Source organism: Fictibacillus sp. 26RED30, from assembly GCF_015903845.1.
Lineage (GTDB): Bacteria > Bacillota > Bacilli > Bacillales > Fictibacillaceae > Fictibacillus > Fictibacillus phosphorivorans.
In genome coordinates, this window is sequence record NZ_JACZDV010000002.1 from 515,783 (window position 1) to 573,453 (window position 57,671).

The following is a 57,671-nucleotide window of genomic DNA, read 5'->3' on the forward strand; positions in this document are numbered from 1 at the left end:
CTTTACCGTTACAGCATTTAACGAGCTTTTTAAAAAGTTCACATTTATGGCTAGCGAGTTTTTATAAGCTGCTGCTTTTTCCGTTTCTATTACTGCCTTTTGTTTTCTTTTCGTTGCCTCTTCCATTAATAGCAGTTGCCGTCCTAACTGCCGGCATGCCCTCCGCTCCAACCATCTCCATGTATGCAGAGCGTTATGGAGAGGATGCCTCTTTTGCGGCAGCAGGTGTCATGCTGAGTACGATTCTTTCCTGTTTTACCATCCCGTTATTGTACGCACTCGTGTTAATAATCTCGTCCCTTACCTGAATCTGAGATCTCTAGCAGAATTTCAGGGTACGGTGCAAAGAACGTCTGACCGAGAATCTCACTGTCTTCAAAGCGTATCGCATGCGACTTTAAAATAGTAGCTACGCTTGAAAACGGTTCTTTTTTGTTCGCATACTTCTGAAGAAGCTCTTCAAAAAAGGCGATTTCTTTTGGAGATAGATGCGGCTGAAATCGTTTGAAGATCTCGTATGCCACTTTCCGGTTAGAGTCACTCCTTGCCGTACGATTAAACAGCTTGTTCATAGCTTTAGCATACAGTTGTATCGTTCGTTCTTCGCCATTTTCCTGCTCTTTTTTCAAGATACGATTCATCACTTTTAGCGTTGGGTTGCTATAAGCCATGAACAGAAACTGATTTTTCTGATGAAAGCTTTTAATCTCTTGAAGTCCCTGCGGCAGAATGTTTCGAAAGGCAGCAAGCGTAAAAAGCTTCGTATAAAAACGATCACGAATCGTAAAATTATTTAACCGTCCTTCTTCTTCAATCGCTAAGTGTGAATAAAGCTCTGCGACCCTTCCTCCAAATAGCCCACTAGAATGCCCGATGGCAGGTCCTTTTTCAGTCGAGGCATATACCTTCACTTCTTTTAATCCACAAGAAGGAGAACGCGTCTTCAGGATAAACCCGTCAGTATCAATGATTCCAGCCAGATAACCATCTGAAAACGTACGCATCTCCGTCGTTACATCACGCTGCGTTGATGGCTGCAGAAGAAAATGATCTTCACCCTTTTTCACGATACGAATCGTTTCTCGTGGCGTTCCTAACCCAATCTCCACTTCTGGACATACGGGAACAAAATCTACATAATCCATCAGTTTTTTGATCACATCGTTATATATCACATCACCGTTGTATCGGCATGCTTCAAATTCAAGACACTTACTTACCACCACACGGGGTCTAGCGAAGGCTTCCATTCCAAAACTCCCCTCGATCTTTTTATTCAGTGTTCCACTTTTAGATGAATTATTAACATGTTTTCTGTAAAATGTTGGTTAGGAAGGAGCGATTTGATGGCTTACTATGAAGATCTTCGGAAATATGTAGGAACCGCACCACTCATCCTACCTGGCTCTGTTGTTATTATTGTGAATGAAAAGGATGAAATATTATTACAACATCGTACCGATGGCGGTTGGGGACTGCCCGGTGGTCTGATGGAACTTGGTGAAAGTTTTGAAGAAACGGCGATTCGTGAAGTAAAAGAAGAAACAGGACTTGATGTTGAAGGCTTGACCCAGCTTCATGTCTATTCTGGCCAAGATCATTATATTAAAAATGCAAACGGTGATGAACTGTATGCCGTAACCGCTGTATATACGGCTCATTCTGTAAGTGGCGAACTAACAATCGATCTCAATGAATCACATGATTTTCAATATTTTAAACATGATCAGCTTCCGAAAGACACGTTAGGCGGTGCACGAAAATACATAACAAACTATATAGAAATGAAGAATCAGAACAAAGCTTACCGGTAATTACGCCGGTCGCTCTGTTCTTTTTTCGTTAAATTTAAGTTCAATATAATCACATACCGGTTCATAACCGATATTTTGATAGATTTTATTAGAAGTAGGGTTTGAGAGATCTGTATAAAGGGTGCAGAACGTAAATCCTTCTTTCAATAGGTAATCGCTTAGTGCAGCAACACAAGCGCTCGCATATCCCTTACCTCTAAGATTCTTAGGTGTATAAACCAAATTGATTGAGACACCTTTTATATTCGGCCGCGTCTTAGCTGCCATCGATACCGGTTTGCCATCCTCTTCCCATATAAAAAGAAACTTGCTCTTTACACGTATTTTCGCATATTCTTCAGCTTCCGCCATCGTCATAATCTGTTTTGTCTCTTCTGTCATCTCTACGATCCATCTAGGTAAGAAGGATAAGTCGGCTTTTGTGGCCATCCTCAAACGTCCAGGTCGGGCTGCAGGCTGGATAACAGAAGGAAGCGTGTAAAGACGCAGATCCATCAACAATTTTTCTTCTAGATGATGAGCCGTCGTCCACTCTTGAGCAAATGCCTTTCCAATAGCTTTCGGCGACATTACTTTTTGCACATAATAGTCTTCTTCGAGCAAATAACGAACCAAATGCGGGACAGCCGCAACACCATCTGTTTCCTCTTTTTCTAAAAGTAATAAAGCGTAAGGCGGAATGAGCATGGCTGAGAGCATGATTTTCCCATTCTGTTTAACAGTAGCGAGAAAAGGCTGCTCACCCTCCCATACCTTGTCTTGAAAACGCAGGCAGTTACCAAGCATGATTCCTGCTCGATCTTCCTGACACAACAGAAATTCTTCTACTTCCCTATAAAAAGCTGCTATAGATGAATAACGAGTTACCTCCATGATAGTGACCCTCTCTTTATCTATTAAGTCTGTAATCTTATCTATTTCCTTTCCTTTGAGAAAGATTCCTTCTTTTTAGAGATTTATTCTTAGAGTAGTTTTCGTAATCATTGTGTATTCATTGTTGCTTTTGAAAGTAGTTGCTTTCCGTTGCAGATACTCGCTTTCCGCGGGGCAGTCGGTGAGCCACATTCGTACGTATCCGTATAAGTGTCTCACTTGCCTACCTGTCCCGCAGGAGTCTCGCATCTTTCACTCCAATCAACTGGCAGAGGAGACAAGCAACAATCTTTTTACAAAAGTCCACTTTTGCTTGAAGAATTTTTTTCTAATTCCTCCCTTCAATGCAAGTTGATTGTAGCGGAAGGTTGCCGACTCCTATGGGACGAGCGATCAGGTGAGACCCTTAAGGGCGCGTAGTGGCAAGGGGCTCACCGTTCGCCCCATGGAAAGCGTGCAACCTGGAGCAGAAATCAACCACTCTCAAGAGCACCTGTGAATACTAAACCAAATTTTTAACAATTGTTTTATGCTCTTTAATTGGTTAAAGGATGCCATTTTCTGATATACTGACCATAACGTAAAGGAAGGTGAACGAAATGAGTACACATGTATTTTCAAAACGCGAAGAGATAGCAAATGCCATCACACACGGACTCGGTGTCCTTCTTAGTGTAGCGGTTACTTCCATTCTGCTCGTGTTTGCCGTATGGAAAGGAACAGCGGTTCATATTGTTAGCTTCGCCGTATTCGGAGGAACGATGCTGACGCTCTATTCAGCTTCGACCCTCGTACACGCTTTTCCTAAAGGACGGGTTAAGGATTTATTTGAGATCATGGATCACGCTGCCATCTATCTCTTTATTGCAGGAACGTATACCCCAATCGTGCTGATCGTCGTAGGAGGAGCACTGGGTTGGACATTATTTGGAGTCGTTTGGGGACTCGCGATCTTTGGTGTCGTGTTCAAAGTCTTTTTTACGAAAAAATTCGTTGTGTTATCAACATTAGGTTATGTAGCGATGGGATGGCTGATCACATTTGCCTTTCAAGATATTTCAGCAAACATGCCACCAGCTGGCATACAGCTCTTAGTTGCAGGCGGAATCATCTATACGCTTGGCAGTATCTTTTATGTATGGCGCAGCTTTCCGTTTCACCACGCGGTCTGGCACCTGTTTGTTCTAGCTGGCAGTGTGATGCATTTTCTCATGATGTTTTATGTGTTGCCTAACTAAGAATAATCTCTTTAAAAGAAGCAGGAAATTTTCTGCTTCTTTTTTTATGCTGTACTTTTAACACCTTTCGTTTCTTCTTGCGCTTCGGATCGAAACAAAACATGATAGATCCATAAACTTGTAATACCCATCAAACTAAACAGCAAAGTGATCGTGTTTGCTGAGAGAAATCCGCTCATCATGACGAATAGTGCGGCAATCATTCCAGACAGATGAAACGATAAGCCGTAGATCGCCATGTAAGAGCCACGAGCATCATCCGGTATGATCGATGCGACATACGCTTGCTTAGCTGGAATATGAATCAGTTCACCGACAGACGCAATAAACATCGCTGTGATTAAAACAATAGGACTCGTGCTATAGCTGATCACAACAAAACCTAAAGCGTAACCAAATCCCCCTCCGAGCATTAAGTGGCGGTCTTTAAAACGCTTTACCATAGTAGCTATAACTAAACTCAAGACAACAACTAAGATGGTGTTCTCTGCTTTTAGTAAACCGATCAACTGAAATCCATCTACTTCAAATAATGATGTAAAAGGCAGTAAAGCAACCGGGTCCTTCATATCGCTTACAAGTTTTATACCGATATATGTGGTCAAGCTCTCTTCCAACGAGATAAGAAACAACCCTGCTACCGTAAAAAGAATGAATTTTTGGTTCAAAAAAATCTCTTTATAGTTTCCCTGCAAGCTTTTTGTTACGTTAGTATCCTGAGTCATAGCGCTAGGCAGCCTTACATCTTCAAGCCATAACCATGTCACCACCCACGTGAAAAAGGTAACCAACGCGATTCCTAAGAACAGTTCATAGGGATACGTTTTAAAAAGTATAGCCCCTGTTATTCCCCCTGCAGCAACCGCTAAATTCCCAAGCCAATAGGAAATTGTATAAATGGCTTTTCTGTTTTCCTTCGTACTTGAATCAATAATGATCGCACCATACGCAGGGCCAGCCATACCTGTAAAAAAAAGAATAACGATGAAGAGGACGAAGTTCACATATGGAGAAAGAGGAAAGAACAGATTGAGAGCTCCAGCAATCAAGTAACCAAGGCCGATCATGCTCTCACTTAGTAAAATAATTCTCTTTCTACCGAATTGATCCGAACGCCTCCCACCAATCAATGCTCCTGTTATTCCAGATAGAATAACCCCGATATACATCAAACCCGTTGAAAACGCCCCTACCTGATCAGAAAAAAAGATTGCTAGAAATGGGATTACGGCTGAAGAAGCAAATGTTGTAATAAATTGGAGCACAAGCCTTAGCTGAATGTTGCGATGAAAGGTAAAGAAATTCATGTTTATCTCTCCTTTTACGATTGATTAATCAATCATTATTAAGATAAAAAGTAACCGAAACACATTTTAGCGTTTCGGATATAACAGTTGAAATGCTGGAATCTTAAACTTTTCTCTAACCCGTGATACCGCATAGTCTGTAAACGTTAATCGAATTCCTAATAGAAAGCCGAGATATGCTGTTGCTGTTAAGTCTTCATCAGATTCTTCTAAGATTCCGCTTTTTTGACCATTTCGTATGATCTCTTGAAGTTTTAAAATAAACTCTAGACTAAATTCGTCCAGAACTTTAAACGGTTCAGGAAACTTCGTATGCTGTCCGATCACTTGCACGACCAGCTGCAGATAGGTACGCATCTCGATGAAGATAGTTATATGTTTATCTATCATGCTCTTAATCTCGGTCAAAAGATCTTCAGCTTCCGGATTAAAATCTAACATCGCTTCTCTATATTGTTTTTCTAAAGGCTCTGTTACAGCATGGAAAAAAAGCTGGTCCTTGTTTTCAAAGTATGTAAATACACTCCCAAAACTAACTCCTGCAGCTTTTGCTACCTTCGCAATAGTCGTGCTCTCATACCCTTGCTCTGCAAACAACAGGATCGCCTGCTCTAAAATCTTTTCACGCTTCTGTTCCATCGCTTTCAGTTGTTTATGTGATAAAGGCAATTGAATAATCTCCTTTTTATGGATGATTGGTTAATCAATCATTATTATAAAGTGTATGTTAAAATAAGTAAAATGTTTTTTTGGAGGATGACTTGTGACGATTTCTATTGAGCACCGACTTTATACGATGTGCATGGTTCAGAATGGAGATAAAGTACTGTTGATTAATCGGCCAGACAGCCGTGGCTTCCCAGGCTTTTTAGCTCCTGGAGGTAAAATTGATTTTCCTGAAAGCTTAGTGGATGGTGCTTGTCAAGAAGTTGAGGAAGAAACAGGATTACGTGTTTCGAACTTAGTGTTCAAAGGAATCGATGAATATGTAAATCCACAAAAGAATGTGAGATATATGGTGTTCAACTATTGGACGGATACTTTTGCAGGTGAACTTTTGTTAGATCCACCAGAAGGCGAATTGGTTTGGGTCTCGCTAAATGAAGCATTAGATCTTCCCATGCAAGGTTGGTTTAAAGAAAGGTTTCCGTTGTTCTTTGAGGAAGGTACATTTGAGATTCAAAGAGTGTGGGATGATCATAAAAACAAACAGGTTGAGGTTTCACTACTGAAAACTTAAAGAAAATAAGGCTATCAATCTGTCGATAATTGTCTAGATTTGTAGACTCGTGGATATTCTCCTCAAATTTGTGGATTGAAGGACAAAACTCGTGGATTGAACGTCATTTTTCGTGGATTCAAAGGCAAAACTTGTGGATTGCACCTCTAAGCATCTACTAAAGTGACTATCTCACTACTCTCTTCGCCCGTAAAATAGAAAAGGATGGCTCCCACAAGGGCCATCCTTCATGATTTCACTACTTTTATTTAATAATCTGCAGCTCTTTTGGATATTTCGTCAATGTTTCGTGTCCATCTGCTGTTACATAGACGTCATCCTCAATACGAACTCCGCCGACATCATCAATATAGATGCCTGGTTCGATCGTATACGTCATTCCTTCACGAAGAACACCATCGTTGTTGTCACTCATGGACGGGAATTCATGAACATCGATCCCAAGGCCGTGTCCGATGCGGTGCGGGAAGTGATCTCCGTATCCTGCTTCCGCAATGTGATTGCGTGCGATCAAGTCAATGTCACCGATGCGCGTTCCTGGCTTAGAAGCTTCTAACGCCTTCAATTGTGCCTGCAGCACTGTATCATAGATCTCGCGACGCTTTTCATCTAGATCACCAAACGCTACTGTACGCGTGATGTCAGAACAATATCCATCAAGGACTACACCAAGATCGAATAAAACAAAGTCGCCATGCTGAAGCTTTCTTAATCCTGGCTTACCGTGAGGCTGTCCAGCTTTTTCACCGAATAATACCATTGTAGAAAACGACATCGCGCTGATGCCTTTTTGCTTCAGTTCATATTCGATCTTCGCGAGTACTTCCATCTCTGTTACACCCTCACGAAGTGCCGCAACTCCTACTTCAACTCCATAGTCTGCAAGTCTAGCCGCTTCACGCAACGTCTTTAACTCGCTTTCTTCTTTTATGAGACGAAGCTCGTTCATCAACTCTTCAGCTCCGACCAAGCTCGCACCATCAAACATACCAAGTAGCTTCTCGCCACGTGCGTATGGAAGAGTTTCTTTTTCAACTGCAATCGATGACGCTGCAGTCACCCCACGGTTAGCCAAAGCATCCTGTACCTTCGTCCAAGGATCTTCAGAATCGCTGTATCCAACAATCTCATACGTCCAGCCTGCGTCTTTCGCTTGCGAACGCTCCATGCCTGGACAGATCATGAACGGCTCTCCTTCTGCAAGTACAGCCACACCTAACACACGTTCATGCGGATCCGAATACAATCCTGATAGATAGAACACGTTTGCTGTCGTGTGAATGAACGCGAAAGTATGCCCTTCTTGCTTTAGCCAGTTTTGTACCTTTTGAATACGTCCTTCGTTCATGTATATACCTCCAATAAAAGCCCGAGGGCTATGAATTAATCTCTCATACTCTATTGTAGAATAAACGCCACAGAAAAAACAGAAGCACACATCGCAAGTGGCAAATGTGTGCTTAAAGCTTAAAAGCTTGAAAGAGGTTGATTTTCGTTTCAGGTGCTCGCTTTCCGGGGGGCGTGCGGTGAGCCCCCAGGAGTCTCCCACCTTACACTCCAATCAACTTGCCAATGATGCCTTTTGTGAGTTTTAACCAAAAGCAACATTGCTTCTTTCAATAAATTAAAACTGAACCTTAGACTCAATAAAGCTCTTAAGATCTGCAATCTTCACACGCGTTTGTTCCATCGTGTCACGGTCACGTACTGTTACCATGCCGTCTTCTTTAGAATCAAAGTCATACGTGATACAGAAAGGAGTTCCTACTTCATCTTGACGACGGTAACGTTTACCGATTGACCCTGTCTCGTCATAGTCCACATTGAAGTCTTTTGCAAGTGAGCTGAACACTTCTGTGGCTTCTTCAGATAGCTTCTTAGATAGTGGCAGGATCGCTGCTTTATAAGGAGCTAATGCAGGGTGCAAGTGCATAACGGTTCTTGAAGTACCATCTTCAAGCTGCTCATCTTCATACGCATCAATCAAGAACGCCAACGTTACACGGTCAGCACCTAGAGAAGGCTCGATGCAATAAGGAACATAACGCTCGTTTGTTTCTTGGTCGATATAGTTGAAGTCTTCACCTGAGAATTCCATGTGACGCTTCAAATCGAAGTCTGTACGAGACGCAACACCCCAAAGCTCACCCCAACCGAACGGGAATTTATACTCAAAGTCAGTCGTCGCATTAGAGTAGTGAGAAAGCTCATCTTCGTTATGGTCGCGAAGACGAAGGTTTTCAGAAGTCATACCCAATGATTTTAGCCAGTTTTCAGCTGTGTCTTTCCAATAGTTAAACCACTCGATCTCACTTCCTGGCTTACAGAAGAATTCAAGCTCCATCTGTTCGAACTCACGTGTACGGAACGTGAAGTTACCAGGTGTGATCTCGTTACGGAAACTCTTACCGATCTGTGCGATACCGAACGGCAATTTTTTACGCATCGTGCGCTGAACATTTTTAAAGTTAACGAAGATCCCTTGTGCCGTTTCAGGACGCATGTAAATTTCGTTTGAACTTGATTCCGTTACACCTTGGTGTGTTTTGAACATCAAGTTGAACTGGCGGATGCTTGTGAAGTCATGGCTTCCACACTCAGGACAAGCGATATTGTACTCTTTTACTAACTCTTCCATCTTTTCGAACGGAAGTCCGTCAACGATAATTTCTTTTCCAGCTTGCTCAGCAGCATCTTCGATTAGTTTATCTGCACGGTGGCGCGCTTTACAGTTCTTACAGTCCATCATCGGGTCGTTAAAGTTACCGATGTGACCAGATGCTTCCCACGTACGCGGGTTCATTAGGATGGCTGCATCAAGACCTACGTTGTAAGGTGATTCTTGAACGAATTTTTTCCACCATGCTTTTTTTACGTTGTTTTTAAGCTCAACACCTAGCGGGCCATAATCCCACGTGTTCGCAAGACCTCCGTAGATTTCAGATCCCGGAAATACAAAACCGCGGTGTTTCGCATGATTTGTGATGGTTTCCATGTTTTTTGTCATTTTTATTCCTCCCATTCGGATTATGCCTTATGGGTCGGCCGTTTTTTAAAAAATAAAAAACTCCCGTCCCAAGGCGCTATGCCCAGGGACGAGAGTTGTATCTCCCGCGGTTCCACCCTAGTTGATCCGTATGTAGAAACGAATCCTCTTTTAGAAAAGCAACTCCGGATTGCCGTTTCACTAATGTCTCTTACCGGGCTCTCACCATCCCCAGCTCGCTAAAAAGAGTGTACATTTAGCTACTATTCATCCTTCACAGCTGCATATCATCTTTTATAATAAAATAATATTACCAAAAAACAAAAACATTAGTCAAAATATTTTCCTATTATATGCAGTTATTGTTTATTTTGTGCAAGTTCATTCTCAATTTGCTCTAAAGTAGGCAGTGCGGTCATCGCTCCTTTAACAGAAACAGCAAGTGCTCCAGATACGCTTCCAAACAGTGCCATGTCACTCGCTTCATCGAGTGTTAGGTCTTGGAGTGAGCCATCGTATTCATTTAGTTGATGAAGAACACCCGCAACATAAGCGTCACCTGCTCCGGTTGTATCTACCGAAGATACACGTTTTGCCGGAATGTACTCGCCGCCCTCTTTCGTCACCACATAGCTTCCGTCATCACCGAGCGTGATGAAGAGTAAGGGAATATCATATTCTTGCAGCACTTTAATGCCTTCTTCGACCTTTTTTAAACCTGTGATGAATTCGAGCTCTTCTTCTGAGATCTTGACGATGTCAGCGTACTGCAGCATGGAAAGAATCGTCTCACGAGCTTGTGCAGGCGTTTTCCAAAGCGACAACCGCAAGTTTGGATCATACGAGACCCACATGCCGTTCTCTTTTGCGAGTCTTACCGCTTTTTCAGTAGCACTTTTAGAAGGCTCGCCAATCAATGAGATCGAACCAAAATGAAGAATTTTATGTTCTTTAAAGAGACTAGGCTGTACATCTTTTTCTTCTAAAAATCGGTCTGCGCTCGGATTAATATAAAAGTCGAACGATCTTTCACCGTTTGGATCGAGCGTCACAAAAACGGCTCCTGTTCGCACTTCTTCCGTCTTGTACACATGAAACGCGTTCACGCCATAACTCTTTAATGTATCAATCATGAACGATCCTATAACATCATCTCCCACTTTTCCTAAAAAAGTAGATGCTGACCCTAATCGCGCAACCCCAACAGCTACATTGGCAGGTGCTCCACCAGGACTTTTTTGGTAAGTCGTGTTCGTTTCATCCGTTGGAATAAAATCAACAAGTGCTTCTCCTAAAGAAATTACGCCTTTTTTCATCGTAGCCTCCCCCTTTTTATTGGAAAAAAATCAGGCATGGTTAGCCTGATTTCCTAATTTATTTCATTTTAACCTGCAATAATGAAGTTTCACCTTTTGTTGCTTCAGAAGCAGCGCGCTTATCTAAAGATTCTACCGCATCACCATTTGTGATTACGATCGGCGTTACCGTGCTAGCGGCTTTTTCTTTAATCAATTCCAGGTCAAAGCTTAAAAGCTTGTCTCCCGCTTTTACTTTATCTCCTACATTCACATGTCCCTCGAAACCTTCACCGTTCATGCTAACCGTCTCAAGACCAACGTGGATTAATATCTCTGCACCAGCTTCTGATTGGATGCCGATCGCATGCTTCGTGTGGAAGAACTGAACGATTTCTCCATCAACCGGAGAGACAACAACACCTTCTGTTGGTTCTATCGCAATCCCATCGCCCATCATCTTCTGAGCGAATGTCGGATCTGGTACCTCTTCAATGTTTACGATTTTTCCTGTTAATGGAGCGATTAGTGTTTCTTCTTTTTTAACTTCTTTTTTTCCAAATAGTTTATTGAACATTATTTTTCACTCACCTTTCAGTTTGCTTTACTTTTATAATTTACACCTGTCTGAGCGCTTTAAAACATTACAGTTTTATTTGGGCATTTATCTTGATGTACTTGAAGGTGGTTGATTTCCGTTCCAGGTTGCTCGCTTTCCGCGGGGCAGACGGTGAGCCACATTTGTACGTTTCACTCTTAAGTGTCTCACCTGCCAGCCTGTCCCGCAGGAGTCTCGCACCTTGCACTCCAATCAACTTATCAATGAGGCATAAAAATAACCCAAAAACAATCTTTTAGATCATACTAACTGATACAAAGAAAGACCAAAGAGCAAGAAACAAGTTCGATGCTCTTCAGGTCCTATTAAACAGGGTAAACTTTCCCTATAAAAGTAATGCAGTGCTTATCTGGTTGTCAACGAGAAAGGTTCTTTTATTGATATAGTGAGTTGGACAATAAACGGAACAGATAATCAGTATGATCACGGAATCCTGCTTCGAGTCCGATCAACGTTATATCTTTTTGCGCTTCTTCTACAATGACGGACTGCCCAGCCGCTAGTTGATTGTTCTTCCAGTGGCCTGCAACAAAGAAGTCACCGTCTCCTAACGTTGCGACCGATTTTGAGTTTCCTAACTCTGTAAACCAGACTGGTCGATAAACAAACCCGAGATCATCCTTTTTATAACCAGCTGTTACTTCATCTTTTTCATAGTCTACTTTTACGATTCCATTGCTGTTAGAGCCGCCCGTGTTTACTTTAATCGTTGTTAATCCGAGCTGACTTGAAGCTTTAGCGCCACCAGCGCCAACGGAGATATATTTCCCGCCATTATCGATAAATGTTTGTACGTTGGCTTTGAAACTGTCATACGCCTGCTTGCTGCCGATCACGAACAGCTTATTCGCTTCTCTCACATTCTCGTATTGCAGCAATGCGTCAGTGCCGGCATATAGGAACGCATCGTATTGAGATAGCCCCTTCTCTGCCACTTCTTTTGGTGTCACTTCTTTTACCGAGAAGCCGAGTCGTTCTAATGCGAGCTTTGTACCTGCATGACTTTGTGCTTTATTCATGCCACCATCTTTTAATACAGCTACTTTTAGAGTTGAAAGCTTTTCTTTTTGAGCTGGCAGTTTTGCAGTTTGCAGCTTGATTCCAGACTCTTTTACAAGCTTCTTATTTCTTGATGAAAGGTTTTCGATATAAAAATTACCTGCATCGTCTTTATATACACGCTCACCTTTTTTCATAAGGTCGTTCACTAGTTTCACAGCTTGGACAGAACTGTTGGGAATTACGTATGGCCCTTTCCCTTGAATAGATCCGTGATATTCGGCCTCTCTAACAGGCTTTGTTTTCGCATTCACTTTTTCATCTACTTCAATTGCTTCAAAGCCCCACAATTCTGGTAGACTCCAGGCTGATATATCATACATCGCTGGCGTATCGTTCGTGATATCCTCGCCATCCCATAACATCGTGTTTGCAAGACCTGCTTTGGCTTGGCTCATATCAACGATGTACGTGCCCGCTGGATAAGCTTGTCCGTTAGCCGAAAAAGGTTTGACTGCTTTTTCTACAGAAATATCATTTTCAAGAAGATGGTTAACCGCTTTTTCTGTAACCGTCGGATCCTTTTCATTTACAGGTAATACATAGGCATTCGGGAAAAACCCTTCTGCATGGTAAGGGTGATCAAAATTGATGCCACGTTCAAAGATCTCAATTTGATCTGTAAGCATTCCTTGTTTATTTTGAACAGCAAATTTCAATGCTCCCATCACAGCATCATTTGCCCAACGTACACCATCCCAGTTGTTTGTCGGTGCTTCCAACGTGTAACCGTATGCCCCATGATACATCGCATACATCGGTGTGAAAATCGGCGGATAATCGTCCCAACCAGAACTATCATCTCGCTGCGGAATATATGTACCCGTCATATTTTTATAGAGATCTGTTTCATAGTTTGCTTTATTTCCAACGATCTCTGCTTCCATCGCTTTCGCTTGATCTAAAGCCCATTTAGAAAACAGATCATATTCATAGTTCGGGTTATGAGGCGGCGTACATGGCTCAATCAACCCTGGTTTTCCGTCGTCACTGTTCACATAGCCGTGAAGATCTAAGAAGACCATCGGATTCCACTCTGTGATCAGATCAACGGTTTGTTTCGTTTCCTCTTGCGAGAGAGTGATAAAGTCACGGTTCAAATCTATACCGTTTCCGTTAAAGCGAGTTCCGTCAACACGACCATCAGGGTTCGCAACCACATTAAATATGAGTATGTTGCTGTCTAGAATCTCCTTTGTTTCTTCATCATTATCTTTTGCAAAACGATCGATCAGCTGAAGGACAGCATCAGAGCCTATGTATTCAGTACCATGGATAGATCCATTGATCACCACTGGTACTTTAAAATCAGGATTTTCGGCGATCCAATCTTGAGCTTTTTGAGGATTTTTGAACATTTCCTTTCGTAGTTTCTTATAATGTCCATATTTGCCTTTATCACCGTTATTAGAAATGGTGACCACATACATCGGATATCCTTTAGATGAAACCCCTGTTTGTTCAAGGGTTACTCGTTTACTTTCTCTATCAATCTTCTTTAAGATCGAACCAATCTTTGAATACTTTACAAAATCATAATGCTCAGAGTTAAACGGACTTCCATCAGCCTCTTCAAAACTATTAACATTTGTCCACTTTTTTTGCGGTGATTCTGCTGTTACAGCAAAAGGCATCGATGTCAGCAAACTTAAACTCATAACACCAGCTACCCAATGTTTTTTTAACATGTTGTTTCTCCCCTTCCTCTGTCCAAAAACAAAATAATTATACCTATGTATGAATATTTATTCAATCTATTTTTTAAGATTATATCACCAGAATTAATATTCAATAGACGTTGGTTGATACCTCTATAAAAAATATGAAGAGTTATAAATGAGTAAATATTCATGGTTCTTTATTCTTATAAAGGAAGCTTCAATAAAAAATAACGAGAGATAATGTTATAATTTGGATATTTAGAGAGGAGGTTGTAACGCATGGGAATTAGTGAGGTTTCAAGAATAGCCATCGGCACACATCTAGGGAAAATGAATGAAGAAGACTCACTTCTCTATCAGGCATCGATTGAATTTGCGCTTTTAAATGGAATTAACTTTGTTGATACTGCACTTAATTATCGAGGGATGCTCTCTGAACGCGATGTTGGAAGCGTTTTTGCAAAACTTATTCAAAAGGAAAAGCAAATCAATAGAAAGGATGTTTTTTTGTCTACGAAAGCTGGTATCATACCTGGTGATATAGACGCTCAACTTCGTCCTGATCATTACCTGCAGAAAGTTTTATTAAAAAAAAAAATTCTTCAGCTTTCTGATCTACAGATCATTGAACATCACAAACACGTTATGGAGCCTTCTTTTTATGAATTTGCTATCCTGCAAAGTTTAAAACACATGCATATTGATTACATAGACGTCCATTACATTCATAATCCTGAAGTCTCTTTGATGGTTTTAGGGGAAGAAGTCTTTTATCAAAAACTTAAAAACTTGTTTTCGTTTTATGAACAGCAAGTGGAGAAAGGTCTGATTCGCTATTACGGTTTAGCGGTTTGGTCAGCTTTTACAGAGTCTCCTGGCACATCTGGTTACATCTCTCTGGAGAAAGTGATCAATGTTGCCCAATCAGTTGCAGGAAACTCACACCATCTGGGCTTTATCCAAGCTCCGTTCAACCAATCGAATCAGAGAGCTGCAAACGATGAGAACCAGCAAATCAGCGGTAAATGGAGAACACTATTTCAAGCTGCAGAAGAGTTACGCGTTCACGTCACAACAAGTGCCCCTTTAGATTGTGGAAGACTTGCTAATCATCAATACAAGAATGTAGATGAGTTGATGTCTATGGTTTTAAATACACCGGGTATCTTGTCCACGATGATCGGTATGCGAAAGGTAGACACGGTAAAAAAGAATTTGAGATGCTTAAACAAAGTTGGCTCGTAATAACGAGTCAACTTTGTTTATATGATTTTTCTGTAACAACTGTTAAACAAATTGCAACACAGTCATCTTATTGTAATCCTACCAGTGTACTTGAAACTTATTGCCATTTGGATCATAAAAGTGAAAAAATGCATGACCATTATCTTCTTTGATATCCTCGACCTTAACTTGATTATCAATTAAGTGTTGATGAAATTTTGATAATTCGGGACTCGTAAAGCCAATGCTAAATTCTTGTTCATTATTAATTGTAAAATGAGCAAATGTTTCATCTTCGGTAGGAACTAAGATAAGTAAGAAAGGTCCTTCATTTACTTTTATAATTGCCAGTTCCTCTGTACTATTTAATAACTGGAGCCCTAATACATCTCTATACCATTGTGCTGATCGTTCTAAATCTTTTACAGGAATTCTAATATAATGTACTTGTTCAATAAACGAATTACTCATATCCTTCTCTCCTTGCTTCGTTTTTTCTATATACCTCATTCTTCCAATTTTCGAATTAACCTGCCACTTTGCTCAATTTTATAAAGAATAAATTACTCTATGCTATCTTACGAAAAGCCTTATAAACCACCTGGAAAAACTTTTTTACTTACTTTTTAAGAAATATTACTTGTAAATGAAACCGTTTTATTTTACAATCACTAATGCAAACGATTGCACCAACATGCATATACAAATATGTAAGCGATTCAACTTTTTTTCGCAATCTACTGAATGCGATTTCAAAAAGACAACGAAAGATATATACTTTAAGGAGGAAATCGTTTTGAAACAACGTGGAAAACTCATTTCATTTGATTTCTGGCAAAAGCTAGGTAAAGCGCTTCTTGTAGTAGTAGCGGTTATGCCGGCTGCCGGTTTGATGATATCACTAGGTAAAGTTATTGCTATGTTCGGTGGCGACATGACATTAGTGCAAACGATTGCTCGTGTTATGGAAGACATCGGATGGGCGATTATTACAAATCTGCATATCTTATTTGCGGTAGCTATCGGGGGATCTTGGGCGAAGGAACGTGCTGGCGGTGCATTCGCAGCCGTAATTGCGTTCATCTTGATCAACCGTATTACAGGAGCAATCTTCGGCGTGAACAGCGCGATGATGCTTGAAGAAGGTGCGAAAGTAAAATCACTATTTGGCAGCGAGCTCGTTGTTGGTGATTATTTCACTTCAATCCTTGGCGCTCCAGCACTAAACATGGGAGTATTCGTCGGAATCATTTCCGGTTTCCTAGGTGCTGTTCTATTTAACAAGTACTACAACTACAACAAGCTTCCAAATGCATTAGCATTCTTTAACGGAAAACGTTTTGTTCCATTCGCTGTTATTTTATGGTCTGTGGTTACAGCTTTACTACTAGCATTAATTTGGCCGTTTATCCAATCACTTCTGAATGACTTTGGAAAATGGATCGCAACATCTCGTAACACGGCTCCAGTTATCGCGCCATTCGTTTTCGGTACACTAGAGCGACTATTGTTACCATTTGGTCTTCACCACATGTTAACGGTGCCGATCAACTATACGGAGCTCGGTGGAACGTATCAAATCATGACTGGTTCAGGAGCAGGATCTTCTGTAGCTGGACAAGATCCACTATGGTTGGCTTGGATCAACGATCTTAACAACTTCTTAGCTGCTGGAGATACAAAAGCGTATCAAGCACTTTTAAATGATGTAGTACCAGCTCGTTTTAAAATGGGACAAGTTGTTCTTTCAACGGCATCTCTTGTAGCGATCGCTCTTGCGATGTACATGAACGTTGATAAAGACAAGCGCAAAAAGTACAAGTCTATGTTCTTATCTGCAGCACTCGCTGTATTCTTAACAGGTGTAACGGAGCCTATCGAATTCATGTTCATGTTTGCTGCTCCACTTCTTTATGTTGTGTACGCGATCACGACTGGACTTGCGTTCGCGGTAGCGGATCTTATCCACGTACGTGTTCACGCATTCGGTTTTATCGAATTGTTAACTCGTACACCATTGCTTGTAAAAGCAGGATTAACACGTGATTTAATCAACTTTGCTCTAACGTGTATCGTATTCTTTGGATTAAACTTCTCGATCTTCTATGTATTGATCAAAAAGTTCAACCTGCCTACTCCAGGTCGTGCAGGTAACTATATCGAAACAACAGAAAGTGATGCTGCACCTGCTAAAAACGAAGCAGCAACAGGCTCAGACAACTCTCAAGCTTCCGCGATCATCACGCTTTTAGGTGGAGCTGACAACATTGAAGACGTTGACGCTTGTATGACTCGCCTTCGTGTAACGGTTAAAGACACAACGGGTGTTGGTACGGAAAAAGAATGGAAAGAAAACGGCGCACTTGGTCTGATCATCAAAGATAAAGGTGTTCAAGCGATTTACGGACCAAAAGCTGACGTATTAAAATCTGATATTCAAGATCGTTTGGGGATGTAATTCATGAAGCTATTAACGTTAAACGTTCATGCTTGGCAAGAAGAGAACCAGATGGAAAAATTAGAGATGCTTGCTCGTGATATCGCGAGTGAGCGTTATGATGTTATCGCGCTTCAAGAGGTTATGCAGTCGATCGACGCTCCTCTTGTAAAAGACAACATCAAAAAAGATAATTATGCCCTTGTTCTTTTAGAGCTAGTGAGAAAACTTGGCGTTGAAGATTATGACTTTGTATGGGACATGGCCCACTATGGCTATGTAACGTACGAAGAAGGTTTGGCAATCATAAGCCGCCACCCGATTACGTCTCATGAAAGCTTTTTTGTTTCCGATCTGCAGGATATGCACAATTGGAAAACACGCAAAATCGTAAAAGCCACGATCTCTTATGAAGGACAAGATATTCAATTCTTCTCCGGGCACTTCGGCTGGTGGGAAGATGACATCGAACCGTTCAAAGGTCAGTTCGATCGTTTGATGCAGTACATTCCTGAAGAAGGTCTTTCTTTTATCATGGGTGACTTAAACAACGATGCGAACGTTTGTGGCGAAGGCTTTGATTATGTAAAAGAAAAAGGTCTTTACGACACGTACGAACTTGCTTCAGAAAAAGATGACGGCCTCACAATCATCGGATCTATTGCCGGTTGGGACGATAACGAAGCTGGACGCCGGATCGATTATATCTTAAGCAGCAAGCCTGTTGACGTGCTTCAATCATCCGTGCGTTTTAACGGTAAAGAAACACCGGTGGTCTCCGATCATGCAGGTGTTGCAGTTACGATAAAGATTTAAAGAATTCGCTTTTTATGGTTTTGTTTCTTAATCAGCTTCTTAGATAAGTTGATTGCAGTGGAAGGTGCGAGACTCCTGCGGGACAGGCGGGCAGGTGAGACACTTATAAGTGAAACGTCCGAATGTGGCTCACCGCCTGCCCCGCGGAAAGCGAAGCACCTGAAACGGAGATCAACTCCCTCAACAGCAACGAGGAGTACGGAAAACATTTAAATCTAAACAAACCATGGGGAGCCGTTTATGCGGTATCCCCTGGCGTGTTGTTAAAGAGAAAACATGGAGGTAACATTATGGAAAAAGTTTGGTGGAAAGAAGCCGTTGGCTATCAAATTTACCCTCGCAGCTTCCAAGATTCTAATGGAGACGGAATCGGCGATCTAAAAGGGATCATTCAACGCTTAGATTATATTAAAGACCTTGGCATCGACGTGATCTGGATCTGCCCGATGTACAAGTCGCCAAATGATGATAACGGATATGACATTTCTGATTATCAAGATATCATGGATGACTTTGGAACGATGGAAGACTTCGATCTCCTTATGAAGGAAGTTCATAAGCGTGATATGAAGCTGATCATCGACCTTGTTCTTAACCATACGAGTGACGAGCACCAATGGTTCATCGAGTCTCGTTCATCTAAAGACAATCCGAAGCGCGATTGGTACATTTGGAGAGACGGTAAAGATGGGAAAGAGCCAAACAACTGGGAAAGTATTTTCTCCGGATCAGCTTGGCAATATGATGAAAAAACAGATCAATACTACCTCCATGTTTTCTCAACCAAACAGCCAGATGTGAACTGGGAAAACCCTGAAGTTCGTGAAGCTCTTTATGACACGGTCAACTGGTGGTTGGATAAAGGAATCGATGGTTTCCGTATCGATGCGATTAGTCACATTAAAAAGCGTGATGGCTTCCCTGATATGCCGAACCCGAAAAACGAAAAGTACGTGTCTTCCTTTGACATGCATATGAACCAAAAAGGAATTCACACGTTCCTTCAAGAGTTCAAAGACCGCACATATGCGAACTATGATGTCATGACGGTTGGTGAAGCGAACGGCGTTAAGATTAATGAAGCGGACCTTTGGGTAGGAAAAGAAAACGGAAAGATGGACATGATCTTCCAATTCGAACACCTAGGCCTTTGGGATGCAGAAACAAATCCAGAAGTGGATATCGTTGAACTGAAAAAAGTGTTAACACGCTGGCAAAAAGGTCTTGAAAAAGAAGGCTGGAACGCACTGTTCATCGAAAATCATGACAAACCTCGCGTTGTTTCCACTTGGGGTAATGATGATGAGTTTTGGTATGAAAGTGCAACGAGCTTCGGTGCGATGTACTTCTTGATGCAAGGAACGCCGTTCATCTACCAAGGACAAGAGATTGGAATGACGAACGTACAGTTTGACTCGATCGAAGACTATGACGATGTCGCTGACAAAAACCGTTACCGCATCAAGCGCGAAGAAGGCGTCTCGCACGAAGATATCATGTCTGTGATCTGGGCATCGTCTCGTGACAACAGCCGTACTCCGATGCAATGGAACAGCGATGAAAACGCTGGATTCACAACCGGAACACCTTGGATGAAAGTAAATCCAAATTTTGCAGAGATCAACGTCGAGAAACAAGAACAAGACGAGCATTCGATCTTAAGTTTTTATAAGAAAATGATCGCTTTAAAGAAAAAGAACGAAGTCTTCACGTACGGTGTGTATGATCTGATCCTTGAAGAAGATGAGCAGATTTATGCATATACACGTACACTTGGAGAGGAAAAGGTCGTTGTGATCACAAACCTTTCTAAGACTGAAGCGAAGTTCGAAACGGCTTTGAAATTGAACGCTAATGATCTATTGTTAGCGAACAAAGAAGTTGTACCTCATGAGGATGTATCAAGCGTAACATTAAAACCTTATGAAGCGCGCGTATATCGCGTGAAAGCTTAACAAACAAAAGCGTGCTATCCGATTAGGGAGAGCACGCTTTTTTAATGTGATAACCTTTTTTCAAACCGTATAAAGGAATACAGTCGCAGAAGTACAATCAACGTACCCACGATTGTTAAAACAGGCGATAAATTCGTGATTAACGGTAACCACGCTAAAACAAACGCAACAAGCGCTGTTAAATTTCCTGAAAATCCATTGATCGGCTGAGTTCCTACAAGCCCCGCCCCTCTTAAGGAATTTTCATAACACGATCTATGATACGGTCGCAACTTAAAAAAGGCCCATACGGTACGCAGCTCTTCCCTATCTTTAATCGGCATCAAACAGCTATCACAGTTTAGTTCTTTTTTCATCATTTCTTCTCCTTCAGCAGCAAATCACTCACCCTCTATTCTACCAATCCTTCGATCAACCCTATAGCGTTTTAAAGGATATTTTGTGTGATAAGAAGAATTTTAAAGTGAGGAGTGATGCTATGATAAAAAAGGTAAGGTTGCAGCCCATCTATATGAACAAGCTTCAGCTCTTGATGAACCGTTTAGAAGATGATCTTGTTAAACAGAATCTTGAATTAGAAATCGGCAAGATGACGGCCGGTTTTCGCGGTGAAGACTCTATCAACTATTTTTTGAACATGCTTCCGAACCAGAAAGAATGCCACGTTCTGCACGACCTTCGAATTCCCCATGAATCTACTTTTTTCCAAATCGACACGCTCATTCTTAATCCTACGTACATGCTTATTATTGAAGTGAAGAACATCTCCGGAAACCTTTTCTTCGATCATACCTTCAATCAACTAATACGCACAAAAAACGGTATAGAAGAACCCTTTCAAGATCCTATCGCACAAGTTGAACGCCAAAAATACCAGCTTGAGCATTGGCTGAGTAAGAACAAATTCCCTTCCGTTCCGATCGAGGCTCTCGTGGTTATGACTCATTCTCAATCTGTCTTGAAAACGAACGATGAGTCTAGCCGCATATCGAAAAAAGTGATTCATAGCGTCCAACTGCTAGACCGGATCCGTCAACTTCAACGAAAGTATAAACAGCATGTGATTGTTGCTGGAGATGTAATGAACAAGGTCACGCGGCGATTGATCAAGGAACACACCCCACGGGATGTCGATGTAATGGAGCGGTATAAAATTAGCAAAGAGATGATTATTAAAGGGGTGCAGTGTGAGGGGTGTTTGGGTTTCGGGATGAAAAAAGGCTATCGAACCTGGAATTGTCCGCATTGTTCACATTCTAGCAGGAATCCTCACATAAGAGCGCTTAAAGACTACTCTCTTTTCATCCAAACTACGATAACCAACCAGCAAGCACGTGATTTTCTGAAGCTTTCTTCTATTTCGGTAGCATCCAAGCTCTTAGTATCTATGAAATTGCCTTATACAGGTGCAACAAGAGGGAGAACATATGATTTATGCTCCCTAAATGACATTCAGGAATAGAAATCTGTCCGATTGAGATGGGAATCTGTCCAATCTTGAGTATAATCTGTCCAATTCGAGCAATAATCTGTCCAATCTTGCATATAATCTGTCCAATTCAGCAATTAATCTGTCCAATCTCAAAAGTCACCGCACCAAGCTTCCACACCAAACAAAAAAACACCCAAATTAATGGATGCTTTTCGATGTGCGGCTCACTGGTTTTCGTTCCCGCTTCTTCTCTTCCACAGTTTCCGTCTCATTCATCCCATGCCCAAGTGAAGGATACAGGTTACCAGGTGCTGGATCAACAAACTGAGTCTGATTGAAGTACACGTGCGGTGTCTTCCATAGTGCAACAAGTGCTTTCCAGTGCGGCATCTCGTGATAGCGCTCTGGCCACATCTCTTTGATATGCTTTTTTACGAGCGGGTAATATTTTGGACTCATACCAGGGAACAAATGATGCTCCGTATGGTAAGAGAAGTTAAAATGAATCACGTCGATCCATTTTGGAACAGTAACCGTTAAGCTGTTCGCTAACGGATCGTTCACGTCTGTCATTGGGTTCAAGCGGTGATTGGTTGAAATATAGCTCATTACAATTGCGTTTGCGATCAATAACGGTAGCAACACCGCAAAGAACCATTTAACGGGTCCTAGCCACGCCAACAATCCTAGCCACATCGCCCACGGCAATAGCAGTTGAATCCACACAGAAGGTCGTTTACTTGGTTTGAACTCTGTAATAAACCGTTTGAACATGAAAAGTCCATGCAGCGTAAACGAAACAGACAAGAAAGCAAAGCTTACGATCGAACGCATCCACATCGGTAGCTTGTACACTTTTTGTAGCAATGGTTTGTGAGACAAGTTCTCTAGCGTCGGCCACGCATCAGGGTCTTTCCCATCATGCTGTGTATGAACGTGATGAGTCGTATTGTGCCACTTGCGCCAGAGCTTAGGTCCAACACTTAATGGCCAGAAAGCAACTGCTCCTAAAAAGTCACGAAGCCATGGCTTTCGGATAACGGTGCCGTGCAGGATCTCATGGCCTAAGAAGCCCATTCCCGCAAAACACGTTCCTAATATAACGGCGATTCCAATCCCTAACCAAGGGTGTAAATTATTTAATAACCCGATAACTAAAATACCGGCGATTACGATCAATAGATAGACTAGTCCTCCCCATAACCGGGATGGTACTGGCTTAAAGGCTTCTTTCGGCAGCTTTGGAGCGATCTTTGCTGCATACCAGCCAAACGATTGTAAATCTTTCATTTGCTCAACTCCTCTAATCTGACTCTTTCGAATTCTCGTACAATACAATCGTAACAAGGTTTGTTTTATGAAGCAACTATTTTTGTTACCTGGTAATAATAGTTGGTATTATATACCCACAAAAAAAGGAGCCATCCAAAAGGATAGCCCACTTTCTAAAGATATAATCTTACATATATTCAAGTTTTAAAACATTCAACTTTTGATCTGTCTCTCGCTCGATAATCTGCAGCAAACGACGGTCTTTTTGCGCAACGAACGTAACCGCAAGTCCTTTTCCACCAGCACGCCCCGTTCTTCCAATTCGATGAATGTAGCTTTCGGCATCGAGCGCGATGTCATAATTAAAAACGTGCGTGACTCCATCAACATCAAGTCCGCGTGCCGCCACATCCGTTGCCACAAGGTATTGAATCTCCCCTTCACGGAAACGTCGCATCACGTCTTCTCTCTTCGCTTGAGAAAGATCGCCATGCAGTTCATCAGAATTGTATCCCATATTTTGCAGAGCTTCGTTCAACTTGCTTGCTCTTCTTTTCGTTCGGCAAAAAATGATCGCTAGATAAGGACGTAACAGTCTGATTGTTTGAACGAGGTCATTCTGCTTCCCTCGATCTGTTGTTTCCACGATTCGCTGCCGGATTTCCTTTAATGTAATCTGTTTCGTTTTCACATGGATATCTTGAGGATCGTTTGTATACGTTTCAGCTAGCTTTTTCACTTCATCAGGCATCGTCGCTGAAAAAAGTAACGTTTGACGATCCTCAGGCACCTCGTACATGATGTCTTCAATGTCATCTAAAAATCCGATATGAAGCATCTGATCCGCTTCATCTAACACGAACGTTGAAACATGAGATAAGTCGATCGTTTCTCGGCGAATATGATCGAGCAGTCTTCCAGGTGTTGCGACAACCACATGAACCTTGCTCTCTAGCTTATGCATCTGAGCGATCACGTCCTGCCCACCGTAAACAGCGAGCACGTTAATCTCACCGAGAGCTTCTGTAAGTTTACGTACTTCTGCAGTGATCTGAATGGCAAGCTCGCGCGTCGGGGCAACGATCAACCCTTGAACCGCATCCCGTTCAGCATCAACTTTTTGCAGAAGAGGAAGCACGAAAGCAAGCGTCTTCCCCGTCCCCGTTTGAGCTTGTCCCACAACATCTTTACCTTCTAAGATGATAGGAATCGTTTCCTTTTGAATAGGCGTAGGTTCACCGATTCCGTTTTGAAGCAAAATATCTATAAATTCATCATGAATACCTAATTCCTTAAAGCCCATCTATTTTTTCCCCAATTTCTTTACTTTTTCTGTGCAGCTTTCCATCGCGGCTAATACTGCACCACGAAAGCGTTCTTGCTCGAGTGTTGCGACCGCCGCAATCGTTGCTCCACCTGGAGACGTTACTTGATCTTTTAACTCGCCAGGATGCTTTCCTGTTTCAAGCACCATCTGTGCCGCTCCTAAAACCGCTTGTGCCGCTAAACGATAGGATTGATCGCGTGACAAGCCTTGTACCACGCCTCCGTCTGCCATCGCTTCAATCATCATGTACACGTAAGCCGGTGAAGAGCCGCTGATCGCAGGAATCGCATCCATCTGAGATTCTACGATCACCTCTACTTTACCGAAGCTCCCCAATAACTTCTCTACCGTCTGCAATTCCTGATCCGTTATCTCATCATTAACAGAAACAGCCGTCATACCCGCTCCGACAAGTGATGGCGTGTTCGGCATCGTTCGTACCACTTTCACTTGTTTGCCAAAAGCGTGCTCCACGTCTTCCGTTGTAATCCCAGCTGCAATCGTTACGATGATCGCATCAGATTTTACAAATTCCTTTACCTCTTTAATCACTTCAAAATAAGAATATGGCGCTACCGCAAGAAACAGCACGTCAGCTCCTTTTGCAACGTCACTATTAGAAGAAAACGTGTGAATACCATATTGTTTCTCGACATACAGTCTTGTCTTTTCCGTTCGCATGCTCGCAATGATCTGATCAGGACTGATCAAACCTGAACTGATCATACCTCCTGCCATCGCCTGCGCCATCTTTCCAAACCCGATAAAACCTATTTTTTTCTCCATACTCTATGCACTTCTTTCTATCTTTTATAAAGGGAAATGTTCATTTATACAGAATACTCATACCGATAGCTTTACCTTTAGTAAACCACAAATACATAAGGTGTGTGAAATGGATGGAGAAGTTAACTCTCAAAGAATGGCATCGGAAACAGGCTGTAGATACTTTCAACAAAACGTGGGACTTGATCGAAAAGAAAGACCGCACGAAGGAAGATGCCTTAGAAATGATACATACCGCCCACGCCTCGCGCTTTCATTGGGGACAAATCGGAGAACCTCTCCATTTTGCTCGTGGAGAATGGCAGCTATCAAGAGTGTATGCCATTCTAAACATGAGCGAGTCAGCAATGTTCCACGGGAAACAATCTCTTGAACTCTGTTTAGAACACAACATAACCGATTTTGACCTTGCTTTCGCTTATGAGGCTGTTGCTCGTGCTTATTCAGTAAAAAATGATGAAAGAAGTATGCAAGAATATTACGATCTTGCACAGCGCGCTGGTCAACAGATACTGAAAAAAGAAGATAAAGAATATTTCATTTCCGAGCTGAACTCCATTAAACTAAGAAGTAGAGCATAACGTACATAAGGAGGATTTTGATATGACTGAAAAAATCGTAAACTATTTAAAAGAAAACCGTGATACGCATTTAAAAGAATTAACAGACTGGCTTGCTGTTCCAAGTGTAAGTGCACTGCCTGAGCACAAAGAAGATGTTCGAAAAGGGGCAGAATGGATTGCAGATAGCCTGACGAATGCCGGAATGGATAACGTAAAAATCTATGAAACAGACGGACACCCTGTTGTTTATGGAGACTGGTTAAAAGCAGAAGGCAAACCGACCGTACTCGTCTATGGCCATTACGATGTACAACCTGTTGATCCGATCGAGCTATGGGAATCTCCTCCTTATGAAGCTACCATCCGCGATAACAAACTGTACGCGCGCGGAGCTTCAGACGACAAAGGTCAAACGTTCATGCACGTAAAAGTACTACAGGCCATACTAAAATCAGAAGGTACGCTGCCTCTTAACTTTAAATTCTGTATTGAAGGTGAAGAAGAGATCGGCAGTCCAAGTCTTCCAAAGTTCATTGAGGAAAATAAAGACTTACTAGCAGCAGACGTTATCGTCATTTCAGATACGGGCATGCTAGACCGCGGAAAGCCAGCAATCTGTTATGGACTTCGTGGCATGTGTGCAATGCAAGTAGATGTGACGGGACCAAATAGTGATCTGCATTCCGGTCTATATGGCGGAGCTGTTCAGAATCCGCTGCACGCGATTACCGAGCTTCTTCAATCATTCCGCGATGAGAACGGCCGTATTTTAGTAGATGGCTTTTATGATAATGTCCAAGAACTAACAGAAGAAGAAAGAGAAGCGTTCCGTGCTCTTCCTCTAACAGAAGAAGCACTTAAAGATCAGCTTGGTGTGACAGAGCTTACAGGTGAAGAAGGATACTCTCACATTGAACGTACATGGGCACGCCCAACATTAGAGTTAAACGGCGTATGGGGAGGCTTCCAAGGTGAAGGCATCAAGACCGTTATCCCTGCAAAAGCACACGCAAAGATCAGCTGCCGACTCGTGCCAAACCAAGAGCCGGATGAAATCATCGAAAAAGTAAAAGCGCACATTGAAAAGCATAAGCCTGCCGGCATTGATGTGAAGGTTACTCTGTTTGATAAAGGAGCTCCATACGTAACGCCGTTCGATCACCCAGCCATCCAAGCGGCGGCACGTTCTTATGAAAAAGTGTACGGTGTACCAACAGCGTTCACACGTGGCGGCGGATCGATTCCAATCGTAGCAACGTTCGATCAAATGCTAAATATCCCAGTCGTATTAATGGGCTTCGGACTATCAACAGAAAACTTCCATGCACCAAACGAGCACTTCCATCTCGAAAACTTCGACAAAGGCATGGAAACACTAGCAGACTATTGGTTCGAACTCGAAAAATCCATCCAAAAAGAAACAACAACACGCTAAAGCAGAAGAAGCTGACAGGAAAGTTACTTAGGTAACCTCAACTGTCAGCTTTTCTTTAAATATTTTTTATGTTGTATGAATGGATTAGTCTCTGAAAAAGCCCTGAAATCCTTTGACACCATAGCAAGTTGATTGGAGTGTAGGGTGCGAGACTCCTGCGGGACAAGCGGTCAGGTGAGACCCTTAGGGCGCAAAGCGGCAAGGGGCTCACCGCCTGCCCCGCGGAAAGCGAAGCACCCGAAACGGAGATCAACTACTTACAAAACAACCTGTTTATCCATATAACCATTTTTCCCCTAACAGTTTCCCCTGAGACCTTTTCGTTTTCACCTCTCAGTGTGATATAATCAACCAATCACAACAAAGAAACGGAGAGTATAAACATGCTTTCATTTGAAGATAAAATTGCTTTAATCGAAGAAAACTTCCCAGAGCTCGACATGCACGAGGTATCCCTTGGCCGCTTAAACTTCCACTTCGAGGAAAGTGTACAAGACAAGAAAATCGTCGTGTACCACCTTCACCCGAACGGAAACGGCTTCGTTTATGGCGGACACCTGCCACAAAGCGTAAAAAACGACAAAGGCTATGTGAACATCCGTGACTACGAAGCAGAAGAACTAATCGCTCTTATCCAAGAATCCATGGAGTTTCTATCGAAAAAACATGGTTGGCAGCAGCCAAAGAAAGATCGTTCTGATGAAGAAGAAGAGCGTAAAGAAGAACACTGGTACAGCCACAGCCACGAGGAAATTCGCCTCGTTGGAGAAGATGGCATGTGGTTCATCTTTGATGAAGATGATGCACTAGAAGCTGCATTTGAAACATATGCAGAAGCAGAAGGTTATTTAAAAGAAGCAGATTTTAAAAAGAAAAAATAGAGGTGACGAAGATGGCTGAGGAGAAAAAGAAGTTAAGCTTTCAAGAAATCGCGAAGCAGCGCTTAGCTGAGAAGAAAGCACAGCAATCAGGCGGATCATTCAGCAAGGGGCCTGTGAAAGTGGCGAACCAGCTTAAAAACCAACAAACCAAAAAAGCAAACAACCAGGCACGGAGAACGGGTGTTTAATGCATCGTAAGCGAGCAAATATCACCCCTGGTCTTCCTGTGAACGTAATCTTAAAAGCAGACCAGCGTTCTGGCAAGAAAACTAAAGGTATTGTAAAAGATATCTTAACGAACTCACCTACACATCCACACGGCATTAAAGTACGCCTTGAAGACGGTCAAGTGGGACGAGTCATTGACATTTTGAATGCATAACACAAAAAACGGTCACCTCCTCGGGACCGTTTTTTCTTTACATGGAATACATTGGATATCCGTATACTAGTTGGTAGATTTTTCTTAAAAGGAGATCACTTCATGAACATAGATGCTCTAAAAAAACGAATTGATGTTAGTACAAAAAGAATCCCAGCGGATGTTGTAATAAAAAACGGAAAAATCATTGATGTGTTTAATCTTCGAGTTATGGAAGGCGATGTTGCGATCGTTGATGGGTATATTGCCGGTATTGGGGAGTACGAAGGACTTGAAATCATTGATGCAACGGGCAAATTTATATCCCCTGCCTTCATTGACGGCCATGTTCACATCGAGTCATCTATGGTGACGCCGGCAGAGTTCAGCAAAGTGTTGCTCGCCCATGGCGTTACAACGGTCATAACGGATCCTCATGAGATTGGGAACGTTTCTGGAGCTGAAGGGATCGCTTTTATGCTGGATCAGTCTGAAGGGCTTCCTCTGGACGTACGAGTGATGCTTCCTTCATCAGTTCCTGCAACTCCTTTTGAGAATGCAGGTGCTGTCTTAAAAGCATCTGACCTAGAACCCTTTTTAGCTCATCCACGTGTCCTCGGTTTAGCTGAAGTGATGGATTTTCCTGCTGTTTTTAGAGGGGATGAGGATATGCTTCAAAAAATCGTTGCTACAGCTGATCAAAACGGAATGATCGATGGCCACGCTGCAGGATTAGACGCTAATGGCATCAACGTCTATCGTTCCTCACTGATCACGACGGACCACGAATGTACAACAAAGGATGAAGCACTGGATCGGATTTCTCGAGGGATGTACGTGTTAATACGTGAGGGATCTGTAGCCAAAAATTTAAGAGCGCTCATAAAAGCTGTAACACCGAAAAACGCGCGTCGCTTTTTATTTTGTACCGATGATAAGCACCTGGATGATTTGGTAGCAGAAGGAAGCGTAGATCATAACGTACGGCTCGCAATTCAAGAAGGTATGGATGCTTTGCAAGCGATTCAACTCGCAACCTTGAACGCAGCTGAATGTTACGGTTTAAAAGAAAAAGGTGCTATCGCTCCAAGTTACAAAGCAGACTTTCTTTTGCTTGATGATTTGCAATCCATTTCCATATCCGATGTTTTTGTAGGAGGAAAATTGGTTGCTAAGGGTGGAAAGTTTGTTGGGTCATGGTCTCAAAGTTCACAGCCTCCAGCCGCTTTGACACAGACAGTAAACATGACGAAGATAGATTCAGAAAAGCTTTCTATTCCTATAACCGATGATAAGCCCATCCATGTGATTGAAATCATACCGAACCAGATTGTTACCAAGAAGAAAATTCTTGCGGCAACGGCAGAAAACGGAGAATTTATACCCTCTGTCACGAACGATTTATTAAAAATGGCTGTGATCGAACGTCACAATAAGACTGAAAACATAGGCCTAGGCGTGGTAAAAGGCCTTCTTATCCAAAACGGTGCGATTGCTTCAACTGTTGCGCATGATTCACATAATCTAGTTGTTGCCGGAACGAATGACGAGGATATGTTGGTCGCGATCGAAGCGATACGCGAGATGCAAGGCGGCTATGTAATCGTGAAAAACGGAGCAGTGCTCGCATCTGTCCCGCTTCCGATCTCAGGGTTGATGTCAGACAGACCATTTACAGAAGTCAATCAACAGATTGTTAATCTTAAAGAAAAGTTAAAGGAGATCGGATTTCACGGAGGTTTTGATCCGTTCCTGACCCTATCCTTCTTAACTCTTCCGGTTATTCCAGAGATAAAGCTTACAGATCTTGGTCTCTTTGATTTCAAAACCTTTCAGCATATCTCTGTACAGGCAGAGTAACTGTTACACAAGCGAATGGTTGAAGGCATAGATAACAGCTTGAGTTCGGTCTTGTACATCCAGCTTGCTTAAAATATTACTCACATGTACTTTCACTGTTTTTAAAGCGATGAACAGATCATCTGCAATTTCTTGATTGGTCTTTCCTTTCGTCATCAATAAAAGAATCTCCATCTCGCGCGCAGTCAGCTCTTCATGTGGCTCGCGCGTTTGTTTTTTACGCATCTTGCTCATCATCTTCCCTGTTACTTCCGGTTCAAGGACAGATTTTCCGTGATACGTGTCGCGAACAGCTTGAGCGATATCACTCGCTTTTGACGTTTTTAACATATAACTGGACGCACCCGCCTCTAGTGCAGGATATACTTTCTCGTCATCAAGAAAACTTGTTACGACAATGATTTTTGCTTCTGGCCATGCCGTTGTTATCTCTCTCGTTGCTTCAATTCCGTCCATCTCATCCATAACAAGATCCATTAAGATGATATCCGGTTTCAGCGCTAGTGCCTTCTCAATCGCTACTTTTCCGTTCTCTGCTTCATCCGTTACTTCGATATCAGGCTGCGCAGAAAGGTAAGCCGAAACTCCGATACGCACCATCTCATGATCATCCACTAATAATACTTTGATCATTGCTGTCATCTCCCGCTTTTAAAATAGGTACTTTAACTTCAAGTCGCGTTCCTTCGCCTGGTAAACTCACAATCTTCAATGTTCCCCCAATCTCTGCTGCCCGTTCATGCATGTTCTGCAGACCGTATGAACCTGTTTTTTCCTGATCCATCTTAAAGCCCACACCATCATCTTCAATGCGAAGGATAATCAGATCATCTCTTTGGACCAGTAAGATTTGAGCTTTATTGGCCTGTGCGTGCCTTAAGATGTTAGACACCGATTCTTGAAGAATACGAAACAGGTGATCTTCGACTCCTTTAGCAAGAGGAATCGTTTCAATCTTCCATTTCAGTTCGATCGGTACTTTTTGTAGAAGCTCTTGTAAAAGCTCCTCCATCCCTTTCTGCAATGATTTTCCGTTTAATGCAGCAGGACGAAGGTGCAGTAGAAGTGCTCTCATCTCAAGCTGTGTCTGATGGATCGTTTCTTCAACAAGTTTTAACTGTTTGGTTTCACGAGTGTCTTCTTCTCTGCGCGTTTCATTTACAGCAGACATGATCATACTAGCAGCAAAAAGTTGCTGCGAAACAGAGTCATGAAGTTCCCTCGCCAAACGGTTTCTTTCTTGGGAAATAATCTCCTGTATTCGCTTCTCTTGATCGACCGCTTTTTCGGTAGCCATCTTTTGGGACTGACGAATCTTTTCCCCTAGCTGCTTTTGAATGCCTTCCATCCGCTTCGCTATCGTTCGCAACTCAAGACTGCTCACTTCTTTCATGTCTACTTGCCTACCGTCTTCAATTGATTTCAGTGTACGATTGATGGAGTTTAATTGTTTACGAGACGTGATGCCCGAATTCAAACCAAAGAACGCACCCATGATGAACACTAAAAAAGGCAAGACGAAAGCAACAGGGATATCAAGCAAGTGTTTCTGTAATAAAAAATCCCAGTTTTCGATCGGAAATATCGTGTAAACGATCGACCCTAGCACGATCGCTACAGCAAATGCAGCTACTATACCGGAGAACATATGGCGTAAAACAGTACTCATACCCGTTTCACCTCCAGACTTCCGGCAAACATACTTGTCACGATTTTAATTTTTTTATTCGCCTCTCCATACCCTTTCGTTCGATAAAAGAGCGTCTGGTTGAAAAGCTTAGATTCACTTCGGTCAAAAATCCTTGAATTCCCCATAATCATAGAATGGCTGACAGCGGCCTCCATCTCATAAGGAACATAGATCGTTATATTTCCGATCGTACCGCGAACCAGAATAACCGATTCCCCATCAGGTAAAATCGTTTGATTCAAGTCAATGATCGTATCACCAGGACCACACTGGATGTTAATATCGTTCCATTCATACACATGCTCTGGTGTTTGTTGCGTGCCTAAAAGGATGTTTTTTAATAGCGTTTCTTTTTTGTATACATCATCTTGTGTCATAGTCGGAACCTGTTCGAACTGAGGCGTAACGAAAACAGGATTTTGTTTAGATTGATAAAATTCATAAATCACATAAATAACGAATGCTACTAGTAAGAGCTTAAAGGTGAACATGCTTAATACGTTCATGACAGCGATGAAAACACCGAGCCAGAACATAATTTTACCGGAGCGCCTCGGCATTCGTTTTCGTCCAAAAAACAGGAGTGCAGCACTAAACAAGAGAGAAAATAAGATTCCTCCTCCGTTTAAGGTAGCTTCTAATAACACCAAAACAAGCGCTAGTAAAAGCCCCCAACTTATGAAATCACTTCTTTTCCGATTCAGCATCTGCACTCACTCACTTTCTGTCATAAACGAGGTAAAAGGCGCAGCAATTTGCGCCTTGTCTCTTATTTTATCGTATCACATACTGCCTTAAACGGTAGTAGATGATTCTTCCTTTTTCCAATCTTTTTCAAGTTTCGCTAGCTTCGCTTCCATCGAGCTTGCATGATAATCAGCGTTTACTTTCTGCTCAAGACGATCCATATAGCTTTCAAGCTCATCAAAACGGAATGCCGATTTTTTTATGGAGTGAGACGGATCGATCACACGGTCCATCTTTTGGTGAGCGCGTGCTACATTTTCACGACCCATCAATTCCATACGTTTGATCTGCATATCTTTGAGCTTATGTTTCATCTGCTCATATTTTTGCTCAAGCTCTACAAGATCTTTTTCTGCTTGCAGCGTAGATTCTTTTAAGTGGGCTGCTCGTAGCGCATGCTGTTCTTTTTCTTGAAGTGCGAACTGATACAACTCTTGTTCGTTCGCTTGTTGAGCGATTTCAGCCTGATGAGCACGCTTCGCTGCTTTTGCCTCTGCTTCTTCCATCTCTCGTACGAACTGGTCTTTTAACAGCTGCTGACGCTCGACTAACTTACGTGCTTTATTGACTTCTAACTCACATTGTCTTAAATATTGGTTCAGAAGAGATAACGGATTTTTTTCCTCTTTTTGATCTAAAAGCTCATGTACATCTGCCGAGATTGAGTTTTTGATGCGTTCGAATAAATTCATAATGATTCGCTCCTTTTTAGCGTTTGTTTTTAGCTATTTTTAAGTTTTGCCCATTCTCTTTCAAAATTGGTAAAAGGGTCATTACTGTCGTTCTCTTCTACCGATGCTGATTGATTCCATTTCTTATAAACCACGTAGAGAACATAGATCGCGACAGCACCTAATATGGCAGGCAGATTGCTAACGGATACACAAAGTCCTACGACCGATAGAGCACCCCACCAAAATTTCTTTCCTCCACTGTGCGCAGCCATCGCTTTCTTAAAGGCGTAATACATGACTGCCAGACCGATCCCAAGACCAACCATCGGACCTAGATTTGCGATCAAAACGATTGCTGCAATTCCTCCAACTACAAGCAAGCCTAATTTTTTCATTTTGGCTTCCTCCTTTCGTATCTTTAGCTTACCTCCCTCAGCATTTTCTCAAAACTGGCCATAGCTGTATCTTTAGATAAGCCTCAAGGCGTAGTGGGGTCTGACCCCACACAAATACAAACACCCCACTTTGTACAAGTGGGGTGGACATAGACTATTATTTGCGCGGTAATATCACATAGGACGAGTACAGTTGATTAGACGGGTTTCCACTTCTTTCTTCTCTGCATACGCTGAGAAGATAAAATGTAAGGGGTGGGTAGTTTTGAAACATAATGATTGTGGAGATGGCTTTCAACCGTTTGTTAGCCCTAATCCTAAGACGACATTTAATCCAATTCAGATCGCACCAACCATTGATCAAAGTTCATTTTTAAGTCCATTTACGAGCGTAATCGGTGATGTAAGAATACAAGAGAACGTATATGTCGCACCACTCGTGAGTATTCGGGCAGATGAAGGAACGCCATTTTATATCGGCTCTAATACCAACCTTCAGGATGGCGTCATTCTTCATGGATTAACGAATCAATTCGTCAGAGTTGATGGCAGAAAGTATTCCATCTACATCGACAATGAAGTCTCTGTCGCACACGGCGCTCTCGTTCACGGGCCTTGTTTTATCGGAGAAAAAGTATTCGTAGGCTTTAAGGCGATCGTTTATAACGCTACTGTGGAGAAAGGGAGCTTTATTTCCTACAATGCCGTAGTGACGAACGGAGTGCGTATTCGAAAGAATCGTTTTGTCCCACCTGGAGCTTATATCGATTCTCAAAAGAAAGCTGACGCGCTCTCCCGCGTACCAACGGATGTAAAAGAGTTTGCACGCGGCGTACAGGTAGTCAATCAAGAGTTCCCTGCTGCTTATCATCTCTTATTCGGTGATTGTCGTTGCTCTTGTGGATTGGCTTACAACAATAACAGCAGTGAAGAAGAATCTGATTAAACAGGCTTAAAAAAAGGTAAGCAGCAAAACGGTTAAACACTCGTTAACCTCGCTACTTACCTTTTTTCTTCATTAACGCTTCTGTTAAGAACGCATACCAACTCGTTATGATTGGTCTACTAAGAAATAATCCGGCTCAAATGAACCTTCTATCAGCTTTTCTTTCACCACTTGGGGATGCAGCACATACTCATTCAAATCCTCTAATGATACCCATTTAAAAACAAGCCGATCTGCTTCTAACACGGTAAATTCTTCACCATCATGAAGTGGCAACGGGTTTTCATCTGTGATCTTAAAATATAATCCAACCTCGTGTATCTCTTTTTCTGCATATGTAAAAAAGTTTTCAACTGTCCATATGAAACCATCAACCGTCACGTTCAAATCCAGTTCTTCTTTCATCTCTCGCTTTAAGCTCATCTTGGCATCTTCTCCGAGCTTCACCCGTCCACCCGGCAATGACCAGTTTGTCTCCGTTTTTGCTCGATGCATGAGGACTCGACCTTCTTTAATCATTACCGCACCTACACGATAATTAAAAACCTGATGTTCCACATGAAACACTGCGTCCATTTTATCTTCCTCCTTTTAAGTTAACTCCTTATTTTACCACTTCGAGCATTTTCAGTGAAAGCCGTTCCATTTACCGTTAAACTAAATAAAAAATACAAAAAATAAGGAGCTTGAGAAAATGTCTGTATACGATTTTTCAGTTGAAACGATCAAAGGCGAGAAAACCGATCTAGACTCATACAAAGGTGATGTGCTCTTAATTGTAAATACGGCAAGTAAATGCGGTTTTACCCCTCAGTACAAAGGTCTTCAATCCATTTACGAAAGCCATAAAGAACAAGGATTATCCGTGCTTGGATTTCCATGTAACCAATTCGGAGCTCAAGAACCAGGATCCAGTGATGAGATCATGGAGTTCTGCGAGTTGAACTATGGCGTTAACTTTCCGATGTTCGCAAAAGTAGACGTAAACGGTGATGAAGCGCATCCCCTATTTAAATACTTAGCCGCCGAAGCACCAGGAATCTTAGGATCTAAAGCGATCAAATGGAACTTCACAAAATTTTTAGTAGATCGAAATGGACAAGTTGTTAAGCGTTTTGCCCCAACGGACAAGCCTGAAACGATTGAAAAACATATACAAGAGCTTCTATAACACAAAAATAGCTGCTTAGAGGAACATTCCTCTGAGCAGCTTTTCTTTTAAAACATAAGATGTGCCATTCCCACAACAATCGGAAGTGAGATGAAAGTACGTAAGAAAAAGATGATAACTAGTTCTTTAAAGTTAACAGGAATCTTAGAAGCTAATAGCAGACCGCCAACTTCAGACATATAGATCAATTGAATAACTGACATTGCCGCGATTACGAATCGAGTCAGCTCACTTTCAATACCTGCTCCAATGATAGAAGGAAGGAACATATCCGCAAATCCGATTACGATCGTCTGTGCTGCATCTGATGCATAAGGAACTTGCAGTAACTCTAAGATCGGTACAAAAGGTGCTCCAAGGTACGTGAAGAAAGGTGTGAACTCTGCGACCATCAATGCAGATGTTCCGATTGCCATTACGATCGGTACAACGCCCATCCACATATCAAGTACGTTTTGAATTCCTTCTTTCACTAACGGTGCAGCCTTTTTATTTTGATCAGCGCGTTCAACCGCCTTTTTAAGACCAAATCGAAAAGGTGTCTGACCTTCAGGAATCACTTCATCTGCCACGTTTTCTTTTGCGCCCTCATAATACGTATCAGGCTTTCTGGACAAAGGTGGGATGCGTGGGATAATAATCGCACAAACTAACCCTGCTAAAACGACCGTTAAATAATACGGAACGATCATATGAGCCAAATCTACTTGAGCAAGAACAACAATCGCGAATGTAATAGATACGACAGAAAATGTTGTACCGATTACAGCTGCCTCACGCTTCGTATAATATCCCTCTTCATACTGTTTGTTCGTTAATAGAACACCGATCGTTCCATCCCCAAGCCATGATGCTAAGCAATCGATAGAAGATCGCCCAGGCAGTTTGAAAACTGGACGCATCACCTTAACGAGCATAGCTCCACAAAGCTCTAACAAGCCGAAGTTGAATAACAAAGGTAAGAACAGTCCTGCAAATAAGAACACAGAAAACAATACAGGAATCAAATCAAAAAGCAGAAGCTGCCCTGTATTTTCGGACCATACCGCTTCCGGCCCAAGCTTGAACAACGTCATCACAGCAAAAATCAATCCTACTAAACGAATCAATTGCCATACGATATTCACATTGAACAATGTATTTAAAAACGGTTTATTTACGATTGCTTTAGGCTTAAACAAGTATGTTCCTAAAGATCCAATGACCGTAATCGCTATGATAGCCGTCATGATCTTCGGAATATGTGGACCTATTCCATCCTGCAACATCCCTGCTAAAATCGCTACAGGAATGGTAATTTCCCCATCATATGAGATAGGAATCATAAATAAAAATATTCCAACCAGTGATGGTACTATAAATTTCATTAATCGACTAGAACTTGTTTGTTTCATTTGATCATCAATCTGTTGTTTTGGTAAACCCATAATCTTATGCCTCTCTTCCTACGATGTAAAGCGCTTTCATACACTTTCCATTTCCAAGTATATGTTGATTCTACAATTTTCGCAATATTGTAAGAAATGCTAGTTTTTTTATAAAATCCTAGTGTTTCTTTCCTTTTTCACTAAATCTCTAAACCTTTTTTTAGGTCACTAAGCTCGTCATCCCTTAAGTACCGCCACTTCCCAGTTTCCAATGCATGAAGGTGTATATTCATAATGCGTATACGCTCTAATTTCTCTACTTCGTATCCTAGCGTTTTACACATACGTCGAATCTGCCTGTTTAATCCTTGGGTAAGCGTGATTCTAAAAACAAACTTGCTTACAAGCTCTGTTTTCGCAGGTATGGTTACAGCATTTAAGATGAGAACACCTTGAGCCATTTTTTGAAGAAACAATTCGGTAACAGGTTGATCGACTGTCACTTCATATTCTTTCTCATGACCATAATCAGATTGTGAAATCCGATTTGCCAGCTCTCCATCATTCGTTAATAGAATCAAACCTTGGGAGGCTTTATCTAACCTACCAACAGCAAAAACACGCTCCGACATATCGATATATTCTAGAATGTTTCCATCAATATCAGGATTTGATGTGGTCGTGACTCCAACTGGTTTGTTAAAAGCGAGGTAGATTGCTGACGCTTTTTGAGGAATTACTTTACCATCAATAAGGACAGTATCCATCTCATGTACAAAACTATCTTTATTTGCAATCTCACCATTTATAGAAATCCGGCCACTCTTCAATAGCCGATTCGTCTCTCTTCTAGAACAAAAACCCGTTAAACTTATATATTTATGAATACGCATGCTGATCCTCGCTTCAACGTTGTGATTATGCACAACAGTTTATAATTATAACTCCAAATGAATATAATTTCGATAGTTTTTATAAATATCCATTATTTTTCACTTCTATATACATACTAACATTTTTATTTACTGCGATTTATTGATGCTCTTAGTGTTAAAAACAAAGACCAAAAATTTTTTCATCGAAATTCTTTTCAACCTTCATATCTAACTTGTACTATGAAGGAGGAAAGGGAGGTCATCAAAATGGAACGTAGAGTATTGTCAGAAACAGAATTTGAAAAATCCATACAGCTTTCTCAATATGCCTTTCAGTACATCGTAAAGAAAGAGGATCTGCCAAAACGTTATGAAATGATGAAGAGACAAGAAATTTGGGGAGAGTTTGAAAACGAAGAGCTTATTTCTAAACTTCACATTCATTCTCTAGAAATCTCTATTGAAAACCAGCGCTTTTCAATGGGTGGAATTGCAGGTGTAGCTACATGGCCAGAGCATCGCAGAAAAGGGTCAGTCACCCGCCTATTACAACAAGCGCTTATTAGGATGAAAGAAAATGGCCAAAGTATCAGCTTTCTGCATCCTTTCAATATTCAATTCTATCGTCGGTTCGGCTGGGAGCTTACTGCCTCATTGAACAAATACACACTAAACAAAAGCGATCTCGTCCGTTATGAAGATGTTTCTGGAACGATTTCAAGGTTATCTGAAGAAGACGGAAACGACTTACTGAATACGGTTTATGAAGGATGGTTCCGTTCATACAATCATCTGCTTGTGCGCTCAGACTATTGGTGGAACAATCATGTGTTCACAGAAGGCTACAACCGTATCCTGTATAAGGATGAAAACGGAGTACCAAAGGGATATTTATGCTGCAAGGTAGCAGATAAATTGCTCGATGTTCAAGAGTTTATCTATGTAAACGATGATGCGCGTCGAGCTTTATGGAATTTTATCTGTCAGCATGATTCGATGGTGGACAAAGTAAAGATAGTAGCGCCATCCGATGATCAGCTTCCGTTTTTAATTAACAATCCGCGCATCAACCAAGAGCACTATCCATACTTCATGGCACGAATTGTAGATGTTGAAAACTTTTTAAAGCAATATCCTTTTAAAAACATGGAAGGTGGACTTACTCTATCTATAACGGATGAAAAAGCTGAATGGAACAACGGTACGTTCACTATCGATGAAGATGGTGTTACAAGAGATTCAAAAACGGGAGCAGAAGCATTAGTAATGGATGTACAAACGTTAGCAGCTGCTCTTTTAGGCTCACAAAAGCCCCAGTTTTTATTTTCATGCGGCAAAATCAAAGGAAAACAAGAAGACGTTGATCGTTTTGAAGAAATCATTACAAACAAGCCCGCAGCTTTCCTTGATTTCTTTTAATAGGTTACTACTAAAAGTCAGTAGCTTATAATTGTTTTTTCTCATCTTTTGCAAGTTGATTGTAGCATAAGGTTACCGACTCCTACGGGACGAGCGGTCAGGTGGAGACTCCTAATGGCGCAACGCGGCAGGAGGCTCACCGTTCGCCCCGTGGAAAGCGTGCAACCTGGAGCGGAAATCCACCACTTTCAAGGACTAAAATATACGCTTAAGCAGCCTTGTCAAAAACAAGCCTTGTCCATCATCGGATAAGGCTTATTTTAATTCAGCATGTTTCAGGGAAAACTGAGGGGGAAAAGGATAAGTAGACCCTTTTTCTAAAATAGGAGGTATTCATTCATGAGCGACAAGACAGATAAACAAAAGCAATCCGAAGACATCGCAGAGAAAAACTTTGAACTTCATAAAAAAAACAAATCAAAAACAGATAAGGAATTAGAAACCGTTCACGAGCAGATCAACGATACGTTCAATCAAGGTACCATTGATCAAAAAGAGATCAATAAAAAGGACAAAAAGACGGATAAATAGCGAAAAGCCTCTCAATCTCGAGAGGCTTTTTCTTATGACGTTCTAAATGAGTCTGGAAACTGCTTCATGATGCCATTCGTTATTTCATCGGCAAACATCACCATATGATTTTTGTTCTTATCAAAGATCACGATCTCTCCAGCATAATCTTTTTTAAGCCTTGCTGCAGCTTCATCTGTCACATATTTTAAATGTGTGTATAGCATTTCTTTTACTTGTTGTTCTGACCAGTTTGGATTCGCTTTATTCATGAATTTAGCGATATCATCAGCGTTTCGATACCAATCTTTATTGATTTTCTCTGCTTTCGCCGTATCGCCTTTTTTCACCGCATCTACTAACTGCCCCGCGATGACAATATGCTCTGTTAATAATTTCCCGAGTTCGTTCCCGGCTTTATCTCCGTAATAGGGCTTGATGGAGTTACCGATATCGGTTTGATTCTGCAACAGTCTCTTTAATACAGCCTCTTGATCCTTAGCTCCTTCAGTAGCGCTAACAATGTAGGATCTCGTCCAATAAACATGGTCTTTCCACAGCCTTCTTTGCAAAGAATACAAATCAATCGCGTTCTGGCTATAACACGGTCCTTGAACTCTTTGCTTTGATTTGGCTTCTGCTGTTAATGGTGTTGTTAAAATAGGAACCGTTATTGCAAGCACCATAATCATACTTAGCATTTTTTTATACATATGAACTCTCCTTCATGTTCGATTCATATGTAGTTTGTATCGTTGCCATTTTTTCATTCTTAGAACATTAAAAAAGAACAGTGAACACTTTGCCCACTGTTCTTTAAATCCTTATACTTGGCGATTCCAATGACGATGTACGGAAATAGCTTCAGTAAAGTTTTTTACAAACTCATCTTTTCCTTCACCACTTACAACACCCGGTTCTCCAGCTAGTTCTGCTTCTTTTAGCCACTGAAGACCTTCATGAGTACCACCAATCGGTTTAAAATGCGCGAAGGCTTCATTAACGAAGTGCAAGGCATTCTTCTTAAACGTAGTACCATCACTTCCACCTACCACATAAATAGCATCAAAGATAACGGAAGTCGCCGTTAAGAACGTATGCATGACCTCTAGCTCAGACCCATCATCCGCCGTTCGTTTTCCTAACTTATCACTGATACATTCACCTTGAATACCACTGCTCTTTAAAGATTGCAGGATTTCTGCTACTTCACCACTCACAGTTGACCCAACAATGACTCCTACTTTTCTTGTTTTTGGGCTTTTAACCGTATTCAGCTGACTTAGAGCAGGTGAAGACTTCGTAACGGAAGATTCTTCTCCTTGAGGAGGTACGGCATTGATCGCTTCTGCAAAAGCAGTCGCAAGCTCCAAGCTCACATTTCCAAACATATCTACGACTTGTTGTTGTACAGATTTACTCTTCACTTTACCGAGCTCAAAGCTAAAAGCATTCTTAAGATGCTGTTTTTCCGGCTCGCTCATACTGTTCCAGAATAGAGTGGCTTGTGAGAAATGGTCTTTAAAACTCTCGCTTCGTCCTCTGATCTTTCTTCCGTCCACTTTTTCTTGATAATGAACATATCCACCTTCAGCTTCTGGAGTAGGTGAAGGTGTGTTCGCTGCAAGCGAATTCTTATGATAGCTCACTTGCCCTCTGTTGATCGTCTGTCGAGATATTCCATCACGCTGATTGTTATGAAAAGGACAAACAGGTCGATTGATCGGAAGCTCATGGAAGTTCGGTCCTCCAAGACGAGACAGTTGTGTATCTGTATAGGAGAATAAGCGTCCTTGTAGAAGAGGATCGTTTGAAAAATCGATTCCCGGTACAACATGACCAGGATGAAAAGCGACCTGCTCCGTTTCGGCAAACACGTTATCCACGTTTCGGTTCAACGTCATCTTGCCGACAAGTTTTACCGGCACATCTTCTTCTGGCCACAATTTCGTCGGATCTAAGATATCAAAATCAAAGTTAAATTCATCTTCTTCTGCAATAATTTGAAGTCCTAGCTCATACTCAGGGTAATCCCCATTTTCAATGGATTCCCATAGATCTCTGCGGTGAAAATCCGGATCTTTCCCTGAGATCTTTTGTGCTTCATCCCATACGAGTGAATGTGTTCCTAAGACTGGCTTCCAGTGAAACTTCACAAAATGCGCTTTTCCTTCGTCATTCACAAGTCTGAACGTATGAACGCCGAACCCTTCCATCATACGAAAGCTTCTCGGAATCGCTCGGTCTGACATCGCCCACATTACCATATTCGCGGACTCTTGATTATTGGCTACAAAATCCCAAAACGTATCATGTGCGCTTGCTGCTTGCGGCATCTCGTTATGCGGTTCTGGTTTTAACGCATGAACAAGATCAGGGAACTTGATTGCATCTTGAATGAAGAAAACCGGAATATTGTTTCCGACAAGATCGTAGTTTCCTTCTTCTGTATAAAACTTTGTTGCAAAACCGCGCGCGTCACGCACCGTTTCAGCAGATCCACGTGAACCAGCTACGGTCGAAAAACGTACGAACGTTGGTGTTTTTTTAGAGGTGTCATTTAAGAAATCCGCTTTTGTAAATTCTCCTAAAGACTCATATAATTCAAACTCACCATGAGCTGCGAACCCACGAGCATGTACGATACGCTCTGGTATTCTTTCATGGTCAAAGTGAGTCATTTTTTCCCGAAAATGAAAATCTTCCATAAGTGTAGGACCACGTTCTCCCGCTTTAAGCGAGAATTCGTCTTCAGCAACTTTTAACCCTTGATTGGTCGTTAATTTTTTGCCTTTGTCATCTGCACGATACTGTTCCAGCTGTTCATTTTTGCTATTGCCGTTCACTTTATTCTGATCGCTCATATAACTAATCCTCTCTTTATGTATTTTCACATCACAAAGAGACCTTTCCCTACCTGTGTTGGAAGCAAACTGGTTTTTAATAAAAGTTCTACTCCTTTAAAGTGGAAATAGTTACTGTTTCGTGTACCGAAACTTATCGTTTTATATACATAGAGGGGTATTATTTCATTTCAATCCAGAAGTTTAGCGACCCAATCCAGAAATTTCGGCTGTTAATCCACGAGATTAGTCGCTCAATCCAAAAGTTTTAGTCGTTTATCCGCAAGTTTACAATCCTCGACAAATTACGCCTACCTATTTCTCTCACATACCCCCGAATAACTAATAAAAGCTCATCATCATAAAAAAACGCAGCTGAGGATTCAGCTGCGCTCTCTAGTTACTTATTCATATGTGCAAGGAAATCCCCAAGCAGATCTTCCATTTCCTGCTCGGGACTTTGTGTTTCTTCCTTTTCTTCAGGCTCATCTCGCTTTGCACTGTTCCAATCGAATTGACTGAGGTCATCATCGTCAAAATCATCAGTTGAGTGTTCGGTTTCAAGTGGATTTTCGTACTGATCCAATGAATTCACATCGCGCGGTACATCTTCTTGAAGATATAGAGCTTGGTCAATATCGGTTGCATTGCTGTTTAAAGCTGCAAGTAAAGATGCTGTTCTTACAGGATTAGATATGAGCTGATACAAAATATTGCCTAACAAGGCCTCTGAATGTTCATGCTTCAACCAATCACGCTGCATCTTACTTAAATTTTTCGGCAACGGTACTGTAATCGTCTCTCGATCTCTTTGGATGTCTTGCCCAACACCTTGAAGGACATACTCTGAGATCTTGCTCGAAAAATTGCGCCTCTCCGTCTCTTTTAGCTTTTGAAGCTGCTTGATGACGTGATCTGGGGTGTCAGAGGGGATACGAAAAGCAATCGTTTTACCTCTTGTAATCTCATTGGATGCTTTTTTGTCCATTTCATCACCCTTGTTTAAGCTTTAACGGCTTTTTTGTCTTTATCCTCGCTCTTTTTCTCTTTAGGCGCAGTTCTTCTTAAGTGATCAGAGATCAGCTTATAATAAGCGTTTGCCATCATCCAGATGCTTTCTTTTTCATCTTCAAAAAAGTCGATGTTGTAGCCATCCAGGTTATTGTTTAGCGTCTTAATATAATCTTTAAGTACGGCAGATCCTCCACCTACAAAATAGCAGATTTCAGTTTGCGAATTCTTTTGCCAAACGTTGCGAAGAAGACGGTATTGCTTTTTCGCTAGGTCTACTAAAATACGATCTGTAATGTCATGAACACTCGTACGGCTACCACGAACCATGATGTGGTTGCGGTTCGTCTTTTTCGTAATGATATCTACTACATCACGTCGGCTGTCTAATTCCACGCCATGCTTAGAGCGGATTTCTTCTCTAATTTGTTCTAGCGCTTCAGAAACACCAAGGTTAAAGCCTTGAGCTTTATCATCATCAACGTTTCTATTCTTGATAACTGCGATATCTGTAGATAGACCGCCAATATCTTGAATAAGAATTGGTTTATCGATCAGATCTTTATTAGTAATATTTAGATCGTTATCCATAACAAGGTTAATAAAAGCTGCGAAACCTTCTGGATACACTTTAACTTCTTCAAACTTTAAGTTTACTTTAATTCCTTGGTATTTAGGCGTTACTAGGAATTCTACTTGGTGAACAGATCCTAATAGTTTTGAACGGTAACCCGCGTCCTTACCTTCTTTTACTTCGCGTAGAGGAAGGCCTGTCCCTAAAATATAACTTGTATCAATCACATTGTTGTTTTTAGTGAATGTTTTAGCATTATCTTCATTTACAGCATCAAGAGCTAATGCAGCGAAAAGCATGATCAATGTTTGATCTTCTTCTGATTTACTGCTTCCTGGATCTAATTCAGTAGAATTATCGCTCTTAGCAGCAAGCTGACCAACACGATAAATCACATTGTTTTCTTTAAGGGCAGGGGAGTGAACTCTAATATGTATGCCTTCTAAAGGATCTTTGCTGTCTAACTCCTCAATCCCGATTACAGGACGATCCTCAATATCTCTAGCAATTACGTTAGGGATGTTTAATTCATGTTCTAATGTACCGAAAATTCCTTTTAGTGAATCGTTACCTACATCAACTGCAGCAATTCTAGAATTACTCATGGGCGTACATCCTTTCTTTTTCAAATCATTATTTTGTTTCTATATAAATAGATTAGAGGGTTAATTGAAATTAAACAATGCCTATTTTTCTTTTTAATACATTTGTAAACACGCAAACATTTTCTGTAAACTTGTAAACACAGTTGCAAACAAACCACTTAATCCTCCACAAACCCTTATACACCAACAAGTAAACAGTTTTGTAAACTTGCAAACAAACAAGCAAACAATTGCAAACGTATTTGTAAACTTGCAAACATTTTTGTTTACATTCAAAAAATAGGTTTTTACAATGCCTCTTCCCTACTCATTACATGCTGATTATATTATTTCAGATAGGGAAATCATGAATTATAATTTATCTTATACAATCGAGGTGATCGAACTGATGCTTTCATTAGATAAACAACATAATCCACTTACAAACAAAAACTTAATAAAACAATTGCGAAAGAAACACGCACATACAGAATCTATTGATTTAAAAACTTCAGAGAATCTGTTCAAAGATTCACTAAAAAAACATAGAAAACAGAATAGAAATTCTATTGAATGGTTCAAATATGCAACAAAAAGTATGGTAATAAAGAAAGTTCGCTACAAAGACGTCGAAACTACCGATTGGGATAAAGATGAACAAGATCGTATTTATCCAAGGTGGATCTCGAAGTTAAATGGCCAGTACGAGATCCTTTATCGTTATATAAAAGAGGAAGTAAACGTAGCAGACTATGGAGCAGTTGGAGACGGAATAACAGATAATACGGAGGCTTTTAAGAAAGCAATCGGTAAAGGAAGAGTCATCGTACGTATCCCAGAAGGAAAATATGTAACAAAAGGCATTAAATTGCCTTCGTGGACGATTCTTATAGGGGAAGGAAAAGGAAAAACGATCCTCAAACTACATGATGATTGCCCTAAAGCAGAATGGCTGATTACGAACAAGAATCATTTGAAAGGTAACCGAAACATAGCGGTAAAAGGGATGACGCTGGATTGGAACCTAGAACGGCTTGATCCTGAAGAAAAAACAAGTGCAGGGAACAATCGATCGAGCTGTTTAACCTTCGCAAACGTCACTTATGGCTGGATGTTTGACATAGAAGCTGTTAATCCAGGGCTACACGGGTTTGATGTGTCCTCTTCCCTATATACTTACCTTGGGGACGGGACTCGTTCAAGAGGAGGAAGTAAATACATCTGGTTAGACAATCTCAACGGTTATGGTTTTGGTGATGATGGGATTACGACACACCATAGCGAATATATCTTTATCTCCAATTCCCATATGAGTGATCCGAGTGGCAGGTCTCATAGAAAAGGATTCTCCAACTCTAATGGCATTGAAATCGATGACGGTTCTCATAATGTTTGGCTTTTGAACAATTCAACAGCGCGTTGCTTTGGAGGTGTTGAGATTAAAGCACATCATAACGCTTCTGCTGCTACAAATGTACACATCTATGGTCATCTATCGGTGAACGATAACCGGTCCTACAATTTTCGTCATATCGGCCATCATAAGGATATAGATCCAGAATCGAAAACAGCTCATCATATCTCAGCTACTAATCTCTTTAGCATCGCTCCTATATATACAGAGCTCTACGAAGATTCAACACCTCGCAGCCTAGTGATATCAGGATATAACCATGTCGTTATCAATGGTTTAACCGTACTCGGTGATCTCACATATAACTATGATGGACACCCGCTAATCGCCATTCAATATCGCGCTCGTAACGTAATCTTAAACGATGTTGTGGTAAAAGATTTTACAACCTCTGGACCTGCAGTAAAAGTATACGGAGGACCGCATCGTGCCAATGATATAACACTAAAAAGCATTCGTTGCGACCATCATTTTGTAAAAGCGATAGATATTGCTTCAGACATCGAGGAAGCTGTAACTGAAGAGATTGTAATTGAAAAAGAGACATCTAGCACTACGTAGATGTCTCTTTCCCTTTGTTATAGGACTCTTTCAAGTTGAATATCTAATGGTTCTCTTTTGAAAATACGCTCATTCACTTCTTCTGCAGGTGAACACCCTACAGCGCGATAAAACGATTGTGATTCAATAGACGGATGCGCTGCTATATAAAGTTTCTTACCACCTAGCCTCTTCGCTTCTTGGCAGCATAAAGCAAAAAGCTTCTTCCCTATCCCCATACCCCTCACATCATTTGAGACATGTAGGTAAGGCAGCTCTACATATTGCGCATCGGAACCAAAGCGTTCACTTTCAACATTCGCAAATCCTACTAACTGCTTCTCTAGCCATGCTGCAGCAACTACTCCCCCGCTGCTTACACATTTTCTTAACTCCTGAATGACCTGTAACTTCCTTTCGTGAGACCAATCATCAATAAAATAATCATCCTTCATTTTGTAGATTTTATCCTCTACATACCAAACCTGCTTTGTTTGCTGATATCGGTTGGAATCCATTTAGGAAATCATCCGTTAGTTCCATCATGCTTATCGTTTTACATGTGACTGAGTTCTTCATTTATCTCCCTCACTTAGTGATCTTCCCTATCGATAGAAAGGCCTTCAACATGACGCTTTTTCATAGCGTTATCCTTTTTTCTATTTTCCTTTGACTCAAAAACAATGTCCATATCATAATTGTCTGGATACAGCATTTTACTCTCAATATGGAGTTTAAGGCGCTTTTTATGAATGATATGTTTATTTTCTCCAACTAAAACACCTAGTTCACCGTGATCATTCTCTAATTTGTACACAATTCCTGCTGCTTTAAGACTTGATACAAACACGCGATCACCGATATGAAAAACGTCCTCAGGATGCACTGTGTTTTTTTGTATATTTACATGCTGTTTTTTAACATTTGCTTTTGCCTTTTCTCTCAAACTAGCTAGCTCTCCATATTGTGCTGTGGAAAACTTAACATCTCTATCTTTGTCCACATGTGGATAACTATTATTTTGGGTCACCTGTTGTGCACGGTGGATAATTTCATCGTCCATCCCCAACTTTTTTGCGATCGAGAAGGCCTGACTCTTACCAGCTTTACCGATAATTAAAGAATACGTAGGCTGAAGCGTCTCAAGATTAAATTCCATCGATCCATTTTCAAATCCAGGTGTAACGGCAGCAAATTCTTTTATTTCACTATAATGAGTGGTGGCTAAGATCATACTTCCTTTGCTGTACAATCTTTCAAGGATAGCAACGGCAAGCCCCATTCCTTCAGAAGGATCCGTTCCTGCACCTAGTTCATCTAAGATGACTAGATCTTGTGGTCCTGCATCTTTTAAAATAGAGATGATCGTCGTCATATGGGAAGAAAACGTACTTAAGGATTGTTCGATACTTTGCCCGTCCCCAATATCAACAAAAACGTCTCTGAATACGGCAAATTCACTATCTTCATCAACAGGTACATGGAGCCCTGTTTGAACCATTAACGTTAATAAACCTACTGTTTTAATGGCTACCGTTTTTCCTCCTGTATTAGGACCTGTGATCACCAATGACTGATAACTTTTTCCTAAATTAAAATGTAATGGAACACATTTTTCACCAATCAACGGATGTTTGCCGTTTATGATACTTATCACGTTTTCTTGGTTCAACTGAACTCCATTAGCATCTAATGTCCTGCTGTACTTCGCTTTAGCAAATATAAAATCGTAATGAATCATCGCTTCAATCGTAATGTGCAATTCTCTCTCATACCCCGCTACCATACCTGTGAGCACGCCTAGAATCATAGAGATCTCAATCTCTTCTTCTGCTCTAAGCATACTGATTTCGGTTTGAAGTTTTCGGATATCATGAGGCTCTATAAATACTGTAGCACCGCTTGAAGAACTATCCAGCACTTGGCCGTCAATATTTCGCTTGTACTTACTCTTAACCGGAATGACATAACGACCATCTCTCATGGAAACGATCTGATCTTGTAACATATCACGATAAGCAGAGGACTTCATCATGTTATCGAGCTTCGACTTAATTCTTTCTTCGACAACAATAATCTTTTTTCTAACTTTTAATAAAGCTTTGCTAGCATGGTCATCGACTCCACCGTTACGAATACAGCGATAGATCTCCTCTTTTAAATCACATAGGTCAAACATCGAGTACGCATAAGAAGATACGCTAGGTCCTACAGAAGTTTTGTCTCTCATGAATCGTTGCATTCGGCTCACATTTTCTAAAAGTCCAAATATTAGTGAGAGCAGTTCAGGGGTTAGGTTCAATCCTTTCTTTGGTATCTCTAGAACTTGCTCCAAACCGTTGAGATTAGCGATAGGAACACTGGCACTCTTCTCTAAAATACGTTTTGCCTCTGTCGTATCGAGCATCCACGATTGAATCACAGACAGGTTTGAAGAAGGTTGGAGCTTTTCTATTTGTTCTTTTGTAGCTCTATTTAATGCAAAAGACGCAAGTTGTTCTTTAATTTTGTTATATTCAAGCATGTTCATTGTTTGTGTATTCAATGGATCTACCTCCAAAATTTTTAATAGCATAAAACAAGTACTAAAAAATCGTTTTTTATCCCCTCCTCTTAACAGAGGCCAGGAAACGTGCCAATAAAAAAAGACAGAAATGAACATGTCATTTCTGCCTCATAGATAGACTTCACCCTAAAAAATGCATAAAAAAATCGGCTCATAAGAAGAGTCCGCAGCATCAAGGGGTTGAGTATGATGGCTTGTATCTGACCGCTGTTCTTAACTATTGGTGGCAAACAAAAGACATAGCAAATAAACCGGACAAGCCGTTTCATTTTTTTCTTTTGTAAACCGATATCCAAATTGTTTTAGTTAAGAACGACAACGCTCACAAACACACCATCCCTTCCATTGAATTACCAATATCATATGTAATTGTTTGACAGTTGTCAACTTAATAAAAAGAGACCGGTTGAAAAAACCGGTCTCTTTTTATTAGGCTGTTTTCGAATTCAATGCTGCTTTTAACATATATAATTGGACAGATTATGGTGCAGATTGGACAGATTAATCTTCGAATCAGACAGATTACCGTCGCCATCAACAAAACTATCTCTACATAGGAGCAGTTTTTAATGCGTAGACAGGCATATGGATAGCGCACAAACACCTCAAAGTGTGCTTACTGTCGACTTTTTAGAAAATACTGTCCACTTTTTGAGTTTTACTGTCCACTTTCGATGAAATACTGTCCACTTGGCCATTTTTACTGTCCACTTCCATTCACCACGCACTTTTAGGAGTAAACAGTCTTCCATTACGACTTAATCGATCGATCTTTATCTTTCTTGATCTGTTTACTTCTCAACTGACCGCAAGCTGCATCGATATCTGTACCGTGCTCTTGACGAATCTTACAGTTGATTCCGTTCTTCTTGAGCGTATCGTAAAACGCGAGAACCGATTCTTGGTCACTTCGCTGATACTGGCTGTGTTCATCAACTGGGTTATAAGGGATCAAATTGATATACGTTTTTTTCTTTTTATCTTGGAAAAGAGCTGCGAGTTCCACGGCTTCTTCTACATGATCATTTACATCTTTTAATAAAATATATTCTATTGTAATCCTGCGATTTGTTTTCTCGATATAATAGTTAATCGCATCCATCAGCTTTTCAACAGGAAAAGCTCGGTTGATCTTCATAATTTTTGTACGCAGTTCATTGTTCGGTGCATGAAGGGATAATGCGAGATTTACGGGAATGTTCACATCTGCAAACTCGTACATTTTATTTACGATCCCGCTCGTAGACACTGTAATATGTCTCGATCCAATCGCTAGACCTTTTTGGTCAATCATAATTTTAAGAAAATCAATCATGTTCTCGAAGTTATCAAAAGGCTCACCAATTCCCATTACAACGATATGGCTAACCTTTTCTCCTTCACCTGCAGCGTCCAAATGATGCTGCACGTTCATGATTTGCTCAACGATTTCCCCACTTGATAGATCTCGTGTTTTGGTTAACAAACCACTTGCGCAAAAACTGCAGCCGATGTTGCAACCGACTTGAGTGGTTACACATACCGATAAACCGTATTTATGTCTCATCAGTACGGTTTCGATCAAATTACCATCATTCAATTTGAAAAGAAATTTCACGGTTCCATCTGAAGCTTCCTGCTTAACATGCTCCTGAAGCGTTTGAATGGTAAAATTTTCGGTTAATAATTCAATACAGTCAGCTTTAATATCGATCATTTCCGAAAAAGTGGTTACACGCTCTCTATATAAATAGTTCCATACTTGTGAAGCGCGATATGGTTTATAGCCATGTTGCCCGAGCCATTCAGTTAGTTGTTCTATCGTTAATCCATAAATGGAATTTTTGTTCATGTAAAAAGACCTCTTTTCACTACCTGTAAACTTATTCTTCTATAGTACTAAAAATTTCACTATGTACACAATGGTTGAACCTCTTTCCCAGCACCTTACAATTTTTTTATTTTTTTGAGCATACTACGTAAGTAAATTTCCGCACTACTTTTATACACTTTTTATACCCTATTTATGCATAGATATAAGCCATTATGCCCATATAGGGTGTAATTTCCATTTACGTATGCATAAGAACCTGTAATAATAGATAAGCCGAAAACTTTTGACAATAATAAATATTTCAAAGTATTATATTTAATGTACTAAGAGGAGGTTGTCATATGTCAGACATCAATAGACAGAAAATTGTGGATAGTGTCCCGCAAAAAGGATTCTTTGGACACCCTAAAGGTTTGTTCACTCTTTTCTTCACAGAGTTTTGGGAGCGCTTTTCTTACTACGGAATGCGTGCAATCCTTATTTACTACATGTACTATGAAGTTTCAAAAGGTGGTCTAGGCTTAGAAGAGTCCACTGCACTAGCAATCATGTCCATTTATGGTTCACTCGTATATATGTCCGGTGTAATCGGTGGTTGGTTAGCAGACAGAATTTTTGGTACTTCAAGAGCGTTATTCTATGGTGGTATTTTGATCATGATTGGTCATATCGTCCTAGCTGTATTACCAGGCGATCTGACTATGCTGTTTATTTCCATGGTCTTCATCGTTTTAGGTACAGGTTTACTTAAACCTAACGTATCCAGTGTTGTTGGTGATATTTATGCTCCTGGCGATACTCGTCGTGATGCAGGTTTCTCTATCTTCTACATGGGAATCAACCTTGGTGCCTTCATATCTCCATTAATCGTTGGGGAAGTTGCTAAAAAGAGCTTCCACTTAGGTTTCGGTATCGCAGCAGTTGGTATGTTATTAGGACTTATTGTTTTTGCTGTAACGAAGAAAAAGAATCTTGGGCTTGCAGGTACGTATGTGCCTAACCCATTAACTCCAGCTGAGAAGAAGAAAGTATCAATTATCGTTGGTGTTTCCGCAGTTGTACTAGCTGTTATCTTAGGAACAACTATCCCAGCAGGTATTTTCACACTTGAAGTATTCATTACGCTAGTTGGTATTTTTGGTATCGCGATTCCTACTATCTATTTCGTGGTTATGTATCGCAGTCCAAAAACAACGTCAGACGAGCGTTCACGTATTATTGCTTACATCCCGCTATTCATCGCTGCTGTTATGTTCTGGGCGATCCAAGAACAAGGTTCAACGATTCTTGCAGCTTATGCGGACAAGCGTACAGATTTAACTTTTGCAGGACTTGAGATTTCACCAGCTTGGTTCCAATCTCTAAATCCTTTATTCATCATTACACTTGCTCCACTTTTCGCATGGATGTGGGTAAAGCTTGGTACACGTCAACCGTCAGTACCTAAGAAATTTGCACTAAGCTTGTTATTTGCTGGACTATCTTTCTTAGTTATTCTTCTTCCTGCTTACTTTGGTGGAGAAGATTCACTAGTGAGTCCATTATGGTTAGTGCTTAGTTACTTTATCGTTGTTATCGGTGAGCTTCTATTGTCTCCAGTAGGACTTTCTGCAACAACGAAGCTTGCTCCAGCAGCGTTCTCTGCACAAACAATGAGCTTATGGTTCTTAGCAAGTGCAGCTGCACAAGCGATCAACGCACAAATCGTTAAGTTCTATTCTGCAGAAACAGAAATGATGTACTTCGGTACGATCGGTGGAGCTGCGATTGTGTTATCACTTATCCTATTCGTCATCTCACCTAAGATTCAAGAGAAGATGAAAGGTATCCGTTAATCTTAAAATTTGAAACCACTGATGTGATGGTCCTCCATTATGTCAGTGGTTTTTTTATATTTAAAAGGCTCTTTTTAGATAGTGGCAAGCAGAAACTTTCAGAGGCATCCTTGAAAGATGATTGGAACGCAAGGTGCGAGACTCCTGGGGGATCAGCGTGCCTTGTGCTTGAATAAACATCTCGCAAGGCATGCGACGAGGAAGCTCACTTCGGTAGCATTGCTTGTAGACGCAGGAGCAAAAATACTTCTATGAATCGCACGCCCCCCGGAAAGCGAGCATCCTGGAGTGGAAATTATCTACCTTCTTAACTTAACTTTAGATTGGACAAACATAAAAAAGAAGCTTATCAACTAAGCTTCTTCATCCTTAATTCATCCATCCATGCAACAATCCAAGTAGTGTGAAAATCACTAGGTGGTCTCCGATTGCAATGATAAAAGACTTCCTTGTCAGTAAACCGAAAAGTGTGTTTTTATAATAGACCATCGTAATCAAGATCCCTATGATGAACCCAACCATGAGTCCTTCTGCTGCACTATCAGCTCCAAATAATCCGATAAGATAAGACATAAGAAATGAACTGATAAAGGCAACGATTACGGAAAAAATGTATTTAAAAGGTCCTGTCTCACCATTTTCCTTTTTCTTTCCGAGTATCGTTGAATAGTAGATGCCTCCGTAGATCATATATAAAAGTCCCCCAGCGATAATCGCTGTCGTGTTTAATAACACTCCGTTTAGTTCCATAATGGCCCCCTCGTTATTTTGGTTCAATGGCTAGGGCAATCGCTTTAATCTTACTTTCCCTTTTTAAAGTGTCTCCGTCCTGTTGAATCTCTATGACTTCTACTGGATTACTTAAATATTTAAACCCGCTTCTTGGTAGCCAATAGCTATACAGTTCAGAGTAGCAGTCAATTATCCGATTGCGTTCTGAATAATCGACAGGTTCATCAAATTCATATACTACATGCTTTCCACCAACAAACTTAGACGTATCATCAGACGCGATCGAATCAGCTATTGATTCACTGATCGTAATATGACAATCATAACGGCATTTGTCAGGAGGGGTGATGTATGGATTGTTTCGTGGTACGCCGAGAAACAACGTATGTGAATCAATTAAATTTCTTGATTCACACCATTTATGAACTTCTTCCCAAGCTTCAGAAACCCCTCTCGTGTATGTCCCAAAGTGGTGACCTTTAATCGTAGCGCTGTTTGGAAAAGTTTCAATTCTTATTTTAGATAAATCTAGCCATTTAAACTCATTATAAGGAGCATTCTCCTCTTTTTCTTTCGATGGGTTGCGAACTTGTTTAGATTTCTTGCTATCTTCATATTCCCGAGGAAATTGCTGGAGATAAGCTCCTTCTCTCCAGTTCTTCGGGCTCGTTTTGAAATAAGATTGGAAAGAATACGTGAAATAGGATAAGGAAGAAAAACCACACAACATCGCAATCTGCGTGATGGGGATATAGGATTCATAGATCAATCGATGTGCCGCGTTCTCCAATCGAAATCTTTTCACATAGGCAGCTGGTGTTTCACCAACGATACTTTTAAAAATCCGTTGAAAGTGAAAAGGAGAATAAGTAGAGATGCCAGCCAGTTTTTCTAATGATAAAGAATCCTCTACATGCTCTTCAATATATTCCAAAACTCTGAATATCTGTTTTCGTTGCTCGCGCTCAACATTCATAAACTGTACTCCTTTTTAATGCTAGTTCTTAAATTATAAACGAATCTCTGTATGTATTTGTAAATGTATTTTTTTTAGCATCCATTTTTTAGAATCGTCCAAACCATTGAGACAAGCTTGCGTAAGATAGAGTAGAGAAGAAAACATGACTGATTGTTCTTTTTCTCAACAGTTCGCTTATAGAAGGGGGTGTCTATAGTGAGCTTAATCGGTAGCCTATTAGGATTTAAGAAAAGAAAAAAAGGTAAAAAAAGACCTGAAGTAGCATAAGCAGGTAGAAAGCCGGGGATCTTCCTCGGCTTTTATATGTTTTTAAACCATTCTTTTACATAGAGCCTTTTTCACCAGAATTAGGACGGTATCCAGACCCCTTTCAAGGACAAGCACATATAGTACAAGCAAGGGGGATTTTTAATAAATAATAGTTATGTTCTAATGTAACCTATGTGTTTCTGAAGTGAATCATCTTCTATTTATTTCTTTATATCTTCCCTTCGTAAAGTAATATAAGGGGGAATATAATTGTATATTCGCAAACGGGTACCTGGTAAGGATGATCCTTTTTTAGTTGATATGGTAGTAAGTAACTTTCAAGTCCGTAAAAACGTGATTGAAATGATTATAAAAATGGCCAACGAGGTCATGATTGTCTGTGATAGCAATGACACGATTATTGGTTTTGTATGTTATCGATTCAGAATCGGCCCTACGATTTTTGTGGATTATGTTGTGTTAGATACGAAGCATCAAGGAAAAGGGATCGCTACCTCATTTCTTCCCGTATTTGAGAGTCACCTTATGAAACAAGGGATTCGTACTGTTTTTGGTACCGTTGATGAAGAGAACACGGATGCACTAAAAACCTTCCAGCATTGGGGCTTTAAGGTACAAGGTCAACTTGGTTCTAGTATCGTCATCCAAAAGGATCTTTCAATGCCTACTTCTAACCAAACAAATGGAGTTTATTCTAATTCAAGCGTAAGAAAGCTCGCAACTCCACCATCCCTGCGCTAATTGATGGAAATTATTTAAAGCAGATCTTCTATGTAAGGTCTGCTTTTTGTATTCTATGAGTTTTATTTCATTGATGCTCTTAGAAAGTAGTTGATTTCCGCTCCATGTTGCGCGCTTTCCATGGGGCGAACGGTGAGCCTCCTGCCACTACGTGCCATTAGGTGCTCCACCTGACCGCTCGTCCCATAGGAGTCGGCAACCTTCCGCTCCAATCAACTTGCATGAAAGGAGTAAGAAATCCTTAATAACAAGATCTTGTATAGATTATTACTTTTACAATTCAAAAAAAATAGCATCGCCATTCAATGGCGATGCAAATAATTTATCCGTTTAGATAGTATACATACACTTCTCTATCCAAATTCGAGAGATAAACGCTTGTATGTATTGTTATCAATTGTAACGCTGTCTAAGGATAAAGCTAACATTATTCCCTCTAGGCTTGTTTCGGTAGATTCTTTAATTATCTTTCTATCTGAATGAAACAAACGGTATTCAATTGTGTTCGGTACTTTTTCAATAGTGCAAGAATATGGCTGTTCATCCTTGCATTCATACATATCAATGATATATTTCCCCTGTGTATAATAATTACCCCTATTTCCATAAACCTTTCCTTCGTTTACCCAATAGTTAACAAAGAATCTTATACTGATTTCTAAACTAGATATTTCTTCAAATGTTTTTATTGTTTGCATATTTTCTAATCTGTACTCTAGTGTATTCAATGGTAATCCTCCCTTTAAAGATTAAAATATATCTGTTTTTTCACACTCTGGATTTTAACACAAATTTCAATTGGAATTGTAAAAAAATTGAAGTTGGTGAAGTTTTGTTTGATTTCAAATAAAATAAGCCAACTCAAGATCTGCAGAAAAACAAATCATTAAGTCGGCTTTTTAACGTTTATAGTAAGAATAAATAAGTCTTATTGTTCTTACAGATCTAAGAGATTCTGACGTCTCGTCTTTTTAGATCCATTCACCTGATTGTTGTTTGGATTGAAGATTTCTTCAATGTATCTTTGATTCCAATCACTATTAAAATCTTTATCAGAACAGATACAGCCACTTAAATCGTATCGGAAAAGGCCACAGTGCGGGCAGTTACTCATATTAATCCCCCCTTGAGTCAACATAACGTATTCTATGAGCATTTAAGAGAGTTGGTAACGGCTTTCGTACAGCATTTCCACGAAATAATAAGCTGATTTTTTATGGAGTTACTTGTTCATCCAATCTGGCTTATGAAACTCTTCAAAATCACTTTGTATGACTTTTTTGAACGAGTCGGATTCTACTGCGTCTTTAAGATCTTTTGCCAGCTGTGAATTCTTATCTTTCTCTAGCACAACGATTCGATTGATGATCTCCTCTGGAAGTTTATCTTTTACAAGCGCATCCTTTAGATCTAGACCCGATGAAATTGCAAAGTTTCCGTTTACCGCAGCTAGATCTACCGAGTCTAGCGTTCTTGGAGTTTGAGCAGCTTCAACAGGCTGGAACTTCAAGTTCTTTGGATTTTTTGTCACATC

The 57,671-nt window shown here is 40.8% G+C and carries 54 protein-coding genes and 2 pseudogenes (2 of these 56 running past the window's edge); 22 read left to right on the top strand and 34 right to left on the bottom strand.

The window, feature by feature from the left end; genetic code table 11:
- Positions 1-308 carry the 3' portion of an AEC family transporter gene (locus IHV11_RS15245; protein WP_197195382.1) on the top strand. It extends 634 nt beyond the left edge of the window, so 308 of the gene's 942 nt are visible here — the last part of the coding sequence; its start codon lies beyond the left edge, outside the window; it ends in the stop codon at positions 306-308.
- Here the strand turns inward: IHV11_RS15245 and IHV11_RS15250 are convergent.
- A complete protein-coding gene (locus tag IHV11_RS15250) occupies positions 285-1,250 on the bottom strand; it encodes a YbgA family protein (RefSeq protein ID WP_197195383.1) in 966 nt (321 codons plus the stop codon). The two genes, IHV11_RS15245 and IHV11_RS15250, sit on opposite strands and share 24 nt — an antisense overlap.
- Positions 1,251-1,346: 96 nt before the next feature.
- Between IHV11_RS15250 and IHV11_RS15255 the strand changes: the two genes are divergently transcribed.
- On the top strand, positions 1,347-1,814 hold the full coding sequence (locus tag IHV11_RS15255) for an NUDIX hydrolase (RefSeq protein ID WP_197195384.1): 468 nt from the start codon (positions 1,347-1,349) through the stop codon (positions 1,812-1,814).
- Here IHV11_RS15255 and IHV11_RS15260 read toward each other — a convergent pair whose 3' ends face one another.
- Positions 1,815-2,687, bottom strand: a complete 873-nt coding sequence (locus IHV11_RS15260) for a GNAT family N-acetyltransferase (RefSeq protein WP_197195385.1) — start codon at positions 2,685-2,687, stop codon at positions 1,815-1,817.
- A 599-nt stretch (positions 2,688-3,286) separates the two neighbouring features.
- Here IHV11_RS15260 and trhA point away from each other — a divergent pair.
- Positions 3,287-3,925: a PAQR family membrane homeostasis protein TrhA gene (gene trhA / locus IHV11_RS15265; protein ID WP_066399265.1), complete on the top strand. Its 639-nt coding sequence runs from the start codon at positions 3,287-3,289 to the stop codon at positions 3,923-3,925.
- A gap of 44 nt (positions 3,926-3,969) precedes the next feature.
- On the opposite strand, the gene IHV11_RS15270 is transcribed toward trhA, so the two are convergent.
- Positions 3,970-5,232: an MFS transporter gene (locus IHV11_RS15270; protein WP_197195386.1), complete on the bottom strand. Its 1,263-nt coding sequence runs from the start codon at positions 5,230-5,232 to the stop codon at positions 3,970-3,972.
- 66 nt (positions 5,233-5,298) lie between these two features.
- Positions 5,299-5,901, bottom strand: coding sequence for a TetR/AcrR family transcriptional regulator (locus tag IHV11_RS15275; protein ID WP_197195387.1), 603 nt, complete (start codon positions 5,899-5,901; stop codon positions 5,299-5,301).
- Between the two features lie 127 nt (positions 5,902-6,028).
- Here IHV11_RS15275 and IHV11_RS15280 point away from each other — a divergent pair, with 127 nt between their 5' ends.
- Entirely contained in the window at positions 6,029-6,472 is a 444-nt protein-coding gene (locus tag IHV11_RS15280) for an 8-oxo-dGTP diphosphatase (RefSeq protein WP_197195475.1), read from the top strand.
- A gap of 244 nt (positions 6,473-6,716) precedes the next feature.
- On the opposite strand, the gene IHV11_RS15285 is transcribed toward IHV11_RS15280, so the two are convergent.
- The 5 genes from IHV11_RS15285 to IHV11_RS15305 form a co-directional block, all read right to left on the bottom strand.
- Positions 6,717-7,820 carry a M24 family metallopeptidase gene (locus IHV11_RS15285; RefSeq protein WP_197195388.1) on the bottom strand — a complete coding sequence of 368 codons (1,104 nt, stop codon included), beginning with the start codon at positions 7,818-7,820 and terminating at the stop codon, positions 6,717-6,719.
- Between the two features lie 276 nt (positions 7,821-8,096).
- Positions 8,097-9,479 carry a glycine--tRNA ligase gene (locus IHV11_RS15290; RefSeq protein ID WP_066399278.1) on the bottom strand — a complete coding sequence of 461 codons (1,383 nt, stop codon included), beginning with the start codon at positions 9,477-9,479 and terminating at the stop codon, positions 8,097-8,099.
- Between the two features lie 338 nt (positions 9,480-9,817).
- On the bottom strand, positions 9,818-10,774 hold the full coding sequence (locus tag IHV11_RS15295) for an aminoimidazole riboside kinase (protein WP_197195389.1): 957 nt from the start codon (positions 10,772-10,774) through the stop codon (positions 9,818-9,820).
- A gap of 58 nt (positions 10,775-10,832) precedes the next feature.
- Positions 10,833-11,330, bottom strand: a complete 498-nt coding sequence (locus tag IHV11_RS15300; protein ID WP_066399283.1) for a PTS sugar transporter subunit IIA — start codon at positions 11,328-11,330, stop codon at positions 10,833-10,835.
- A 416-nt stretch (positions 11,331-11,746) separates the two neighbouring features.
- Entirely contained in the window at positions 11,747-14,119 is a 2,373-nt protein-coding gene (locus tag IHV11_RS15305; protein WP_197195390.1) for a M14 family zinc carboxypeptidase, read from the bottom strand.
- A 252-nt stretch (positions 14,120-14,371) separates the two neighbouring features.
- Here IHV11_RS15305 and IHV11_RS15310 point away from each other — a divergent pair, with 252 nt between their 5' ends.
- The gene (locus tag IHV11_RS15310; RefSeq protein ID WP_197195391.1) at positions 14,372-15,337 is read left to right on the top strand and encodes an aldo/keto reductase; all 966 of its coding nucleotides are present in this window, start codon (positions 14,372-14,374) and stop codon (positions 15,335-15,337) included.
- 78 nt (positions 15,338-15,415) lie between these two features.
- On the opposite strand, the gene IHV11_RS15315 is transcribed toward IHV11_RS15310, so the two are convergent.
- Positions 15,416-15,787 (bottom strand): VOC family protein, encoded by a 372-nt coding sequence (locus tag IHV11_RS15315; RefSeq protein WP_197195392.1) that lies wholly within the window; start codon positions 15,785-15,787, stop codon positions 15,416-15,418.
- Between the two features lie 325 nt (positions 15,788-16,112).
- Here IHV11_RS15315 and IHV11_RS15320 point away from each other — a divergent pair, with 325 nt between their 5' ends.
- The 3 genes from IHV11_RS15320 (at position 16,113) to IHV11_RS15330 (ending at position 20,524) form a co-directional block, all read left to right on the top strand.
- The gene (locus tag IHV11_RS15320) at positions 16,113-17,774 is read left to right on the top strand and encodes a PTS transporter subunit IIBC (protein ID WP_231619620.1); all 1,662 of its coding nucleotides are present in this window, start codon (positions 16,113-16,115) and stop codon (positions 17,772-17,774) included.
- Positions 17,775-17,777: 3 nt separating this feature from the next.
- Positions 17,778-18,569, top strand: coding sequence for an endonuclease/exonuclease/phosphatase family protein (locus IHV11_RS15325; protein WP_197195394.1), 792 nt, complete (start codon positions 17,778-17,780; stop codon positions 18,567-18,569).
- 290 nt (positions 18,570-18,859) lie between these two features.
- The gene (locus IHV11_RS15330; RefSeq protein WP_197195395.1) at positions 18,860-20,524 is read left to right on the top strand and encodes a glycoside hydrolase family 13 protein; all 1,665 of its coding nucleotides are present in this window, start codon (positions 18,860-18,862) and stop codon (positions 20,522-20,524) included.
- Between the two features lie 41 nt (positions 20,525-20,565).
- Here the strand turns inward: IHV11_RS15330 and IHV11_RS15335 are convergent, their stop codons facing one another.
- On the bottom strand, positions 20,566-20,880 hold the full coding sequence (locus IHV11_RS15335) for a hypothetical protein (protein WP_197195396.1): 315 nt from the start codon (positions 20,878-20,880) through the stop codon (positions 20,566-20,568).
- A 122-nt stretch (positions 20,881-21,002) separates the two neighbouring features.
- Here IHV11_RS15335 and IHV11_RS15340 point away from each other — a divergent pair, with 122 nt between their 5' ends.
- Positions 21,003-21,986, top strand: a complete 984-nt coding sequence (locus tag IHV11_RS15340; protein WP_197195397.1) for a nuclease-related domain-containing protein — start codon at positions 21,003-21,005, stop codon at positions 21,984-21,986.
- Between the two features lie 168 nt (positions 21,987-22,154).
- Here IHV11_RS15340 and IHV11_RS15345 read toward each other — a convergent pair whose 3' ends face one another.
- The 3 genes and pseudogenes from IHV11_RS15345 to proC all read right to left on the bottom strand — a co-directional run bounded on the left by IHV11_RS15345 (position 22,155) and on the right by proC (position 25,341).
- Positions 22,155-23,246 (bottom strand): fatty acid desaturase family protein, encoded by a 1,092-nt coding sequence (locus IHV11_RS15345; protein ID WP_197132913.1) that lies wholly within the window; start codon positions 23,244-23,246, stop codon positions 22,155-22,157.
- A gap of 214 nt (positions 23,247-23,460) precedes the next feature.
- Positions 23,461-24,531, bottom strand: a pseudogene (locus IHV11_RS15350) (DEAD/DEAH box helicase); the annotation flags it as partial.
- Positions 24,532-25,341: a pyrroline-5-carboxylate reductase gene (proC, locus tag IHV11_RS15355; protein WP_197190261.1), complete on the bottom strand. Its 810-nt coding sequence runs from the start codon at positions 25,339-25,341 to the stop codon at positions 24,532-24,534.
- 113 nt (positions 25,342-25,454) lie between these two features.
- Here proC and IHV11_RS15360 point away from each other — a divergent pair, with 113 nt between their 5' ends.
- The 6 genes from IHV11_RS15360 to ade all read left to right on the top strand — a co-directional run bounded on the left by IHV11_RS15360 (position 25,455) and on the right by ade (position 30,441).
- The gene (locus IHV11_RS15360; protein ID WP_197195399.1) at positions 25,455-25,922 is read left to right on the top strand and encodes a hypothetical protein; all 468 of its coding nucleotides are present in this window, start codon (positions 25,455-25,457) and stop codon (positions 25,920-25,922) included.
- A gap of 22 nt (positions 25,923-25,944) precedes the next feature.
- Complete coding sequence (locus tag IHV11_RS15365; protein ID WP_197195400.1) at positions 25,945-27,339, top strand: dipeptidase; 1,395 nt, start codon at positions 25,945-25,947, stop codon at positions 27,337-27,339.
- Positions 27,340-27,722: 383 nt separating this feature from the next.
- Positions 27,723-28,220 (top strand): hypothetical protein, encoded by a 498-nt coding sequence (locus tag IHV11_RS15370; RefSeq protein ID WP_197190264.1) that lies wholly within the window; start codon positions 27,723-27,725, stop codon positions 28,218-28,220.
- An 11-nt stretch (positions 28,221-28,231) separates the two neighbouring features.
- On the top strand, positions 28,232-28,408 hold the full coding sequence (locus tag IHV11_RS15375) for a hypothetical protein (protein WP_171005587.1): 177 nt from the start codon (positions 28,232-28,234) through the stop codon (positions 28,406-28,408).
- Complete coding sequence (locus IHV11_RS15380) at positions 28,408-28,602, top strand: YwbE family protein (RefSeq protein ID WP_066399319.1); 195 nt, start codon at positions 28,408-28,410, stop codon at positions 28,600-28,602. The genes IHV11_RS15375 and IHV11_RS15380 overlap by 1 nt, the downstream gene beginning before the upstream one ends.
- A 102-nt stretch (positions 28,603-28,704) precedes the next feature.
- Positions 28,705-30,441 (top strand): adenine deaminase, encoded by a 1,737-nt coding sequence (ade, locus tag IHV11_RS15385; protein ID WP_197195401.1) that lies wholly within the window; start codon positions 28,705-28,707, stop codon positions 30,439-30,441.
- Between the two features lie 3 nt (positions 30,442-30,444).
- Here ade and IHV11_RS15390 read toward each other — a convergent pair whose 3' ends face one another.
- From IHV11_RS15390 to IHV11_RS15410, 5 genes are all read right to left on the bottom strand, one after another.
- Positions 30,445-31,074: a response regulator gene (locus tag IHV11_RS15390; protein WP_197195402.1), complete on the bottom strand. Its 630-nt coding sequence runs from the start codon at positions 31,072-31,074 to the stop codon at positions 30,445-30,447.
- On the bottom strand, positions 31,049-32,110 hold the full coding sequence (locus tag IHV11_RS15395) for a sensor histidine kinase (RefSeq protein WP_197195403.1): 1,062 nt from the start codon (positions 32,108-32,110) through the stop codon (positions 31,049-31,051). The genes IHV11_RS15390 and IHV11_RS15395 overlap by 26 nt, the downstream gene beginning before the upstream one ends.
- Entirely contained in the window at positions 32,107-32,838 is a 732-nt protein-coding gene (liaF, locus tag IHV11_RS15400; protein WP_197195404.1) for a cell wall-active antibiotics response protein LiaF, read from the bottom strand. The genes IHV11_RS15395 and liaF overlap by 4 nt, the downstream gene beginning before the upstream one ends.
- A gap of 87 nt (positions 32,839-32,925) precedes the next feature.
- On the bottom strand, positions 32,926-33,570 hold the full coding sequence (locus IHV11_RS15405) for a PspA/IM30 family protein (protein WP_231618385.1): 645 nt from the start codon (positions 33,568-33,570) through the stop codon (positions 32,926-32,928).
- 29 nt (positions 33,571-33,599) lie between these two features.
- On the bottom strand, positions 33,600-33,947 hold the full coding sequence (locus IHV11_RS15410; RefSeq protein ID WP_197195405.1) for a flagellar basal body rod protein: 348 nt from the start codon (positions 33,945-33,947) through the stop codon (positions 33,600-33,602).
- 265 nt (positions 33,948-34,212) lie between these two features.
- Between IHV11_RS15410 and IHV11_RS15415 the strand changes: the two genes are divergently transcribed.
- Positions 34,213-34,893, top strand: a complete 681-nt coding sequence (locus IHV11_RS15415) for a carbonate dehydratase (protein WP_197132887.1) — start codon at positions 34,213-34,215, stop codon at positions 34,891-34,893.
- Between the two features lie 105 nt (positions 34,894-34,998).
- On the opposite strand, the gene IHV11_RS15420 is transcribed toward IHV11_RS15415, so the two are convergent.
- On the bottom strand, positions 34,999-35,469 hold the full coding sequence (locus IHV11_RS15420) for an NUDIX hydrolase (RefSeq protein ID WP_197195406.1): 471 nt from the start codon (positions 35,467-35,469) through the stop codon (positions 34,999-35,001).
- 118 nt (positions 35,470-35,587) lie between these two features.
- On the opposite strand from IHV11_RS15420, the gene IHV11_RS15425 reads away from it, so the two are divergent.
- On the top strand, positions 35,588-36,064 hold the full coding sequence (locus IHV11_RS15425; RefSeq protein WP_197195407.1) for a glutathione peroxidase: 477 nt from the start codon (positions 35,588-35,590) through the stop codon (positions 36,062-36,064).
- A 47-nt stretch (positions 36,065-36,111) separates the two neighbouring features.
- Here the strand turns inward: IHV11_RS15425 and IHV11_RS15430 are convergent, their stop codons facing one another.
- Positions 36,112-37,491 (bottom strand): YjiH family protein, encoded by a 1,380-nt coding sequence (locus IHV11_RS15430; RefSeq protein ID WP_231620347.1) that lies wholly within the window; start codon positions 37,489-37,491, stop codon positions 36,112-36,114.
- Between the two features lie 140 nt (positions 37,492-37,631).
- Entirely contained in the window at positions 37,632-38,324 is a 693-nt protein-coding gene (locus IHV11_RS15435; protein ID WP_197195408.1) for a pseudouridine synthase, read from the bottom strand.
- 249 nt (positions 38,325-38,573) lie between these two features.
- Between IHV11_RS15435 and IHV11_RS15440 the strand changes: the two genes are divergently transcribed.
- The gene (locus IHV11_RS15440) at positions 38,574-39,725 is read left to right on the top strand and encodes a GNAT family N-acetyltransferase (RefSeq protein ID WP_197195409.1); all 1,152 of its coding nucleotides are present in this window, start codon (positions 38,574-38,576) and stop codon (positions 39,723-39,725) included.
- A 339-nt stretch (positions 39,726-40,064) separates the two neighbouring features.
- Complete coding sequence (locus IHV11_RS15445) at positions 40,065-40,256, top strand: DUF4025 domain-containing protein (RefSeq protein WP_197195410.1); 192 nt, start codon at positions 40,065-40,067, stop codon at positions 40,254-40,256.
- 32 nt (positions 40,257-40,288) lie between these two features.
- Here the strand turns inward: IHV11_RS15445 and IHV11_RS15450 are convergent, their stop codons facing one another.
- From IHV11_RS15450 to IHV11_RS15465, 4 genes are all read right to left on the bottom strand, one after another.
- On the bottom strand, positions 40,289-40,948 hold the full coding sequence (locus tag IHV11_RS15450) for a glycosyltransferase (protein ID WP_197195411.1): 660 nt from the start codon (positions 40,946-40,948) through the stop codon (positions 40,289-40,291).
- A gap of 111 nt (positions 40,949-41,059) precedes the next feature.
- Complete coding sequence (locus IHV11_RS15455; protein ID WP_197195412.1) at positions 41,060-43,099, bottom strand: catalase; 2,040 nt, start codon at positions 43,097-43,099, stop codon at positions 41,060-41,062.
- A gap of 379 nt (positions 43,100-43,478) precedes the next feature.
- A complete protein-coding gene (locus IHV11_RS15460) occupies positions 43,479-44,066 on the bottom strand; it encodes a hypothetical protein (RefSeq protein ID WP_197195413.1) in 588 nt (195 codons plus the stop codon).
- Positions 44,067-44,080: 14 nt separating this feature from the next.
- Positions 44,081-45,268, bottom strand: coding sequence for a ParM/StbA family protein (locus IHV11_RS15465; RefSeq protein WP_066399370.1), 1,188 nt, complete (start codon positions 45,266-45,268; stop codon positions 44,081-44,083).
- A 346-nt stretch (positions 45,269-45,614) separates the two neighbouring features.
- Here IHV11_RS15465 and IHV11_RS15470 point away from each other — a divergent pair, with 346 nt between their 5' ends.
- Positions 45,615-47,222 carry a glycoside hydrolase family 55 protein gene (locus tag IHV11_RS15470; protein WP_231620348.1) on the top strand — a complete coding sequence of 536 codons (1,608 nt, stop codon included), beginning with the start codon at positions 45,615-45,617 and terminating at the stop codon, positions 47,220-47,222.
- 17 nt (positions 47,223-47,239) lie between these two features.
- Here IHV11_RS15470 and IHV11_RS15475 read toward each other — a convergent pair whose 3' ends face one another.
- From IHV11_RS15475 to rlmN, 3 genes are all read right to left on the bottom strand, one after another.
- Entirely contained in the window at positions 47,240-47,719 is a 480-nt protein-coding gene (locus IHV11_RS15475) for a GNAT family N-acetyltransferase (RefSeq protein ID WP_197195414.1), read from the bottom strand.
- 74 nt (positions 47,720-47,793) lie between these two features.
- Positions 47,794-49,746 carry an endonuclease MutS2 gene (locus tag IHV11_RS15480; RefSeq protein ID WP_197195415.1) on the bottom strand — a complete coding sequence of 651 codons (1,953 nt, stop codon included), beginning with the start codon at positions 49,744-49,746 and terminating at the stop codon, positions 47,794-47,796.
- Positions 49,747-50,518: 772 nt separating this feature from the next.
- Positions 50,519-51,598: a 23S rRNA (adenine(2503)-C(2))-methyltransferase RlmN gene (gene rlmN / locus IHV11_RS15485; protein ID WP_197195416.1), complete on the bottom strand. Its 1,080-nt coding sequence runs from the start codon at positions 51,596-51,598 to the stop codon at positions 50,519-50,521.
- Between the two features lie 323 nt (positions 51,599-51,921).
- Here rlmN and IHV11_RS15490 point away from each other — a divergent pair, with 323 nt between their 5' ends.
- A complete protein-coding gene (locus IHV11_RS15490) occupies positions 51,922-53,415 on the top strand; it encodes a peptide MFS transporter (protein ID WP_197195417.1) in 1,494 nt (497 codons plus the stop codon).
- Positions 53,416-53,784: 369 nt separating this feature from the next.
- Here the strand turns inward: IHV11_RS15490 and IHV11_RS15495 are convergent, their stop codons facing one another.
- Complete coding sequence (locus IHV11_RS15495) at positions 53,785-54,165, bottom strand: DUF1761 domain-containing protein (RefSeq protein ID WP_197195418.1); 381 nt, start codon at positions 54,163-54,165, stop codon at positions 53,785-53,787.
- A 13-nt stretch (positions 54,166-54,178) separates the two neighbouring features.
- On the bottom strand, positions 54,179-55,123 hold the full coding sequence (locus tag IHV11_RS15500; protein WP_197195419.1) for an AraC family transcriptional regulator: 945 nt from the start codon (positions 55,121-55,123) through the stop codon (positions 54,179-54,181).
- A 522-nt stretch (positions 55,124-55,645) separates the two neighbouring features.
- Between IHV11_RS15500 and IHV11_RS15505 the strand changes: the two genes are divergently transcribed.
- Positions 55,646-56,137, top strand: coding sequence for a GNAT family N-acetyltransferase (locus IHV11_RS15505; RefSeq protein WP_197132848.1), 492 nt, complete (start codon positions 55,646-55,648; stop codon positions 56,135-56,137).
- 353 nt (positions 56,138-56,490) lie between these two features.
- On the opposite strand, the gene IHV11_RS15510 is transcribed toward IHV11_RS15505, so the two are convergent.
- The 3 genes and pseudogenes from IHV11_RS15510 to IHV11_RS15520 form a co-directional block, all read right to left on the bottom strand.
- Positions 56,491-56,865 (bottom strand): hypothetical protein, encoded by a 375-nt coding sequence (locus IHV11_RS15510; RefSeq protein WP_197195420.1) that lies wholly within the window; start codon positions 56,863-56,865, stop codon positions 56,491-56,493.
- 209 nt (positions 56,866-57,074) lie between these two features.
- A complete protein-coding gene (locus IHV11_RS15515) occupies positions 57,075-57,251 on the bottom strand; it encodes a hypothetical protein (RefSeq protein ID WP_197132846.1) in 177 nt (58 codons plus the stop codon).
- 108 nt (positions 57,252-57,359) lie between these two features.
- A pseudogene (locus IHV11_RS15520) lies at positions 57,360-57,671 on the bottom strand (MetQ/NlpA family ABC transporter substrate-binding protein); it runs 498 nt beyond the window's last position.

Excerpts from the sequence above, each read along its gene's own strand:
- IHV11_RS15280 (WP_197195475.1), top strand. The coding sequence starts at position 6,029 with ATGTGCATGGTTCAGAATGGAGATAAAGTACTGTTGATTAATCGGCCA.
- IHV11_RS15330 (WP_197195395.1), top strand. The coding sequence starts at position 18,860 with ATGGAAAAAGTTTGGTGGAAAGAAGCCGTTGGCTATCAAATTTACCCT.
- IHV11_RS15360 (WP_197195399.1), top strand. The coding sequence starts at position 25,455 with ATGGAGAAGTTAACTCTCAAAGAATGGCATCGGAAACAGGCTGTAGAT.
- IHV11_RS15290 (WP_066399278.1), bottom strand. The coding sequence starts at position 9,479 with ATGACAAAAAACATGGAAACCATCACAAATCATGCGAAACACCGCGGT.
- IHV11_RS15460 (WP_197195413.1), bottom strand. The coding sequence starts at position 44,066 with ATGGACAAAAAAGCATCCAATGAGATTACAAGAGGTAAAACGATTGCT.
- IHV11_RS15515 (WP_197132846.1), bottom strand. The coding sequence starts at position 57,251 with ATGAGTAACTGCCCGCACTGTGGCCTTTTCCGATACGATTTAAGTGGC.
- IHV11_RS15495 (WP_197195418.1), bottom strand. The coding sequence starts at position 54,165 with ATGGAACTAAACGGAGTGTTATTAAACACGACAGCGATTATCGCTGGG.
- liaF (WP_197195404.1), bottom strand. The coding sequence starts at position 32,838 with ATGCTGAATCGGAAAAGAAGTGATTTCATAAGTTGGGGGCTTTTACTA.
- IHV11_RS15405 (WP_231618385.1), bottom strand. The coding sequence starts at position 33,570 with ATGAATTTATTCGAACGCATCAAAAACTCAATCTCGGCAGATGTACAT.
- IHV11_RS15260 (WP_197195385.1), bottom strand. The coding sequence starts at position 2,687 with ATGGAGGTAACTCGTTATTCATCTATAGCAGCTTTTTATAGGGAAGTA.
- IHV11_RS15365 (WP_197195400.1), top strand. The coding sequence starts at position 25,945 with ATGACTGAAAAAATCGTAAACTATTTAAAAGAAAACCGTGATACGCAT.
- IHV11_RS15295 (WP_197195389.1), bottom strand. The coding sequence starts at position 10,774 with ATGAAAAAAGGCGTAATTTCTTTAGGAGAAGCACTTGTTGATTTTATT.
- IHV11_RS15270 (WP_197195386.1), bottom strand. The coding sequence starts at position 5,232 with ATGAATTTCTTTACCTTTCATCGCAACATTCAGCTAAGGCTTGTGCTC.
- IHV11_RS15335 (WP_197195396.1), bottom strand. The coding sequence starts at position 20,880 with ATGAAAAAAGAACTAAACTGTGATAGCTGTTTGATGCCGATTAAAGAT.
- IHV11_RS15425 (WP_197195407.1), top strand. The coding sequence starts at position 35,588 with ATGTCTGTATACGATTTTTCAGTTGAAACGATCAAAGGCGAGAAAACC.
- IHV11_RS15370 (WP_197190264.1), top strand. The coding sequence starts at position 27,723 with ATGCTTTCATTTGAAGATAAAATTGCTTTAATCGAAGAAAACTTCCCA.
- IHV11_RS15250 (WP_197195383.1), bottom strand. The coding sequence starts at position 1,250 with ATGGAAGCCTTCGCTAGACCCCGTGTGGTGGTAAGTAAGTGTCTTGAA.
- IHV11_RS15255 (WP_197195384.1), top strand. The coding sequence starts at position 1,347 with ATGGCTTACTATGAAGATCTTCGGAAATATGTAGGAACCGCACCACTC.
- IHV11_RS15310 (WP_197195391.1), top strand. The coding sequence starts at position 14,372 with ATGGGAATTAGTGAGGTTTCAAGAATAGCCATCGGCACACATCTAGGG.
- IHV11_RS15455 (WP_197195412.1), bottom strand. The coding sequence starts at position 43,099 with ATGAGCGATCAGAATAAAGTGAACGGCAATAGCAAAAATGAACAGCTG.
- IHV11_RS15285 (WP_197195388.1), bottom strand. The coding sequence starts at position 7,820 with ATGAACGAAGGACGTATTCAAAAGGTACAAAACTGGCTAAAGCAAGAA.
- IHV11_RS15375 (WP_171005587.1), top strand. The coding sequence starts at position 28,232 with ATGGCTGAGGAGAAAAAGAAGTTAAGCTTTCAAGAAATCGCGAAGCAG.
- IHV11_RS15435 (WP_197195408.1), bottom strand. The coding sequence starts at position 38,324 with ATGCGTATTCATAAATATATAAGTTTAACGGGTTTTTGTTCTAGAAGA.
- IHV11_RS15345 (WP_197132913.1), bottom strand. The coding sequence starts at position 23,246 with ATGAAAGATTTACAATCGTTTGGCTGGTATGCAGCAAAGATCGCTCCA.
- IHV11_RS15500 (WP_197195419.1), bottom strand. The coding sequence starts at position 55,123 with ATGAATGTTGAGCGCGAGCAACGAAAACAGATATTCAGAGTTTTGGAA.
- IHV11_RS15300 (WP_066399283.1), bottom strand. The coding sequence starts at position 11,330 with ATGTTCAATAAACTATTTGGAAAAAAAGAAGTTAAAAAAGAAGAAACA.
- IHV11_RS15450 (WP_197195411.1), bottom strand. The coding sequence starts at position 40,948 with ATGTATAAAAAAATGCTAAGTATGATTATGGTGCTTGCAATAACGGTT.
- IHV11_RS15390 (WP_197195402.1), bottom strand. The coding sequence starts at position 31,074 with ATGATCAAAGTATTATTAGTGGATGATCATGAGATGGTGCGTATCGGA.
- IHV11_RS15445 (WP_197195410.1), top strand. The coding sequence starts at position 40,065 with ATGAGCGACAAGACAGATAAACAAAAGCAATCCGAAGACATCGCAGAG.
- IHV11_RS15380 (WP_066399319.1), top strand. The coding sequence starts at position 28,408 with ATGCATCGTAAGCGAGCAAATATCACCCCTGGTCTTCCTGTGAACGTA.
- IHV11_RS15420 (WP_197195406.1), bottom strand. The coding sequence starts at position 35,469 with ATGGACGCAGTGTTTCATGTGGAACATCAGGTTTTTAATTATCGTGTA.
- IHV11_RS15490 (WP_197195417.1), top strand. The coding sequence starts at position 51,922 with ATGTCAGACATCAATAGACAGAAAATTGTGGATAGTGTCCCGCAAAAA.
- IHV11_RS15395 (WP_197195403.1), bottom strand. The coding sequence starts at position 32,110 with ATGAGTACTGTTTTACGCCATATGTTCTCCGGTATAGTAGCTGCATTT.
- trhA (WP_066399265.1), top strand. The coding sequence starts at position 3,287 with ATGAGTACACATGTATTTTCAAAACGCGAAGAGATAGCAAATGCCATC.
- IHV11_RS15440 (WP_197195409.1), top strand. The coding sequence starts at position 38,574 with ATGGAACGTAGAGTATTGTCAGAAACAGAATTTGAAAAATCCATACAG.
- IHV11_RS15315 (WP_197195392.1), bottom strand. The coding sequence starts at position 15,787 with ATGAGTAATTCGTTTATTGAACAAGTACATTATATTAGAATTCCTGTA.
- IHV11_RS15305 (WP_197195390.1), bottom strand. The coding sequence starts at position 14,119 with ATGTTAAAAAAACATTGGGTAGCTGGTGTTATGAGTTTAAGTTTGCTG.
- IHV11_RS15465 (WP_066399370.1), bottom strand. The coding sequence starts at position 45,268 with ATGAGTAATTCTAGAATTGCTGCAGTTGATGTAGGTAACGATTCACTA.
- IHV11_RS15430 (WP_231620347.1), bottom strand. The coding sequence starts at position 37,491 with ATGGGTTTACCAAAACAACAGATTGATGATCAAATGAAACAAACAAGT.
- proC (WP_197190261.1), bottom strand. The coding sequence starts at position 25,341 with ATGGAGAAAAAAATAGGTTTTATCGGGTTTGGAAAGATGGCGCAGGCG.
- IHV11_RS15470 (WP_231620348.1), top strand. The coding sequence starts at position 45,615 with ATGAATTATAATTTATCTTATACAATCGAGGTGATCGAACTGATGCTT.
- IHV11_RS15325 (WP_197195394.1), top strand. The coding sequence starts at position 17,778 with ATGAAGCTATTAACGTTAAACGTTCATGCTTGGCAAGAAGAGAACCAG.
- IHV11_RS15340 (WP_197195397.1), top strand. The coding sequence starts at position 21,003 with ATGATAAAAAAGGTAAGGTTGCAGCCCATCTATATGAACAAGCTTCAG.
- IHV11_RS15410 (WP_197195405.1), bottom strand. The coding sequence starts at position 33,947 with ATGAAAAAATTAGGCTTGCTTGTAGTTGGAGGAATTGCAGCAATCGTT.
- ade (WP_197195401.1), top strand. The coding sequence starts at position 28,705 with ATGAACATAGATGCTCTAAAAAAACGAATTGATGTTAGTACAAAAAGA.
- rlmN (WP_197195416.1), bottom strand. The coding sequence starts at position 51,598 with ATGAACAAAAATTCCATTTATGGATTAACGATAGAACAACTAACTGAA.
- IHV11_RS15475 (WP_197195414.1), bottom strand. The coding sequence starts at position 47,719 with ATGGATTCCAACCGATATCAGCAAACAAAGCAGGTTTGGTATGTAGAG.